The sequence below is a fragment of the Streptococcus atopicus genome (genome assembly GCF_049166725.1).
Classification (GTDB): Bacteria; Bacillota; Bacilli; order Lactobacillales; family Streptococcaceae; genus Streptococcus; species Streptococcus hominis.
The window spans coordinates 1-57671 of sequence record NZ_JBMHFC010000007.1 but is presented as its reverse complement, the minus strand read 5'-3'; the positions used below and the strand labels follow the sequence as shown (position 1 = coordinate 57671).

General features: G+C 40.4%; 53 protein-coding genes and 1 tRNA gene (1 of these 54 running past the window's edge). 48 read left to right on the top strand and 6 right to left on the bottom strand.

All coding sequences use genetic code 11. The annotated features are described in order from the left end of the window. From lacD to ACOMA9_RS05970, 9 genes are all read left to right on the top strand, one after another. Positions 1 to 513, top strand: the 3' portion of a protein-coding gene (lacD, locus tag ACOMA9_RS06010; protein WP_270207698.1) for a tagatose-bisphosphate aldolase. The gene continues 489 nt to the left of window position 1, outside the view; 513 of the gene's 1002 nt are visible here — the last part of the coding sequence; its start codon lies off the left edge, out of view; the stop codon is at positions 511 to 513. Positions 514 to 555: 42 nt separating this feature from the next. Then, positions 556 to 1593 (top strand): aldose epimerase family protein, encoded by a 1038-nt coding sequence (locus ACOMA9_RS06005; RefSeq protein WP_270207699.1) that lies wholly within the window; start codon positions 556 to 558, stop codon positions 1591 to 1593. 174 nt (positions 1594 to 1767) lie between these two features. Continuing rightward, complete coding sequence (gene ruvB, locus ACOMA9_RS06000) at positions 1768 to 2766, top strand: Holliday junction branch migration DNA helicase RuvB (RefSeq protein WP_126406070.1); 999 nt, start codon at positions 1768 to 1770, stop codon at positions 2764 to 2766. Position 2767: 1 nt separating this feature from the next. After that, entirely contained in the window at positions 2768 to 3331 is a 564-nt protein-coding gene (locus ACOMA9_RS05995) for a nucleotidyltransferase family protein (RefSeq protein WP_204973358.1), read from the top strand. 236 nt (positions 3332 to 3567) lie between these two features. Beyond that, positions 3568 to 3996 (top strand): low molecular weight protein-tyrosine-phosphatase, encoded by a 429-nt coding sequence (locus tag ACOMA9_RS05990; protein WP_003040862.1) that lies wholly within the window; start codon positions 3568 to 3570, stop codon positions 3994 to 3996. An 8-nt stretch (positions 3997 to 4004) separates the two neighbouring features. Continuing rightward, positions 4005 to 4418, top strand: a complete 414-nt coding sequence (locus ACOMA9_RS05985) for an MORN repeat-containing protein (RefSeq protein ID WP_003040952.1) — start codon at positions 4005 to 4007, stop codon at positions 4416 to 4418. After that, a complete protein-coding gene (locus tag ACOMA9_RS05980; protein ID WP_247906682.1) occupies positions 4408 to 6225 on the top strand; it encodes an acyltransferase family protein in 1818 nt (605 codons plus the stop codon). Before ACOMA9_RS05985 ends, ACOMA9_RS05980 begins: the two co-directional genes overlap by 11 nt. A 361-nt stretch (positions 6226 to 6586) precedes the next feature. Next, a complete protein-coding gene (gene adhE / locus ACOMA9_RS05975) occupies positions 6587 to 9238 on the top strand; it encodes a bifunctional acetaldehyde-CoA/alcohol dehydrogenase (protein WP_049511844.1) in 2652 nt (883 codons plus the stop codon). Between the two features lie 426 nt (positions 9239 to 9664). Next, a complete protein-coding gene (locus ACOMA9_RS05970; RefSeq protein WP_070497128.1) occupies positions 9665 to 10816 on the top strand; it encodes an iron-containing alcohol dehydrogenase in 1152 nt (383 codons plus the stop codon). Between the two features lie 283 nt (positions 10817 to 11099). On the opposite strand, the gene ACOMA9_RS05965 is transcribed toward ACOMA9_RS05970, so the two are convergent. Continuing rightward, positions 11100 to 11264, bottom strand: a complete 165-nt coding sequence (locus tag ACOMA9_RS05965) for a helix-turn-helix domain-containing protein (RefSeq protein ID WP_224785092.1) — start codon at positions 11262 to 11264, stop codon at positions 11100 to 11102. Positions 11265 to 11634: 370 nt separating this feature from the next. Here ACOMA9_RS05965 and ACOMA9_RS05960 point away from each other — a divergent pair, with 370 nt between their 5' ends. The 8 genes from ACOMA9_RS05960 to ACOMA9_RS05925 all read left to right on the top strand — a co-directional run bounded on the left by ACOMA9_RS05960 (position 11635) and on the right by ACOMA9_RS05925 (position 18573). Further along, positions 11635 to 12339 (top strand): N-acetylmannosamine-6-phosphate 2-epimerase, encoded by a 705-nt coding sequence (locus ACOMA9_RS05960; protein WP_070670674.1) that lies wholly within the window; start codon positions 11635 to 11637, stop codon positions 12337 to 12339. Between the two features lie 45 nt (positions 12340 to 12384). Continuing rightward, positions 12385 to 13710, top strand: a complete 1326-nt coding sequence (locus ACOMA9_RS05955; RefSeq protein ID WP_330945186.1) for an ABC transporter substrate-binding protein — start codon at positions 12385 to 12387, stop codon at positions 13708 to 13710. 141 nt (positions 13711 to 13851) lie between these two features. After that, entirely contained in the window at positions 13852 to 14739 is an 888-nt protein-coding gene (locus ACOMA9_RS05950; RefSeq protein WP_021001175.1) for a carbohydrate ABC transporter permease, read from the top strand. Positions 14740 to 14755: 16 nt separating this feature from the next. After that, positions 14756 to 15586 (top strand): carbohydrate ABC transporter permease, encoded by an 831-nt coding sequence (locus ACOMA9_RS05945; RefSeq protein WP_330945185.1) that lies wholly within the window; start codon positions 14756 to 14758, stop codon positions 15584 to 15586. A 13-nt stretch (positions 15587 to 15599) separates the two neighbouring features. After that, on the top strand, positions 15600 to 16055 hold the full coding sequence (locus ACOMA9_RS05940) for a NanQ anomerase/TabA/YiaL family protein (RefSeq protein ID WP_421424896.1): 456 nt from the start codon (positions 15600 to 15602) through the stop codon (positions 16053 to 16055). Positions 16056 to 16079: 24 nt separating this feature from the next. After that, a complete protein-coding gene (locus tag ACOMA9_RS05935) occupies positions 16080 to 16727 on the top strand; it encodes a YesL family protein (RefSeq protein ID WP_421424894.1) in 648 nt (215 codons plus the stop codon). Positions 16728 to 16752: 25 nt separating this feature from the next. Beyond that, a complete protein-coding gene (locus tag ACOMA9_RS05930; protein WP_330945183.1) occupies positions 16753 to 17670 on the top strand; it encodes a dihydrodipicolinate synthase family protein in 918 nt (305 codons plus the stop codon). Between the two features lie 18 nt (positions 17671 to 17688). Continuing rightward, the gene (locus tag ACOMA9_RS05925; RefSeq protein WP_330945182.1) at positions 17689 to 18573 is read left to right on the top strand and encodes an ROK family protein; all 885 of its coding nucleotides are present in this window, start codon (positions 17689 to 17691) and stop codon (positions 18571 to 18573) included. A 68-nt stretch (positions 18574 to 18641) separates the two neighbouring features. Here the strand turns inward: ACOMA9_RS05925 and ACOMA9_RS05920 are convergent, their stop codons facing one another. Beyond that, on the bottom strand, positions 18642 to 19487 hold the full coding sequence (locus ACOMA9_RS05920; RefSeq protein WP_003028566.1) for a MurR/RpiR family transcriptional regulator: 846 nt from the start codon (positions 19485 to 19487) through the stop codon (positions 18642 to 18644). A 287-nt stretch (positions 19488 to 19774) separates the two neighbouring features. Between ACOMA9_RS05920 and ACOMA9_RS05915 the strand changes: the two genes are divergently transcribed. From ACOMA9_RS05915 to ACOMA9_RS05830, 18 genes are all read left to right on the top strand, one after another. After that, positions 19775 to 20098 carry a hypothetical protein gene (locus ACOMA9_RS05915; RefSeq protein WP_330945181.1) on the top strand — a complete coding sequence of 108 codons (324 nt, stop codon included), beginning with the start codon at positions 19775 to 19777 and terminating at the stop codon, positions 20096 to 20098. Further along, positions 20088 to 22046 (top strand): V-type ATP synthase subunit I, encoded by a 1959-nt coding sequence (locus tag ACOMA9_RS05910; RefSeq protein WP_421424892.1) that lies wholly within the window; start codon positions 20088 to 20090, stop codon positions 22044 to 22046. Before ACOMA9_RS05915 ends, ACOMA9_RS05910 begins: the two co-directional genes overlap by 11 nt. 96 nt (positions 22047 to 22142) lie before the next feature. Then, positions 22143 to 22622, top strand: a complete 480-nt coding sequence (locus tag ACOMA9_RS05905; RefSeq protein ID WP_003027244.1) for a V-type ATP synthase subunit K — start codon at positions 22143 to 22145, stop codon at positions 22620 to 22622. A 46-nt stretch (positions 22623 to 22668) separates the two neighbouring features. After that, positions 22669 to 23259, top strand: coding sequence for a hypothetical protein (locus ACOMA9_RS05900; protein ID WP_330945179.1), 591 nt, complete (start codon positions 22669 to 22671; stop codon positions 23257 to 23259). A gap of 11 nt (positions 23260 to 23270) precedes the next feature. Then, entirely contained in the window at positions 23271 to 24281 is a 1011-nt protein-coding gene (locus ACOMA9_RS05895; RefSeq protein WP_330945178.1) for a V-type ATPase subunit, read from the top strand. Beyond that, the gene (locus tag ACOMA9_RS05890; protein ID WP_330945177.1) at positions 24271 to 24591 is read left to right on the top strand and encodes a V-type ATP synthase subunit F; all 321 of its coding nucleotides are present in this window, start codon (positions 24271 to 24273) and stop codon (positions 24589 to 24591) included. Before ACOMA9_RS05895 ends, ACOMA9_RS05890 begins: the two co-directional genes overlap by 11 nt. 7 nt (positions 24592 to 24598) lie before the next feature. Next, positions 24599 to 25294 carry a GNAT family N-acetyltransferase gene (locus ACOMA9_RS05885; protein WP_330945176.1) on the top strand — a complete coding sequence of 232 codons (696 nt, stop codon included), beginning with the start codon at positions 24599 to 24601 and terminating at the stop codon, positions 25292 to 25294. 104 nt (positions 25295 to 25398) lie between these two features. Then, positions 25399 to 27189, top strand: coding sequence for a V-type ATP synthase subunit A (locus tag ACOMA9_RS05880; RefSeq protein ID WP_421424889.1), 1791 nt, complete (start codon positions 25399 to 25401; stop codon positions 27187 to 27189). Beyond that, positions 27176 to 28567 carry a V-type ATP synthase subunit B gene (locus ACOMA9_RS05875; RefSeq protein WP_330945174.1) on the top strand — a complete coding sequence of 464 codons (1392 nt, stop codon included), beginning with the start codon at positions 27176 to 27178 and terminating at the stop codon, positions 28565 to 28567. Before ACOMA9_RS05880 ends, ACOMA9_RS05875 begins: the two co-directional genes overlap by 14 nt. A gap of 12 nt (positions 28568 to 28579) precedes the next feature. Beyond that, entirely contained in the window at positions 28580 to 29215 is a 636-nt protein-coding gene (locus ACOMA9_RS05870) for a V-type ATP synthase subunit D (protein WP_330945173.1), read from the top strand. A 295-nt stretch (positions 29216 to 29510) separates the two neighbouring features. After that, entirely contained in the window at positions 29511 to 30995 is a 1485-nt protein-coding gene (gene thrC / locus ACOMA9_RS05865; protein ID WP_247906675.1) for a threonine synthase, read from the top strand. A gap of 130 nt (positions 30996 to 31125) precedes the next feature. Further along, positions 31126 to 32403 carry an MATE family efflux transporter gene (locus tag ACOMA9_RS05860; RefSeq protein WP_421424886.1) on the top strand — a complete coding sequence of 426 codons (1278 nt, stop codon included), beginning with the start codon at positions 31126 to 31128 and terminating at the stop codon, positions 32401 to 32403. Beyond that, positions 32400 to 33011, top strand: a complete 612-nt coding sequence (locus ACOMA9_RS05855) for an HAD-IA family hydrolase (protein WP_421424884.1) — start codon at positions 32400 to 32402, stop codon at positions 33009 to 33011. Before ACOMA9_RS05860 ends, ACOMA9_RS05855 begins: the two co-directional genes overlap by 4 nt. A 92-nt stretch (positions 33012 to 33103) precedes the next feature. After that, positions 33104 to 33538 carry a MarR family winged helix-turn-helix transcriptional regulator gene (locus ACOMA9_RS05850; RefSeq protein WP_421424883.1) on the top strand — a complete coding sequence of 145 codons (435 nt, stop codon included), beginning with the start codon at positions 33104 to 33106 and terminating at the stop codon, positions 33536 to 33538. 13 nt (positions 33539 to 33551) lie between these two features. Beyond that, positions 33552 to 33914, top strand: coding sequence for a DUF1304 domain-containing protein (locus ACOMA9_RS05845; protein WP_106083359.1), 363 nt, complete (start codon positions 33552 to 33554; stop codon positions 33912 to 33914). A 101-nt stretch (positions 33915 to 34015) separates the two neighbouring features. Then, entirely contained in the window at positions 34016 to 35350 is a 1335-nt protein-coding gene (locus ACOMA9_RS05840) for an Nramp family divalent metal transporter (protein ID WP_080977787.1), read from the top strand. A 92-nt stretch (positions 35351 to 35442) separates the two neighbouring features. Then, entirely contained in the window at positions 35443 to 35721 is a 279-nt protein-coding gene (locus tag ACOMA9_RS05835) for a phasin family protein (RefSeq protein WP_003040899.1), read from the top strand. Between the two features lie 108 nt (positions 35722 to 35829). Continuing rightward, on the top strand, positions 35830 to 37404 hold the full coding sequence (locus tag ACOMA9_RS05830; RefSeq protein ID WP_330945171.1) for an ABC1 kinase family protein: 1575 nt from the start codon (positions 35830 to 35832) through the stop codon (positions 37402 to 37404). A 274-nt stretch (positions 37405 to 37678) separates the two neighbouring features. Here the strand turns inward: ACOMA9_RS05830 and ACOMA9_RS05825 are convergent, their stop codons facing one another. Further along, positions 37679 to 38302 (bottom strand): TetR/AcrR family transcriptional regulator, encoded by a 624-nt coding sequence (locus tag ACOMA9_RS05825; RefSeq protein WP_421424881.1) that lies wholly within the window; start codon positions 38300 to 38302, stop codon positions 37679 to 37681. A 259-nt stretch (positions 38303 to 38561) separates the two neighbouring features. Here ACOMA9_RS05825 and ACOMA9_RS05820 point away from each other — a divergent pair, with 259 nt between their 5' ends. The 8 genes from ACOMA9_RS05820 (at position 38562) to ACOMA9_RS05785 (ending at position 51244) form a co-directional block, all read left to right on the top strand. Further along, positions 38562 to 44405 (top strand): Spy0128 family protein, encoded by a 5844-nt coding sequence (locus ACOMA9_RS05820; RefSeq protein ID WP_421424879.1) that lies wholly within the window; start codon positions 38562 to 38564, stop codon positions 44403 to 44405. A 291-nt stretch (positions 44406 to 44696) separates the two neighbouring features. After that, the gene (locus ACOMA9_RS05815; protein ID WP_151380026.1) at positions 44697 to 45140 is read left to right on the top strand and encodes a zinc-dependent MarR family transcriptional regulator; all 444 of its coding nucleotides are present in this window, start codon (positions 44697 to 44699) and stop codon (positions 45138 to 45140) included. Beyond that, a complete protein-coding gene (locus ACOMA9_RS05810; protein ID WP_247906670.1) occupies positions 45137 to 45844 on the top strand; it encodes a metal ABC transporter ATP-binding protein in 708 nt (235 codons plus the stop codon). Before ACOMA9_RS05815 ends, ACOMA9_RS05810 begins: the two co-directional genes overlap by 4 nt. After that, complete coding sequence (locus ACOMA9_RS05805; RefSeq protein WP_003028598.1) at positions 45837 to 46643, top strand: metal ABC transporter permease; 807 nt, start codon at positions 45837 to 45839, stop codon at positions 46641 to 46643. Before ACOMA9_RS05810 ends, ACOMA9_RS05805 begins: the two co-directional genes overlap by 8 nt. A 9-nt stretch (positions 46644 to 46652) precedes the next feature. Further along, positions 46653 to 48155, top strand: a complete 1503-nt coding sequence (locus tag ACOMA9_RS05800; RefSeq protein ID WP_330945169.1) for a zinc ABC transporter substrate-binding protein AdcA — start codon at positions 46653 to 46655, stop codon at positions 48153 to 48155. A gap of 143 nt (positions 48156 to 48298) precedes the next feature. Beyond that, complete coding sequence (locus ACOMA9_RS05795) at positions 48299 to 48766, top strand: CopY/TcrY family copper transport repressor (RefSeq protein WP_151380025.1); 468 nt, start codon at positions 48299 to 48301, stop codon at positions 48764 to 48766. Positions 48767 to 48769: 3 nt separating this feature from the next. Next, positions 48770 to 51022: a heavy metal translocating P-type ATPase gene (locus ACOMA9_RS05790; protein WP_330945168.1), complete on the top strand. Its 2253-nt coding sequence runs from the start codon at positions 48770 to 48772 to the stop codon at positions 51020 to 51022. 12 nt (positions 51023 to 51034) lie between these two features. Further along, positions 51035 to 51244: a heavy-metal-associated domain-containing protein gene (locus ACOMA9_RS05785; protein WP_003040978.1), complete on the top strand. Its 210-nt coding sequence runs from the start codon at positions 51035 to 51037 to the stop codon at positions 51242 to 51244. 286 nt (positions 51245 to 51530) lie between these two features. On the opposite strand, the gene ACOMA9_RS05780 is transcribed toward ACOMA9_RS05785, so the two are convergent. Continuing rightward, positions 51531 to 52391, bottom strand: coding sequence for an RluA family pseudouridine synthase (locus ACOMA9_RS05780; protein WP_421424874.1), 861 nt, complete (start codon positions 52389 to 52391; stop codon positions 51531 to 51533). A 137-nt stretch (positions 52392 to 52528) separates the two neighbouring features. Here ACOMA9_RS05780 and pbp2a point away from each other — a divergent pair, with 137 nt between their 5' ends. The 5 genes from pbp2a (at position 52529) to nusG (ending at position 56878) form a co-directional block, all read left to right on the top strand. Next, positions 52529 to 54748 (top strand): penicillin-binding protein PBP2A, encoded by a 2220-nt coding sequence (pbp2a, locus tag ACOMA9_RS05775; protein ID WP_421424872.1) that lies wholly within the window; start codon positions 52529 to 52531, stop codon positions 54746 to 54748. A 49-nt stretch (positions 54749 to 54797) separates the two neighbouring features. Beyond that, on the top strand, positions 54798 to 54950 hold the full coding sequence (gene rpmG / locus ACOMA9_RS05770) for a 50S ribosomal protein L33 (protein WP_330945166.1): 153 nt from the start codon (positions 54798 to 54800) through the stop codon (positions 54948 to 54950). A 9-nt stretch (positions 54951 to 54959) separates the two neighbouring features. Beyond that, a complete protein-coding gene (gene secE, locus ACOMA9_RS05765) occupies positions 54960 to 55136 on the top strand; it encodes a preprotein translocase subunit SecE (RefSeq protein WP_106083368.1) in 177 nt (58 codons plus the stop codon). 169 nt (positions 55137 to 55305) lie between these two features. Then, a complete protein-coding gene (locus tag ACOMA9_RS05760) occupies positions 55306 to 56208 on the top strand; it encodes an IS30 family transposase (RefSeq protein ID WP_421424930.1) in 903 nt (300 codons plus the stop codon). 133 nt (positions 56209 to 56341) lie between these two features. Further along, positions 56342 to 56878 carry a transcription termination/antitermination protein NusG gene (gene nusG, locus ACOMA9_RS05755; protein WP_003040842.1) on the top strand — a complete coding sequence of 179 codons (537 nt, stop codon included), beginning with the start codon at positions 56342 to 56344 and terminating at the stop codon, positions 56876 to 56878. A 213-nt stretch (positions 56879 to 57091) separates the two neighbouring features. Here nusG and ACOMA9_RS05750 read toward each other — a convergent pair. Together ACOMA9_RS05750 and ACOMA9_RS05745 are read right to left on the bottom strand one after the other, a co-directional pair. Further along, a tRNA-Cys gene (locus ACOMA9_RS05750) sits at positions 57092 to 57162 on the bottom strand. A 15-nt stretch (positions 57163 to 57177) separates the two neighbouring features. Continuing rightward, positions 57178 to 57510, bottom strand: coding sequence for a hypothetical protein (locus ACOMA9_RS05745; protein ID WP_421424868.1), 333 nt, complete (start codon positions 57508 to 57510; stop codon positions 57178 to 57180). Between the last annotated feature and the right edge of the window lie 161 nt (positions 57511 to 57671).

Sequence of the window (57671 nt, the reverse complement as noted above, 5' to 3'; positions counted from 1 at the left end):
TTCCTTGAAATCTTGACTTATGATAGGAAGCGTGCTAGTGTAGTAGATGCAGATTATGCGAAAGTAAAACCACACAAAGTCAATGAAGCCATGAAGCTCTTTTCAAATCCGCGCTACAATGTTGATGTTTTGAAAGTGGAAGTACCGGTCAATATGAATTTTGTCGAAGGGTTTACGAAAGGCGGAGTTGAAGCTGTCTACAACCTCGCGGAAGCCAAGACATTTTTCAAAGAGCAGTCTGATGCAACTCATCTGCCCTTTATTTTCCTGAGTGCTGGAGTTAGCGCAGAGCTTTTCCAAGAAACGCTGAAAGTGGCGCATGAAGCGGGTTCTCAATTTAACGGTGTCCTTTGCGGACGTGCTACTTGGAAAGACGCAGTTACGGTCTTTGCAGATCAAGGAACAGATGCAGCTAAAGCTTGGCTAGATGAAGCGGGGCGTCAAAATATTGAAGACTTGAATCGTGTTTTACGTGAAACAGCTGTTTCGTGGACGGAAAAACTAAAAATTTAAAATAGGCAAACCTAAATTTGTAATAAAAACAAGGAAAGTTGTATGAAATCTTATCAAGAAGCTATTTTTGGAACATTTCAAGGAAAAGATATTGTTGCTTACACATTTGAAAATGACTTGGGCTATCGTTTGAAAGTCATGACTTACGGTGCGACTGTCTTAGAGTATGTCACTCCGGACAAAAATCATGAATTTGCAAATATCGTGGTGGGGTTTAATCATTTTGATGCCTATGTAGGCAACAGCCCTAAATATGGTGCAAGCGTCGGACCAGTTGCAGGACGGATTGCAAAAGCACAGTTTGAGCTGAATGGCGAAACCTATCAGTTAGAAGTCAACAACGCAGAAAATTGCAATCATAGCGGTTCTACTGGCTGGGACAGTGCTATTTTTCAAGTTGAGGAAGTCACAAATGAAGGCGTCACTTTCTATACCGAACGTGCAGATGGAACGGGTGGTTTTCCGGGAAATCTGAAAGCCTGGGTTTCTTATACTTTAACGGAACTAGGTGAGTTAGAGATTTCTTACCAAGTTCAGACGGACAAGGATACCTTGGTCAATCCAACCAATCACAGTTATTTCAATTTATCGGGCGATTTCAGTCAACCGATTGATCATTGTATTTTGCAGCTGAATACTCTCGGTGTCTATCCTATCGCACCAGATGGAATACCTGCTAAAATACCAGATTCAGAACATAACTTTGTAAAACAGCTTTGCCAAGGCGTTTCTATGAAGGATATTTTTGCAGATCAAGATGAGCAGATTCAGATTGTGTCAGGCTTAGATCATCCATTTGTTTTGGATAAAAAACAGGAATATGCTGGCTCTCTTTATGAGCCAGAATCTGGACGTTATCTCACTTTCAAAACTAGTGCACCTTGTTTGGTGACTTACTCAGCAAATTTTGTGGATGACACGGTCATTTTAAATGGGCATCCCATGATTCAGCACAATGGCTTAGCTCTTGAAACTCAGGCGCTTCCTGATGCCATTCATAGCGACTTGAAAGCAGATGTTATCTTAAAAGCGAGTGAGATTTTTACCAGCACGACCATTTATCATGCAACAACTAAATAACACGATATATTGAAACGATAGATTATTTGTCTGTCGTTTTTTTATTTGAAATATCCAGCATTATCAAATAAAGACTTTCTAGTCTTTTTCATAATAACACTCCCTTCAATTTCTATTTGTAAAACCTAAGTTCAAACTAACTTACTAACCTGATTTTTTGTTATAATAGTAGTTATGAGTAGAATTTTGGATAATGAATTGATGGGAGACGAGGAGCTCGTAGAGCGCACATTGCGTCCCCAGTATTTACGAGAATACATCGGTCAAGACAAGGTCAAAAATCAACTGAAAATTTTCATTGAGGCAGCTAAACTGCGAGATGAAGCACTAGATCACACGTTGCTTTTTGGACCTCCAGGGTTGGGAAAGACCACTATGGCTTTTGTCATTGCCAATGAACTGGGAGTCAATCTCAAGCAAACTTCGGGTCCAGTTATTGAGAAAGCGGGCGATTTGGTAGCAATCTTGAACGATTTGGAGCCGGGAGATGTTCTCTTTATTGATGAGATTCATCGCTTGCCTATGTCTGTTGAAGAGGTGCTCTATAGCGCTATGGAAGATTTTTACATTGATATTATGATTGGAACGGGTGAGGCGAGCCGTAGTGTTCACTTGGACTTGCCACCGTTTACTTTGATTGGCGCCACGACCAGAGCTGGTATGCTGTCCAATCCTTTACGAGCTCGTTTTGGCATTACTGGGCACATGGAATATTATGCAGAAGCAGATTTGACCGAGATTGTGGAGCGGACGGCAGACATCTTTGAAATGGAGATTACGCATGAAGCAGCTGAAGAATTAGCACTGCGCAGTCGGGGTACGCCTCGGATTGCCAATCGGCTTCTCAAGCGCGTACGAGATTTTGCTCAAATCATGGGAGATGGCTTGATTGATGCTCATATCACTGATCAGGCTTTATCAATGCTGGACGTGGATCAAGAAGGGCTGGATTATGTAGATCAGAAGATTCTCAAGACCATGATTGAAGTGTATGGCGGTGGTCCGGTTGGTCTGGGGACTCTGTCTGTCAATATCGCAGAAGAGCAGGAAACGGTAGAAGACATGTATGAGCCTTATTTGATCCAGAAAGGATTTGTTATGCGAACTCGAACAGGGCGCGTGGCAACTCGTAAAGCTTACGAGCATTTGGGTTATGAATATTTGGAGAAATAACATGCTGTCAGAAAAAGAGATTTTACATGCGTTTTCATCAGACCAAGATATGATGACTATCTTACAGATTATCTATGACTTGCAATTGAAAGACAGCTGGCTTTGTGCTGGTTCGGTGCGAAATTTCATCTGGAATATCCTGTCGGACAAGCCCGGCTTTGATACAGAGACGGATGTGGATGTGATTTTCTTTGACCCAGATGTTTCTTATGAGGAAACACTCAACATTGAAAATCGGCTCAAGCGAGAAATTCCACATTACCATTGGGAAGTCAAGAATCAAGTCTATATGCATATCCACAGTCCAAATACCCAATCTTATACTAGCTCGCAAGATGCCATGAGTAAATATCCAGAGCGCTGTACAGCTGTGGGTTTACGTTTGTTGGATAATAGACAGCTGGAACTCTTTGCGCCTTATGGCTTAGACGACATTCTCCATTTTCGTGTTCAGCCGACTCTGCATTTCTTAACAGATCCAGCGAGAAAAGCTCTTTATGAACAACGACTGAGCAAAAAGAATTGGCAGAAGAAGTGGAACAATCTTCAAATTGAATTTCTTTAAAATTTCTCAAAAATAGTAAAATCTTTAAGAAAAATTTAAGTCAATATCGGTATACTATAATCACAAGTTGAGAAGAACTTAACTTGAACTCCTAAAAACTTTTCTTTTTCATAATAATCTCCCTATAAGAGTCGCCCAATCGGCGGCTTTTGTGTTTTTAAAAGAATTCAAAAATTCTCAGGGGTTTAAATTCCTATTTTTTTAGATTTTGTTATAATAGTAAAGAGGTCTATGCTATGAAAAAAATTGTGTTTGTTTGCTTGGGAAATATCTGTCGCAGTCCAATGGCAGAATTTGTGATGAAAGATTTGACAGATGATGTTTATGTTGAAAGTCGGGCGACTTCAGACTGGGAGCATGGCAATCCAATCCACTCTGGAACGCAGGCGATTTTTAAAAAATATGCCATTCCTTATGACAAAAGCAAAACTTCTCAACAAATTTCACAGCAGGATTTTGTAGACTTTGATTATATTATCGGAATGGATAAATCCAATTTTCAAGATTTGAGGAAAATTGCACCGGGAAAATATCTGGAGAAAGTATTTCAATTTGAAGAGAGAAGTGTGCCAGATCCTTGGTACACAGGTGATTTTGACGAGACTTATCGGCTTATTTTGGCAGGTTGTCAGAAATGGATTGAGCGCGTGAAGAGCGAAGATTAGTGGAGAGAATGGATACATTAAAAGAATTTTACGAAAAGTACAAAATTTATCTCACAAGGCATAACTTGGAATTGCTAGCAGTAACGGTTATTGTCCTATCAGCGATGGTGGCTTTTACATCAGGTATTCCCAGTCAAGGGGCATTGACCTTGGATAAAGGAGCACTCAAATATAATGGCAGCCTTGTTCGTGGTAAAATGAATGGTCAAGGAACCTTAACCTTTAAAAATGGGGATACTTATAAAGGTAATTTTAAGAACGGTACTTTTAATGGGAAAGGAACCTTTACAGCTAAAGCTGGTTGGAAGTATGAAGGCAACTTTGTGAATGGACAGCCTGAAGGGCAAGGCAAATTAACAACAGAAAATAATGTTGTCTACAAGGGAAAGTTTAAACAGGGGATTTATCAAAATGCGCATTAAATGGTTTTCATTAGTGAGGATTACAGGATTACTCCTAGTTCTGCTCTATCATTTCTTCCAGAAAGCTTTTCCTGGTGGGTTTATTGGTGTGGATATTTTCTTCACTTTCTCAGGCTTTTTGATTACGTCTCTTTTAATTGATGAATTTTCCAGAAACAAGGAAATTGATGTTAAAGGATTCTTAAGACGTCGCTTTTATCGGATTGTGCCACCGCTTGTCTTTATGATTTTGATTATCATGCCCTTTACCTTGCTGATTCGGAAGGATTTTGTGGCTGGTATTGGGACGCAAATCGCTGCTGCGCTCGGCTTTGTGACAAATTTTTATGAAATTTTGTCTGGTGGAAATTACGAGAGTCAATTTATCCAACATCTCTTTGTGCACACATGGAGCTTGGCGTTGGAAATGCACTACTATATCTTGTGGGGCTTGGCGACATGGTATTTAGCTAAGAAAAGTAAAACAGTCGGGCAATTTCGAGGGCTTATCTTTCTCGTTTCGTTCGCTTTCTTCTTGATTAGTTTTCTTTCTATGTTTGTCAGAAGCTTCTTCGTTTCAAACTTTTCTGTGATTTACTTTTCAAGTTTCACGCATATCTTCCCGTTTTTTGCAGGAAGTATTTTAGCGACACTTTCGGGTGTGAGTGATTTGGGAGCACCTTTTCGTAAAATGGAGCAGGCGCTTGATTTAAAAAAGACCTTTTATCTACTTGGTGGTAGTTTTGTAGCTTTGCTGTTATTAACGTTCCTCCTAAGATTTGATAATTTATTGACTTATCTGTTTGGTTTCCTTTTGGCGACGGTATTTTCAGTCGTGATGATTTTGGCAACACGTGTGCTTCATGATAAAACGTCGCATGTTGATGAGCCGCCTGTTATCACATTTATTGCAGATACGAGTTACGGCGTGTATTTGTTCCATTGGCCGTTTTACATCATCTTTTCCCAATTGATGGGCAATGGATGGGCAGTTCTATTGACAACCGTGCTTTCCTTTGCCTTGGCTGCTTTCTCTTTCTATCTGTTAGAGCCGACATTAGCAGGTAGAGAGCCAAAAGTATTTGGCTTGAAGATGGACATCAAGCAAATCACAACGCCTGTATTTTATAGTTTGATTCCATTAACACTGGTCGCTTTGGTCATGATCGTGACTGCTCCGAAAATTGGTGCTTTTGAAGAAAATTTGCTCGTCAATGGGTTAAATCAAGCTGACAGTAAAATGCAGATCACTCGTACCCAAGCTGATAATGTGAGTGCCAGTCAATACAATGTAGCAAAGGGTACGACCGTTATCGGAGATTCGGTAGCTTTGCGAGCAAGTGAATGGCTCAAGCAGGCTATGCCGGAAATTCAAGTGGATGCAGCAGTCAGTCGAAACTTAGAATCGGGCTTGCAAGTCTATCAAACTGATATTTCAAACAAAGTACTTCTGGAAACAGTGGTCTTAGCCTTGGGAACTAATACGGTTGATAACTACGAAAGTTTGCTCAATCAATTTATTGCAAAATTACCGAAAGGTCATCGCTTAATCTTGGTAACGCCTTATGACGGACGCACAGCGCATGATGGGACCAGTATCGCTGTAAAAACCCGTCAGTATGAATTGGAATTGGCGAAAAAATACGATTATGTATTTGTAGCGGATTGGTATCAAACTGCTATCCAACACCCAGAAATTTGGTATGGAACTGACTATGTGCACTTTGGCTCGGAGACAACAACGATCACCAAGGGCGGTGAACTCTATGCACAAACCGTCAAACAAGCCATTGATGAAGCTGTGAAAAAAGGAACAGTGAAGAAATAATAGTAATAATTAGAAGTCATGGATTGCCTTGCGATTCATGACTTTTGTGTGCTGTAAAAAGATAGTAGGGTAGAACGAGGGTGTAGGAATACACAGCAAAAATGCTCTTTTTTACATAACTTTTGTTTTTGGAAATCTTGAAAAAGTATGTGAAATATATAATTTTAAGTTTTAAACTTCACAAACAATGTTTTAAAATATAGTAGAAAACTCATATTTTGAAATAAATTCACAATATAAAAGAAAAAGTTTGTGAAGTTTACTTGAAAGTGTTTACAAGAGAAAGAAAATAAGGTATAATAATCTTGTGAAAAAATTAACAAAGGATTTGTAAAAATCCTGAGAACCATTGGAGGAACACATGGCTGATAAAAAAACATTAACTCCCGAAGAAAAAAAGTTAGCTGCTGAAAAGCATGTTGACGAACTCGTTCAAAAAGGGCTAGTTGCTCTGGAAGAAATGAGAAAATTAAATCAAGAACAAGTAGACTACATTGTTGCAAAAGCTTCAGTTGCTGCTCTCGATGCACATGGTATCTTAGCAGAACATGCTGTTAAAGAAACAGGTCGCGGTGTCTTTGAAGACAAAGCAACAAAAAACCTTTTTGCCTGCGAACATGTTGTTAACAATATGCGTGGTGTTAAAACTGTTGGTGTGATTGAAGATGATCCTATTACAGGTTTAACGAAAATTGCTGAACCAGTCGGAGTAATCTGCGGAATCACTCCAACGACCAACCCAACTTCAACAGCGATTTTTAAATCATTGATTTCGTTGAAAACGCGGAATCCAATTATCTTTGCTTTCCACCCATCTGCTCAAGAATCTTCTGCTCATGCGGCACAAATCGTACGTGATGCAGCGATTGCAGCAGGTGCACCTGAAAACTGTGTTCAATGGATTACACAGCCATCTATGGAAGCAACAACAGCTTTGATGAACCACGAAGGGATTGCAACAATCCTTGCGACTGGTGGGAACGCCATGGTAAAAGCTGCTTATTCATGCGGCAAACCTGCTCTTGGAGTTGGTGCTGGTAACGTTCCAGCTTACGTTGAAAAATCAGCAAATATCCGCCAAGCAGCACATGATATCGTGATGTCCAAATCATTTGATAATGGTATGGTCTGTGCATCTGAGCAAGCTGTGATCATTGATAAAGAAATCTATGATGAATTTGTAACAGAATTCAAATCTTACCATACTTACTTTGTCAACAAAAAAGAGAAAGCGCTTTTGGAAGAATTCTGTTTTGGTGCAAAAGCCAACAGCAAGAACTGCGCTGGTGCAAAATTGAACCCAAATATTGTTGGTAAACCAGCTACGTGGATTGCTGAGCAAGCAGGATTCAAAGTACCAGAAGGTACGAATATCTTGGCCGCTGAATGTGCAGAAGTTGGAATTAAAGAACCATTGACTCGTGAAAAATTATCACCTGTTATTGCGGTTTTGAAAGCTGAAGATACTGAAGATGGACTTAAAAAAGCTCGTCAAATGGTTGAATTTAATGGTCTAGGACACTCAGCTGCTATCCATACAAAAGACGAAGCTCTTGCAAAACGTTTCGGTACGGAAATAAAGGCAATGCGTATTATCTGGAACTCTCCATCTACCTTTGGTGGTATCGGTGATGTATACAACGCCTTCATTCCATCATTAACACTTGGATGTGGTTCATACGGACACAACTCAGTTGGTGATAACGTATCAGCTATCAACCTTCTTAACATCAAGAAAGTAGGGAAACGTAGAAATAATATGCAATGGTTTAAAGTTCCTTCAAAAATCTACTTCGAACGTAACTCAATCCAATACCTTCAAACTTGCGAAGGTATCGAACGTGTCATGATTGTTACCGATAAATCAATTGAAAAACTCGGTTTTGTACAACGTGTGATTGACCAATTGAATCTTCGTAAAAACAAAGTCACGATTCAAGTCTTCTCAGATGTTGAACCAGATCCAGATATCACAACAGTTCGTCGTGGTGTTGAAGTAATGCGCTCGTTTGAACCAGACACTATCATTGCCCTTGGTGGTGGTTCACCAATGGATGCGGCTAAAGGTATGTGGATGTTCTATGAACAGCCAGATGTTGACTTCGGTGACCTCGTTCAAAAATTCATGGATATCCGTAAACGCGCCTTCAAATTCCCATCACTTGGTAAGAAAGCACAATATATTGGTATTCCAACAACATCTGGTACAGGTTCAGAAGTAACACCGTTTGCAGTTATCTCTGATAAGGCAAATAATCGTAAATACCCAATCACTGACTACGCTTTGACACCAACCATTGCAATTGTTGACCCTGCTTTGGTAGAATCTGTTCCAGCATTTATTGCTGCTGACACAGGTATGGATGTCTTGACACACGCAACTGAAGCTTATACTTCTAACTTTGCCAATGACTATACAGATGGTATTGCTCTTCAAACCATCAAGTTAGTCTTCAAATACTTGGAAAAATCTGTAAAAACAGCTGACCCAGAAGCACGTGAAAAGATGCACAATGCCTCTACAATGGCTGGTATGGCCTTTGCAAATGCTTTTCTTGGGATGAGTCACTCAATGGCGCATAAGATTGGTGCTGTTCACCACACCATTCACGGACGTACAAATGCTATTTTACTTCCTTATGTTATCCGTTACAATGGAACTCGTCCATCTAAAACTACAACATGGCCTAAGTACAATTACTGGAAAGCTGATGAAAAATTCCAAGATATCGCTCGTATGCTAGGTCTTCCTTGCTCAACGCCAGAAGAAGCGGTTGAAGCGTATGCTAAAGCTGTTTATGACCTTGGTGTAGCGGTTGGTATCAAGATGAACTTTAAAGATCAAGGTATTGATGAAAAAACTTGGAAAGATAGCTTACATGATATTGCCGTTCTTGCTTATGAAGACCAATGTTCACCAGCCAATCCGCGCTTGCCAATAGTTACTGACATGGAAGAAATTATGGCTGATGCCTACTATGGCTATGCAGAACGTCCAGGACGTCGTAAATAGACAGTAAAGTTTGTTCTGATTTGAATCGTTCGTCATTGTACAGACAATGTATTCAGATTTTTAGACCTAAATCAGTTTATCAGTCACATCTCCCTGCTTTTGTAGGGAGATTTTTCTATTTGAAGAGAGTGTCCTTTCTCTTTCCTTGTATTGTATGCGTTTTTCTGTAAACTAGTTGTGAAAAAAGGAGGACGGTCATGTTTCAATTGTTAGTGTTTGATATGGACGATGTCATTGTGGATACAGAAAATCTTATACTTCTCTTTGCCCTAAAATATCATAATAGACTGATAAGTTTTGAATCTGTAAATTTGATACTAAAATAATGAAAAGTTGATGTTGCAAAAAGCATTATGAGTGTTATAATATAATTGTGTAAGCGGTTTCTAAAATAGATGATATTTATAAAAATAAGGAGGAAATATAATGTCAGTATTTTATGTTCCATCAGTTAATCTTATTGGTTGTGGTGTGATTAATGAAATAGGTGATCATATCAAAGAATTGGGGTATAAGAAAGCTCTTTTGGTGACAGACCATTATATTGCAAGCAGTGACATTTTACCTAAGGTAACTGCACCACTTGATAAGGAAGGCATTGAGTATGTCGTTTTTAGTGATGTTGAGCCAAATCCAACTGTTAAAAATGTTGAAGATGGTTTAGCTGTTTTGCGAGATAATAATTGTGATTTTATTATTTCACTTGGTGGTGGTTCGCCACAAGATGCTGCAAGTAGTATTTCAATTCTTGCAACGAATGGCGGGCGTCCGCAAGATTACGAAGGTGTTCACAAATCAAAAGAAAAAGGCTTGCCGGTTGTAGCAATCAATACGACAGCAGGAACATCAGCTGAAATCACGATTAACTATGTTATTACTGACGAAGAGCGTAAAGTGAAAATGGTTATGGTTGATAAGAATAGCCTTGCACTCCTGTCAGTAAATGATCCAGAATTGATGATTTCAAAACCAAAAGCTTTGACAGCTGCAACAGGTATGGATGCTCTTACACATGCGGTTGAAGCTTTGGTAACACCAGGTGCGTATAATGTAACGAAAAAATTGTCTATTGGTGCAATTGAGTTAATTAAAGAATTTTTACCTCGTGCTGTTGAAAATGGCCATGACATTGAAGCACGTGAAGCTATGGTTAATGCGATTTTCCTAGGTGGTATGGCCTTTAATAATGCTGGGCTAGGTTATGTACACTCTATGGCTCATCAACTTGGAGCAGTTTACAATCTTCCTCACGGTGTTTGCTGTGCCATGCTTTTACCAGTTGTAGAGCGTGAAAATGCGAAACGTGTGCCAGAAGCATTCCGAAATGTTGCAAAAGCTCTTGGTCTCCATACGGAAGGTAAAAGTGATAAAGAATGCGCTGATTATGCCATTTCTGAAATTGAAAAATTATCAGCAACTGTGGGCATTCCGAAAAAATTGACAGAACTGGACATTAAAGAAGAGGAATTTGACTTTGAATACCTTTCTAAAAATGCACTCATTGATGCTTGTGCACCAGGAAATCCATTTATGCCAACCTTAGAAGAAACGATTGCTCTTTACAAAGAGTTGTTTTAAGTGCTGATTTGTCGTAAAAATAAAAAAGCGAGATAGAACTAATATTTGAAAATTTTTAATTAGTAGTTTCAACTTCGCAAAGTTGTTCAATAGCCTCTCGGGCTGTCAAAGTGGTGAATGAAGAGAAACGCAGTTTTCGTCAAAAATACTCATCTAAGCTTGAAAAATGACTAAGGAGTGGTTTGCTTTGCTGTAACCTTAAAGAAGTATTTAGATATTAGCTACTACATCAAAAGCTTTTTGCTATTATAAAATAAGGCAGGGATAATATTGTCTCTGCCTTTTATTTGCGTTCGTCTTTTGGGGAATGTCCAAAATAGGTACGATATTTGTCATAAAAGTAAGTTTTATTTGAAAATCCAACACTTTGTGCTACCTCGTAAATTGGCATACGTGTAGATAGGAGAAGATGTTTAGACGGACGCCAGGACAATACCGAAAAGAACACCAGCACTGAGAAAATTTTAAACTTTTATTCAAAAGCGACTCTGGATGATACTCCTGAAAAAAGCATTCCCCCTTGCTAATTCTATTATAGGGTCTCCATTCTAGACAATTCTTGGGGGGAGATAGCATTCGCAGAGATGCAGTCTTTGTATGCCTCAGAGGCAATCCGCAATGATTATAGCGTCATGTTAACAGAGCTATCGTTCTGGTTGAAACTACTTTCAAGATTTAAGAGAAAAGTAATTATTATTAGAAATTAGAACCAAAATCTCAGATATTGTTGAAAGCGCTTCAAAAAATAGTTATAATAACATCGTGAGATTGAAAGCGCTTTAAAAATCGATCTACAATAGCAAAGGAGAAGGCTGTCTATGGCACAAATGACAAAAGACGAGCTGATTGCCAAAATAAAAAATGGCATCATTGTTTCCTGTCAAGCCTTGCCACACGAACCGCTATATACTGAAGCAGGTGGGATTATTCCCCTTTTGGTGAAAGCGGCTGAACAAGGAGGAGCTGTTGGCATTCGAGCTAATAGTGTTCGGGATATTAAGGAAATTAAAGAGGTTACTTCGTTGCCGATCATCGGCATTATCAAGCGGGATTATCCACCTCAAGAGCCATTTATTACCGCAACGATGCGAGAAATTGATGAACTAGCAGCTCTGGATATTGAAGTAATTGCTTTTGATGGTACAAAGCGGGAACGTTTTGATGGTTTAAAGATTGCGGATTTCATCAAGCGAGTGAAGGAAAAATATCCTCATCAATTGCTCATGGCAGATGTGAGCACCTTTGAAGAGGGTGTGGCTGCAGCAGAAGCAGGTGTGGACTTTGTAGGGACAACTTTGTCAGGTTACACCTCTTATAGTCTGCAATGCGAGGGACCAGATTTTGATTTGGTAAAAAAATTGTGTGATGCAGGTTTGGATGTTATCGCGGAAGGAAAAATTCACTACCCAAGTGAAGCGAAAACCATTCATGACCTAGGTGTTAGAGGAATTGTAGTAGGTGGTGCCATTACGCGTCCAAAAGAAATTACAGAGCGTTTTGTTGCAGCAGTAAGTGAAAAGTAGGAACAATTTTATCTTAAAAAGGATGACAATAAAAGGAGAAACAATATGAGGATGAAGAAAATACTTTGTTCGTTAGTTGCAGGAGCTGCAATTTTATCTTTTGCAGCATGTGGAAATTCAGGTGGTTCAAACAAATCAGATGATTCAGGAAATTCTTCTGGCAAGACAGAGATTACTTGGTGGGCTTTTCCAGTTTTCACGCAAAAAAAGGCCAGCGACGGTGTCGGTACGTATGAAAAAGAAATTATCAAAGCCTTTGAAAAAGCCAATCCAGATATTAAAGTGAAATTAGAAACTATTGACTTCAAATCTGGTCCAGAAAAAATTACAACAGCTATTGAAGCAGGAACAGCGCCAGATGTGCTGTTTGACGCACCAGGACGGATTATTCAATATGGTAAAAATGGTAAATTGGCAGAATTGAACGATCTCTTTACTGATGACTTCGTCAAAGATGTCAACAACGATCAAATCATTCAGGCAAGTAAGGCTGGTGATAAAGCTTACATGTATCCAATTAGTTCTGCTCCGTTTTATATGGCATTTAATAAGAAAATGCTGAAAGAAGCTGGTGTAGAAAACCTTGTAAAAGAAGGTTGGACAACAGCTGATTTTGAAAAAGTGTTGAAAGCCTTAAAGGCTAAAGGGTATACTCCTGGCTCGCTCTTCAGTAATGGTCAAGGTGGTGACCAAGGAACACGTGCCTTTATTGCTAATTTGTATAGTGGTTCTGTTACAGATGATAAAGTGACAAAATATACAACAGACAGTCCAAACTTTGTTAAAGGGCTAAATAAAGCAGTTAGTTGGATTAAAGATGGTTTGATGACAAACGGCTCTCAATTCGATGGTGGAGCAGATATTCAAAACTTTGCAAATGGGCAAACTTCTTATACTGTTCTTTGGGCACCTGCGCAAAAAGGCATCCAAGCTAAACTCTTGAAAGCCAGTGGCGTTGAAGTTGTTGAAGTACCATTCCCGTCAGACAATGGCAAACCAGCTCTGGAATACCTTGTAAACGGTTTTGGTATCTTTAACAATAAAGATAAAAAGAAAGTGGAAGCTGCTAAGAAATTGGTCAAATTTATCGCTGATGATAAAAAGTGGGGGCCACAAAATGTTGTTCGTACAGGTGCCTTCCCAGTCCGTTCCTCATTTGGTAAATTGTACGATGACAAACGAATGGAAACAATCAGCACTTGGACAAAATATTACTCACCATACTACAACACTATTGATGGATTTGCTGAAATGAGAACGCTCTGGTTCCCAATGTTGCAATCTGTTTCAAATGGTGACGAAAAAGTTGAATCTGCTTTGAAGACCTTTACAGAAAAAGCAAATGAAACCATTAAAAAAGCTCAAAAATAAGTAATTGAATTCTCCCCTTTTTCTGTCGTCAGTTATGTATAAATAGGAAAAGGGGAATTTCTATAAAAGGATAAAAGCGGGAAAGAACTCAAAAAGCTTTAAAAGAGTTGGTTTCCCTCTAATCTAAACGAGGTGCTTGATGTGAAAGTAAATAAAATAAGAATGAGAGAAACCTTGGTATCCTATGCCTTTTTGGCACCAGTTCTATTATTCTTTATTGTCTTTGTATTAGCGCCGATGGTGATGGGATTTGTAACGAGTTTCTTTAATTATTCTATGACTTCCTTTTCATTCGTTGGATTGGACAATTACTCACGAATGTTTAAAGATCCAGTCTTTATCAAATCTCTCATCAATACGGTGATTATTGTGATTGGCTCAGTGCCAATTGTTGTGCTGTTTTCTTTGTTTGTAGCGTCACAGACCTATAGTCAAAATGCGATTGCACGCTCTTTCTACCGTTTTGTCTTCTTCCTGCCGGTTGTTACAGGGAGTGTAGCGGTAACCGTTGTATGGAAATGGATTTACGACCCGCTGTCAGGGATTTTGAATTTCGTACTGAAGTCGGGTCATGTTATCAACCAGAATATTTCCTGGCTAGGAGATAAGCATTGGGCTTTAATGGCGATTATTGTGATTTTGCTGACAACTTCTGTCGGACAACCCATTATTCTCTATATTGCTGCTATGGGAAACATTGACAATTCATTGGTGGAGGCTGCGCGTGTTGACGGAGCGACAGAACTGCAAGTTTTCTGGAAGATTAAATGGCCGAGCTTACTTCCGACAACGCTTTATATTGCGATTATTACTACGATTAACTCTTTCCAATGTTTTGCCTTGATTCAGCTATTGACATCTGGAGGTCCGAATTATTCAACCAGTACCTTGATGTATTACCTTTATGAAAAAGCTTTCAAGTTATCTGAATATGGTTATGCCAATACCATGGGGGTATTTTTAGCTGTCATGATTGCTTTGATTAGCTTTGCCCAATTCAAGATTCTTGGAAATGACGTCGAATATTAAAGAAAGGAGAGACAAGATGAAACAGAAAAAAATAAGTGCCTTTACGGTTATTTCAACGATTATTCTATTGGTATTGACCGTTCTCTTTGTTTTCCCTTTCTATTGGATTTTGACCGGAGCCTTTAAGTCTCAACCAGATACGATTGTCATTCCGCCTCAATGGTGGCCTAAGATGCCAACATTAGAAAATTTCCAACAGCTGATGGTGCAAAATCCAGCCCTGCAATGGATGTGGAATAGTGTCTTTATCTCGCTAGCAACCATGTTTTTGGTCTGCATTACCTCTTCTTTAGCAGGTTATGTTTTGGCCAAGAAGCGTTTTTATGGGCAACGTATTCTTTTTGCGACCTTTATCGCTGCCATGGCTTTGCCTAAGCAAGTTGTGTTGGTTCCTCTGGTTCGTATTGTCAATTTTATGGGAATTCACGATACATTGGCTGCGGTTATTTTGCCACTTGTCGGCTGGCCTTTTGGTGTCTTTCTCATGAAGCAATTTAGCGAAAATATCCCAACAGAATTGTTGGAATCTGCTAAGATGGACGGTTGTGGTGAGATTCGTACTTTTTGGAATGTAGCTTTTCCGATTGTGAAACCAGGTTTTGCTGCCCTTGCCATTTTTACCTTTATCAACACATGGAATGACTACTTTATGCAATTGGTCATGCTGACATCGCGTCAGAATCTGACTATTTCACTTGGGGTGGCAACAATGCAAGCTGAAATGGCGACCAACTACGGTTTGATTATGGCTGGTGCTGCTATGGCAGCTGTTCCGATTGTAGCTGTCTTCTTAATATTCCAAAAATCCTTCACGCAAGGTATTACCATGGGAGCTGTGAAAGGATAAGGAGGCCGACCAAATGATTTTCGATGAATTAGAAAATCTCGCCCACTACAAAGGTATCCATGAGAATTTAGATTGCGCCATTGATTATCTCCTGACGCACGATTTAAATAATTGTGAGTTAGGACGGTATGAGATTGACGGAGAAAAAGCATTTCTGTTTGTGCAGGAAAATGAATTGTGTTCTGACACGACAGATGAATGTGAATTTCATCACCATTATCTAGACTTGCATTTGCTTTTAGCAGGGCATGAAATCATTCGATATGGCAACAGGGTAAAAGAAGTGAGAAAACCGTATGATAAAAAGAAGGACATTGGCTTTGTGACTTGTGAGCAATCTCTTCCATTTTATTTGGATAAACAGAATTTTGTTCTATTTTTACCCAATGAGCCGCATCAGCCCAATAGGTTTGCTGCTAAAGGTGATACGGTCAAAAAATGTGTCGTAAAGGTTTTGCTCAACGATTGAAATAACTAACGAGGAGGTAGAGTCATGGAAAAGAGAGGTTCTCAGCTAATACAAAGTATTTTTGATACAGATAATTTCTTTATGAGAATATGTGAGAAAATATTAGATTTGGTGACTGTGAACTTGCTCTTTTTGCTGTCCTGCTTGCCAATTGTTACGATTGGTATTGCAAAGATGAGCTTGTATCAGACTTTGTTTGTCATCAAAGATTCGCGTCGCGTAAAAGTCACAGCAACCTATGTGCAGGCTTTTAGAAAAAACTGGAAAATTGGTTTCAAACTCGGTTTGCTAGAGTTGCTGATTGTAGGTATCAGTCTATTTGACCTCATGCTCTTTTGGCGACAAGAGACGCTACTATTTCAAATGTTAAAAGCAACTTGTATCGGTGTCATCATTTTTACTAGTTTGCTGTTTTTATGTGTCTACCCTTTGGCAGCTAAGTTTGAAATGACGATAAAAGATATGTTGCAAACGGGTCTTATCATGGTGAGTTTGCATTTCCCGTGGTTCTTTTTGATGATAGCCTTATTAGCTGCAATCATCTTTTTCCTCTCTAGTTCAGGATTTGTGTTGCTACTAGGCTTTACTCTTTTTGTATTAGTCGGTTTTGCAGCCTTAGGATTTTTGCAATTGCCCATCATGGAAACTATTTTTAATAAGTACAAACGATAAAATCAATCAAATTGGAGAATAAAATATGAGAGATTTAAAAAAATACGAAGGGGTCATTCCGGCCTTTTATGCCTGCTATGATGACCAAGGTGAGATTAGTCCGGAGCGCGTGCGGGCTTTGGTAGAATATTTCCTCAAAAAAGGAGTTCAGGGCTTGTATGTCAATGGCTCGTCGGGGGAGTGTATCTATCAAAGCGTTGCCGATAGGAAATTGATTTTGGAAGAAGTCATGGCGGTGGCAAAAGGGAAACTAACGATTATTGCCCACGTCGCTTGCAACAACACTAAGGATAGTGTGGAATTGGCACGCCATGCAAAAAGTTTGGGAGTAGATGCTATTGCGGCTATTCCGCCGATTTACTTCCGCTTGCCAGAATACTCGGTTGCCCAATATTGGAACGATATTAGCGCAGCTGCGCCACAAATAGACTTCGTGATTTACAATATTCCGCAGTTGGCAGGTGTAGCTCTGACGCCGAGTCTCTATACAGAAATGCTCAAAAATGAATGCGTGATTGGTGTGAAGAACTCTTCCATGCCTGTCCAAGACATTCAAACCTTTGCAGCACTTGGTGGAGAAGGCCACCTCGTCTTTAATGGTCCAGATGAACAGTTCTTAGGTGGTCGCCTGATGGGAGCAAGAGCAGGTATCGGCGGAACGTATGGAGCAATGCCAGAGCTTTTCTTGAAGCTCAATCAATTGATTGCCGACAAAGAATTGGAAAAAGCAAAAGAACTGCAATTTACCATTAACGCTATTATCGGAAAATTAACAGCTGCTCATGGAAATATGTATTCTGTCATCAAGGAAGTCTTGAAAATCAATGAAAATCTGAATATCGGTTCTGTCCGTTCTCCATTAACACCAGTGACAGACGCGGATCGTCCGATTGTAGAAGAAGCGGCGCGTTTGATTCGGGAAGCAAAAGAAGCATTCCTATAATAGAAAAAGAGGTGGATTATGGGGAAATATATTGCCATTGATATTGGTGGAACAAATATCAAATATAGTCTGATTGATGATACCGACACCTTGCTGGAAGCGCATGAAATCCCAACAGAGGCTCATAAGGGCGGTCCAGAAATTTTACACAAGGTAAAGGGAATTGTAGCACGTTATTTAGAACAAATTCCAGTTGCTGGGGTTTGTATCTCCTCAGCCGGAATGGTCGATCCAGATAAAGGAGAAATCTTTTATGCTGGCCCTCAGATTCCAAATTATGCTGGTACTCAGTTCAAGAAAGTGATAGAAGAAACATTTGCCGTTCCTTGTGAGATTGAAAATGATGTCAATTGTGCTGGTTTGGCGGAAGTTATGTCAGGCAGCGGCAAGGGAGCGAGCATTGCGATTTGTTTGACGATTGGAACGGGTATCGGTGGCTGCTTGCTGGTGGACGGTCAGGTTTTCCACGGTTTTAGTAATTCGGCCTGTGAAGTCGGTTATGTGTATCTGCCAGACGGTGCTTTCCAAGATGTGGCTTCAACGACTGCCTTGGTCAATTATGTAGCAGAGCTTCACGGAGAAGATCCTACTATGTGGAATGGACGCCGCATTTTCAAAGAAGCGACCGAAGGAAATGCACGTTGTATCCAAGGAATCGACCGCATGGTCAACTATTTGGGGCAAGGGATTGCGAATATTTGCTATGTGGCCAATCCAGAAGTGGTGATCTTAGGTGGCGGCATTATGGGTCAAGAGGCCATTCTTCGTCCTCGAATTGAGACTGCTATGAAAGCTTGTCTGGTACCAAGTATTGCTGAAAAAACCAAGCTCGCTTTTGCTCATCATCAAAATGCTGCAGGGATGTTTGGAGCTTATTATCACTTTAAAAATAAACATCATTAACGAAAAGCCTTCTATACTGAAAATGAGCAAATCCTTTGGTGAGGAGATGCTCATTTTTATTTGGTCCCTTATTTGTGTCGCCTGTAATAGCCGTTTAATTTTTGATTTTCCCAAAAGCTGTTGAAGATTTTTTCCTTCTTTTCCCGGTCAATTTCTAGGAAAAAGGCATAAAGAAGGTCAATCATAAGTAGCATAGGAAACTGTGCTGAGATGCGTAAGATATACTCTGGTTTGCTTTGAATGGCAACGGTGATGATTTCAGTAAAGGTTTCTTTGACTTTATTGGGGTGTCCTGTTACTAACACCGTTTTCGCACCCATTGCTTGAGCGTCGATGAGGCTGTTGATGATAGATTGCGTTCCTCCGGACAAAGAAAATCCAATAACCAAGCAATTTTCATCTAGGATACTGGTTGTCCAAGCAAAACCGTCTTGATCTGTCAACGCTTCGCAGACAACACCAAGCCGCATGAAGCGCAGTTTCATATCGCGTGCGACAAGACCAGAGCTTCCCGTCCCAAAGAAATAGACGCGGTCAGCTGCTTCGATGAGATTGGCAACGCGCAGCAGTTTGTCTTCGTCAACCAATTCCTCAGTTTGTTGACGGATTTGAGCATAGTTTCGCAGCACTCTACGAGATAAGTCATTTTGTACTTTCTCGTCCTGTTCCGCGTTTTCTTGCAATTGATGAAGGTATTGAAAATTAAACTCTCTGTAGCCTTTAAATCCGCATTTCTTTGCAAAGCGTGTCAGGGCTGCTTGAGAGATGTAGAGAGCTTGCGCAACTTTTTGAGAAGAGAGATCGTCATAGATGCTAGAAGGGCTCAAAAAGTAGTTGGCAATCCGCTTTTCTAAGTCGGTCATGCTATCAAAGTGGCTTTCAATCGTCGTTAAGATATGCTGCGTATTTTCCATAAGAGGTCACTTTCTTTGCTGGTGATAGTTATAGAACAACTGTTTTAAGAGTATAATTGTATTATAACATTTTTAAGGGGAATTAAGTAGGAGGGAGCTTTTCAGAACAGGTAGTTAGGAAACACGTAAATAAGCAGGAAATATAAACTGATAGAGTGGAAAATGCAATATAAAAAATGTTCATCTACCTAGAAAAGAAATAAAACTCTGTGACGAATGATTTGAAAATGTGTTATAATTTACACAAGAAAGCGTTACACCTATTGTGTCAAAAGGAGGTGCGAGATATGACGAATGCTACTCTTGAGCAAATGCAGGAAATTGAGCAAGCAGCAGATGAAGTGTTGGCGGGCTACAAAAGTCAAATTCATGAATTGCGAGAGCAAGCGGCTAGTAATCTGAAACAGCTAGGGCAATCTTACGACGAAGAGAAAGAGCGATTGGTAACCGAGTTAAAGGAGCGCTCTGAACGAGAGTTAGCTGTCTTAACACAGGATTTAGAGCAAACGAGACAAGAGAACGAAGAAAAAGCCCAAGCGGCTTTGTCAAATAAAAAAGAAGTGCTGCTACAAATGATTGTGGACAGGGTGGTAGAAAAATATGGCCATTAGTCAAATGCAAGAGTTGTCGCTGCTATTGCCAAAAGATTTGTTGGATGATGTTCTCTCCTATTTGCAAAATCTCCAATCGGTTGAAATTCAGGATTTGCAAGCAAAAGAGACTTGGCAGGGAGCTTTTGAGCAAGAGTTGGTGTGGAATCCTGATAAGTCTTTCTCGGAACATCTTCAAACTTTGACTCGGCGACAGGAAAAACTTGCCAATATGATTGAACGTTTGCAGGCGTTTGTGCCAAAGAAGAAATTACTGGAGTCGTTAAAGGAAGCGCCTTTGGAAATAACGTTTGTGGATTTAGAGCAAGCGGGGCAGGCGCGTGATGAAGAAGCTCTTCTTGTCAATATTCAGCAACAATTTCAAGCGTTGGCAAGGGCGCAGGAAGTAAAAGAGATGGCTCAGTCGGAGATGGCAGAGCTAGAAAAATGGGCGAGTTTAGCCGTTACGCCGTCAGCACTTAAGCTTTTTAAACACCTTCGTGCGTTTGTGGGAAGCATTCCAAGCAGTGAGAACAATCAGCTAAATGCTCGATTACGGGACTATCCTAATCTGGAAGTCCAAGAGATTTTCACCAGTACCACAGAAAGTGGAATTCTTGTGCTATGTAAAGTAGAAACAGCTAAGGAAATGCAAGCATTCTTGACAGAGCTTGGTTTCAAACCTTTTGAATATGCTTTTGAAGAATTACCAAAAGAGCGTTTGACATCGTTAAAAGAAACGATAAAGGAGCAAGAAACGGTTATCAGCTCAACGCAAACGCAGCTTGCAGCTTCCAGCAAGGAACTGCAACAGCTCAAACTTCAGTTGGACTATATTTTGAATCTTACTTCTCGCCAAGAAAGCAAGGGAGATCTTGCCAGTACGCAGAATTTGGTTGCTTTAGAAGGCTGGATTGAGCAAGAGCAGATAGAAGATTTGAAAATGGGTCTTGCGCAACAATTTGGTGGGACTGTCTTGCTTCAAATCCATGAAATGGAGGCAGCTGATCGACAGCGAGTCCCGACAAAACTTAAAAATAATGCTCTGATTGAGCCCTTTGAGCTGGTGACAGAGATGTATTCGTTGCCGAAATACGAAGATAAAGATCCAACGCCCGTTGTTTCGGTCTTCTACTTTATCTTTTTTGGCATGATGGCAGCTGATATTGGCTATGGTCTGTTGCTCTTTGGCGGAACGACTTGGGCTTTGAAGACTTTACATGTTAAGCCAAGTCTAGCAAAGAATTTACGCTTTTTTAGAATTTTAGGAATCGGCGTTGCACTCTGGGGAGTGATTTATGGTTCTTTCTTTGGTTTCAAATTGCCTTTTGCGCTCATTGATACCAGCACAGATGTGATCACCATTCTGATTATGTCGGTCGTGATTGGGTTTATTACAGTCATGACAGGGCTGTTTCTCAGTGGCAAAAAGAACATTCGCATGAAGGATTATGCGGCAGCTTATAATTCAGGTTTTGCGTGGATGCTGATTCTCATTGGTCTGGCTTTGCTAGCAGCGGGGCGACTGTTCCCAACTCTTGCTATGGTCGGCTTTATCGGGCAATGGCTGGCTATTGTAAATGCTGTCGGCATTGTATTGGTTTCTATTATCAGTGCTAGGAGTTTGAAAGGTTTGGGTTCTGCACTGTTTAATCTATACAATATCAGCAGCTATGTGGGAGACTTGGTGAGCTTTACGCGACTCATGGCTTTGGGGCTTGCTGGTGCAAGCATTGGCTCAGCCTTTAACTTAATTGTTAGTCTCTTTCCGCCTTTTGCTCGCTTTAGTATTGGGATTGTGCTGTTTCTCGCCCTCCACGGTATCAATATGTTTCTCTCCTTTTTATCAGGCTATGTGCACGGAGCGCGTTTGATTTTTGTTGAATTTTTTGGGAAATTCTACGATGGTGGTGGAAAAGCCTTTAAACCTTTGAAACCAGCAGAGAAATATGTCCGCTACAAAAAATAGCACAGCGAAATTATTTTAACAACTCAGCTAGAAGTTTTATGTCATTGATAAAATAACCAAATAAATAATGTTTACTATTAGAAATGGAGTTTATTCATGCAAGCTTTTTCATCTTATTTTTCAACTTACGGTGGTGCCTTTTTCGCAGCACTCGGTGTGGTTTTTGCGATTTTCCTCAGCGGTATCGGTTCTGCGCGTAATGTCGGTTCAACCGGTCAGGCTGCGGCAGCCCTATTAAAAGAGCAACCTGAGAAATTCGTCAGCGCCTTGATTTTACAGCTTTTGCCGGGTACGCAAGGTCTATATGGCTTTGTTATCGGGATTTTGATTTTCTTTAAAATCCAGCCTGAAATGGCTCTTCAGACAGGTCTAGCCCTCTTTTTTGCCGCACTTCCAATCGGAATTGTCGGTTATTACTCTGCTAAATATCAAGGAAATGTAGCAACCGCTGGTATGCAGATTTTGGCAAAGCGACCTGAAGACGTCATGAAAGGGGTTATCCTTGCTGCCATGGTAGAAACTTATGCTATCCTTGCCTTTGTTGTATCTCTTTTGATGGTTTTGAATGTAAAATGAGACAGGTTCAATGTCTTGAAACAAGATGTCATAGAAGGAGGCAGATATGGAATTTGAATCTCATTTGAGGGATTCGGTTTTGGAGCAAGCGCATGAAAATGGGCGGCAGCTATTAGCCGATGCGAAAGAGTCTATTGAGCGTGAAGCTAAAGAGCAAGAAGCACGGTTGAAACAAGAAAAACTGCAACAGCGTGAGCAAGAAATAAAAGCGATCAATCGTCAGGTACAGCGTGAAGTGCAGCAGCTTGAAAATGAAAAACGTCAGTCTACTTTGGCGACTAAGCAAGGGATTTTGAAAGAATTATTTGCGGGGGCTTATGAGCAAATGGCGGCCTGGTCGATCGAGCAGGAGCAGGCTTTCTTGGAGCAGGTCTTAAAAAAGTATCCGCAAGAAGAGCTTGTTTTGACAGTTGGCTCACGGACATTGGTTAAATATTCGGCTGGACAATTGGAACGATTATTAGAGCACTATCCGCACGTAAGATTGGCTTCCTCTCCTGTGAGTGGAGAAGCAGGTTTTCTCCTTTCGCGAGGCAATATTGACGATAACTACCTCTACCGCAGTTTGGTGGATTCTTTGTGGCAGGAGGAGAGTTATCAGCTTGCTCAGACGATTTTCCAAGATGAAGCAGACTAAGGAGGCGTTCTATGAATGAAAAGACCTTCGCTCAAGTGAATACAGAAATTAGCATTCATGAGAGTAGCTTTTTAAGCTTAGCGCAATACGAGCAGTTGTTGCGGACTTTCACTTCTGAAAGTCGGTCAGCAGCTTTGGAAGGAACGGTTTATAATCTGGATTATGAGCAACTAACAGACTTAAATGCGATTGAGAGGTTTCTCATGAAACATTTGTTTGCAGAGTATGCTTGGGCTTTTGAAGTTAGTTCAGAATCTGCTTTGGTGGAGTTTTTTACGCTCAAATATACCTATCACAATCTTAAGGTGTTGCTTAAGCACAAGGCGACAGGTTTGAATTTAAAGCATCTGTTGATTTCTGTTGGACCTTATCCTTTAGATATTTTGGAGCATTTGGTTGCAACCTTTTCTGCTGAACATTGTCCTAAATTTATGGCGGATGAAATGGCGGCGACTTGGGCGGAATATCAAGATTATCAAGATGTACGCGTTCTGGAAATTGGAATGGATCTGGCTTATTTCAAGCACTTAAAAAGCTTGGAGTCTACATTTGAAGACGAACGGCTCAAGCAACTGGTGGAGTTGACGATTGATTTTTATAATGCAGTAACGGTGCAGCGTGCCATTCGTCACCAAAAACCGCACAGTTTTATGACGCAACTCTTATCAGATGAAGGCTCTTTGACGAGTGCAGAGTGGATTGAGTTGGCAGAAAAAGGGGATTTTGCTAGCTGGTTTTCCAAAGTCAATCCACTAGAATTTGACGCAGAACTAAGCACTTATGAAGAAAAAATGCGTTCGGATAAGTTGACAAATCTTGAACTGGAATATTTAGCAGACTTGGTTCCGTTTAAACTCTTAGAGCAAGGACGATTTGAAACAAGTGGTCCACTTCCATTAGCTCGCTATTTATTGGGAAAAGAGCTAGAAGTGAAAAATCTTCGACTTATTTTGACTGGTTTAACGAACCAGCTTCCAGTAGAGATCATCAAAGAAAGGATGAGACCGATTTATGGCCAGTAAAACTTATAAAATTGGTGTGGTGGGGAATCGCGATGCCATTCTGCCTTTTCGCCTGATTGGTTTTCAGACTTTTCCAGTCACCGAAGCGACCGATGTGGTGAATACTTTACGACGACTGAGCCGAGAAGATTTTGCTATTATTTATTTGACAGAGGATATGGCTGCTGAAATCCCTGAAACGCTGGCTTACTATGATAAGCAGGTGCTGCCAGCGATTATCTTAATTCCGACCCATAAAGGGGTAATGGGATTAGGACAGGGGCGTATTCGCAAGAACGTAGAAAAAGCAGTTGGACAGGATATATTGTGAGGTTTTTATGAAAATGAATGAATTAGGCCAGCTTATTGGAGATACCTTGCCGAATTTCAAGCCGGGAGATTTGCCCAATCTGGAGCGACTAGAAGGACAATATGTTATCGTTGAATGCCTGTCCAAGGACAAACATGGGGTGGATTTGTATGAAGTCTATGGTCCGGATTCTCCTGCTGACATGTGGACTTATCTCTTTCAAAATCCTGTTCAAAGTCAGGAAGAATGGTCGGCCTTGCTAGATCAGATGTTGACAGCTCAGGATCGTTTTTACTATGCCATTGTAGATAAGGAGAGTGGCAAGGCATTGGGCACTTTTGCTCTAATGAGAATTAATCGTGGTAGCCGTGTCATTGAGGTGGGGTCTGTGACCTATTCGCCCCAATTGAAACGAACCAGACTGGCGACAGAAGCCCAATATCTGTTGGCACGCTACGTTTTTGAGGAGCTGGAGTATCGCCGCTACGAGTGGAAATGCGATGCACTCAATCAACCTTCAAGATACGCAGCAGAAAGGCTTGGTTTTATCTACGAAGGCACTTTTCGTCAGGCAGTTGTTTATAAAGGGCGGAACCGAGATACTGACTGGCTAGCCATAATTGACAAGGACTGGCCAGCGGTCAAAACTCGTTTAGAAAAATGGCTAAGCCCAGATAATTTCGATGAAAATGGGCAACAAATAAAAGCTTTATCTGATTTTTAAAATAAGAAGTATCAATTTTTGCTGTAGAGATAGCTAAGAAAGATTTCAAGATCACGGCAAGGATAGAAAATAAGCAAAAATCTCCCAAAGAATGGAGGAAGATTGTGAGTCAAGGAAAGATTATAAAAGTTTCGGGTCCTTTGGTAGTTGCCTCTGGGATGCAGGAAGCGAATATTCAGGATATTTGTCGTGTGGGCAATTTGGGCTTGATTGGGGAAATCATTGAGATGCGTCAAGATGAGGCTTCTATTCAGGTATACGAAGAAACCTCTGGTCTTGGGCCAGGAGAACCAGTAGAAACAACAGGGAGTCCGTTATCGGTTGAGTTGGGACCGGGGCTGATTTCGCAAATGTTTGACGGAATTCAGCGACCTTTGGCACGCTTTCAAACGGTGACGCAGAGTGATTTCCTGGTGCGCGGAGTGCAGTTGCCTCATCTGAATCGAGAGACCAAGTGGGACTTTGTGCCTTGTCTGGAGATTGGAACAGAGGTGACCGCTGGAGATATTCTGGGAACGGTTCAAGAAACCGAGCTGGTAGTGCATCGTATTCTGGTACCAGTTGGTGTTAGTGGTCGGCTGACGGCTATTGAAGCTGGTAGTTTCACGGTCGAGGAAGCAGTCTATGAAGTTGAGCGTGCGGATGGTTCTGTCTTTGTGGGCAGTCTTATGCAGAAATGGCCGGTTCGCCGAGGTCGCCCATTTGCTCAAAAGCTGATTCCAGAGGAGCCTTTGGTGACGGGTCAACGAGTGATTGATACCTTTTTCCCTGTGACCAAGGGCGGTGCGGCTGCTGTTCCAGGTCCTTTCGGTGCGGGAAAGACCGTTGTTCAGCATCAGGTTGCTAAGTTTGCCAATGTGGATATCGTGATTTATGTGGGCTGCGGTGAGCGGGGCAATGAAATGACCGATGTGCTCAATGAATTTCCAGAGCTGATTGATCCAGCAACTGGTCAATCTATCATGCAACGTACCGTTCTGATTGCCAACACGTCCAATATGCCAGTTGCGGCGCGTGAAGCCTCTATCTATACAGGAATTACGATTGCTGAATACTTCCGAGATATGGGGTATTCTGTCGCTATTATGGCAGATTCGACCTCACGTTGGGCAGAAGCTCTGCGGGAAATGTCCGGGCGTTTGGAAGAAATGCCGGGCGACGAAGGCTATCCAGCCTATCTGGGCAGCCGTATTGCTGAATATTACGAACGAGCGGGTCGGGTTAAAACCTTAGGGAGTAACGAGCGTGAGGGAAGCATTACCGCAATCGGCGCTGTTTCCCCTCCGGGTGGAGATATTTCTGAGCCAGTCACGCAAAACACTCTGCGGATTGTCAAAGTTTTCTGGGGCTTGGACGCTCAGTTGGCACAACGTCGCCATTTCCCTGCGATTAACTGGCTTAGTTCTTACTCACTTTATCTAGATGAGGTAGGGCACTATATCGATCAGCATGAGCAGTTGGCTTGGTCGGAAAAAGTAACCAAGGCGATGAATGTTCTTCAAAAAGAGAGTGAGCTACAGGAAATCGTGCGGCTGGTTGGTCTGGATTCTCTGTCTGAAAGGGATCGTCTCACCATGAATACAGCTAAAATGATTCGTGAGGATTACCTGCAGCAGAATGCTTTTGACGAAGTGGATACCTACACTTCTTTTAAAAAACAAGTAGCTTTGCTCACTAATATTTTAACATTTGATGAGGAAGCCAATCGTGCCTTGAATTTAGGTGCCTACTTTACCGAAATCATGAACGGTACTGTGGAGCTGCGAGATCGAATTGCTCGCTCTAAATTTATCCCAGAAGAGCAGCTGGATGCAATTCGGAATTTGGATGCTGCTATTCGAGAAAACTTACATGATATTCTTGCCCAAGGAGGAGCAGACAATGAACGTGATTAAAGAATACCGTACCGTCAGCGAAGTTGTTGGTCCTTTGATGATTGTGGAGCAAGTTGAGGGTGTGCATTTTAATGAGCTGGTGGAAATCCAGCTCCATGATGGAACCAAGCGTCAGGGACAGGTCTTGGAAGTACAGGAAGACAAGGCGATGGTGCAGCTGTTTGAAGGCTCCAGCGGTATCAATCTAGAAAAAGCCAAGGTTCGTTTTACTGGTCGACCGCTTGAATTGCCAGTGTCAGAAGATATGGTAGGACGAATTTTCAACGGTATGGGCAAGCCTATTGACGGGGGGCCTGACATTCTGCCTGAGAAATACATAGATATTGATGGTCAAGCCATCAATCCAGTCGCGCGAGATTATCCCGATGAGTTTATCCAGACGGGGATTTCAGCTATTGATCACCTCAATACCTTAGTTCGAGGACAAAAATTGCCTGTTTTCTCTGGGGCGGGTCTGCCCCATAAGGAATTGGCTGCCCAGATTGCTCGTCAAGCTACGGTGCTCAATTCAGAAGAAAATTTTGCGGTGGTTTTTGCGGCTATGGGGATTACCTTTGAAGAAGCCGAATTTTTCATGAATGATTTGCGAGAGACGGGAGCTATTGATCGCTCTATCCTCTTCATCAACCTAGCCAATGATCCTGCTATTGAGCGGATTGCGACACCGCGGATTGCCCTGACTGCTGCTGAATATTTGGCTTATGAAAAAGACATGCACGTTCTCGTCATCATGACAGACATGACGAACTACTGTGAGGCCTTGCGAGAAGTATCCGCTGCTCGTCGAGAAGTGCCAGGACGCCGAGGCTATCCGGGTTATCTCTATACTAATCTTTCCACTCTTTATGAACGAGCAGGGCGCTTGGTAGGGAAGAAAGGCTCGGTCACACAAATTCCAATTCTTACCATGCCTGAGGATGATATCACTCATCCCATTCCGGATTTGACAGGTTACATCACCGAAGGTCAGATTATCCTGTCGCGTGACCTTTACAATAGTGGTTATCGTCCACCGATTAATGTACTGCCGTCTCTTTCGCGTCTTAAGGATAAGGGCTCTGGCGAGGGAAAGACTCGGGGAGACCATGCAGCAACTATGAATCAGCTCTTTGCAGCTTATGCACAAGGCAAACAAGCCAAAGAATTAGCGGTTGTATTGGGAGAATCCGCCTTATCTGACACCGATAAGCTCTATGTTCAATTTACCGAGCGATTTGAAAAAGAGTACATCAATCAAGGTTTTTATACCAATCGGACGATTGAAGAAAGTCTGGATTTAGGCTGGGAATTGTTGTCTATCTTGCCACGGACGGAGCTTAAGCGGATCAAGGACGACATGATTGATCAATATTTACCAGAAAGCAAGCAGCATATTTAAGGAGGTGAGCCAATGACTCGTTTGAATGTCAAACCAACCCGAATGGAGCTGAACAATCTAAAAGAGCGACTGAAAACAGCTACTCGCGGTCACAAACTCCTCAAGGATAAACGGGATGAACTGATGCGTCGTTTCATTAAGGCTGTTCGCGAGAACAATCACCTCCGCCAAAAAGTTGAATCAGCTCTGGTCGGCCACATGCAGGACTTTGTATTGGCAAAAGCCTTAGAAAGCGACCTCATGGTGGAGGAAATTTTTGCTGTTCCTATGCGAGAAGTCAACCTTCATATCGAACAGGAAAATATCATGAGTGTGCAGGTGCCAAAAATGCATGCTCATATTGATAATCCTTATGGTGATGATGAGGGAGATGTGGTTTATAGCTATGTGGCTTCTAACAGCCAGATGGATGAGACGATTGAGGATATGGGCAACCTATTGCCCGACCTCCTGCGCTTAGCAGAGATTGAAAAGAGCTGCCAGCTGATGGCAGATGAGATTGAAAAGACCCGTCGTAGGGTCAATGGCTTAGAGTATGCAACCATTCCAGATCTCACAGAAACCATTCATTATATCGAAATGAAGCTAGAAGAAGCCGAACGCGCTAGTCTAGTGAGAGTAATGAAGGTGAAAGAAACCACAAAATAATTAAAAAGAGTCTAGCGATAGAAGTTGACGAAATGTTTGATAAACATGTGAAGTCATCTTTGTTTGCCCGACTTTTTTTGTTCAGTTCAGCAAAAAGTAAAAGCGTTAAAAACTGCATTTACAACTTTTGATTCATATGCTCATGAGAAATATATAGAATAAGGAGATTTGGATAGATTATCTCAATTTAGTAAAGATAAACAGCTATTCCCTCTCACTTTTTCCATAAAAATGCGAGAATTTTCTGATAAATCATGTTATAATAGAACAGACTACACGAAAGGGACAAAAATTCATGACTTTAGTTTATCAATCAACGCGTGACGCAAACAATACGGTAACAGCCAGTCAGGCTATTTTGCAGGGGTTAGCAACGGATGGCGGTCTCTTTACGCCAATTTCTTATCCGCAACTAGAGCTGGATTTTGCCAAACTCAAAGACGCTTCCTATCAGGAAGTTGCAAAATTGATTTTATCTGCTTTTTTAGATGATTTTACAGATCAAGAGCTGGATAACTGCATTAACAATGCCTATGACAGCAAGTTTGACACGCCAGAGATTGCTCCTCTGGTGAAACTGAATGGGCAATACAATTTGGAACTATTCCATGGTTCCACTATTGCTTTCAAGGATATGGCCTTGTCTATTCTCCCGCATTTGATGACAACAGCAGCGAAAAAGCATGGTCTGGAAAATAAAATTGTCATTTTGACGGCGACTTCTGGTGATACCGGAAAAGCAGCTATGGCAGGCTTTGCCGATGTGCCAGGAACGGAAATCATCGTCTTTTACCCTAAAGACGGTGTCAGCAAGGTTCAGGAGCTGCAAATGACCACTCAGACGGGGGACAATACTCATGTGGTGGCTATTGAGGGCAATTTTGATGATGCCCAGACCAATGTTAAACGTATGTTTAATGACGCGGCTCTTCGTGAGCGGCTAGCAGTGCACAAGTTGCAATTTTCTTCTGCCAACTCCATGAATATCGGGCGCTTGGTGCCACAGATTGTTTATTATGTCTATGCTTATGCACAGCTGGTTAAGACTGGTCAGATCGTAGCTGGTGATAAAATTAATTTCACAGTTCCGACGGGTAATTTTGGTAACATCTTGGCAGCCTACTATGCTAAACAAATTGGTCTTCCGGTCGGCAAGTTGATTTGTGCTTCTAATGAAAATAATGTCCTAACGGATTTCTTTAAGACACATGTTTATGACAAAAAGCGTAGCTTTAAGGTAACGTCTAGTCCGTCTATGGATATTTTAGTTTCTTCAAACTTAGAGCGCTTGATTTTCCACCTGTTAGGAAATAATGCAGAAAAGACAGCAGATTTGATGAAATCTCTCAATCAGCATGGTCAGTATGAGTTGACTGATTTTGACCCAGACATTTTAGAACTCTTTGCTGCAGAATATGCCACCGAAGCTGAAACAGCAGCTGAAATCAAACGAGTTTATGAAGCGTCTAACTATATTGAAGATCCGCACACAGCAGTCGCCTCAGCTGTTTATCAAAAATACCGGACAGCTACAGGTGATAAGACTACGACTGTCGTTGCTTCAACCGCCAGTCCTTATAAATTCCCAGTAGTGGCAGTCGAAGCTGTGACTGGGCAGACAGGTCTGAGTGATTTTGAAGCTTTAGTAAAACTCCATGAGATTTCAGGAGTTGCAGTGCCTTCTGCAGTTACTAACCTAGAAACCGTACAAGTTCGCCATAAAACGACTGTTGCCGCTGACCAGATGCAGGCAGCAGTAGAGAGTTATCTAGGGCTTTAATTAAAGGTATTATCAACGCTCAGCTGGTCAGCCAACTGGGTGTTTTTATTTTGCAAAAGTATCTATGTGGTTAAGATGTTGTAAGCTTGGTGCAGAAAAGTGTATAATCAATCTTAGGAGTTTTTAATAGATGACCAATTACAAAAAGATTTTAAACATCGCTTTACCAGCTATGGCAGAAAATTTTTTGCAAATGTTAATGGGAGTGGTGGATTCGTATTTAGTAGCGAGTCTCGGTCTCGTGGCTATTTCAGGGGTTTCCGTTGCGGGCAATATCATCAGCATTTACCAAGCCATTTTTATTGCGCTGGGAGTAGCGGTGTCTAGTCTCATTTCTAAAAGTTTGGGAGAAGGAGATCGAGACAATCTAGCTTATCATACTAGCGAAGCCATTAAGCTTACCATGCTTGTGAGTATGTTTCTGGGGTTTCTCTCTCTTGTTTTTGGACGCCGGATATTAGCTTGGCTAGGAACGGAGCCTGCCGTCGCCAATGCAGGTGGTCTTTATCTAGCTTTAATCGGGGGAATGATTCTCCTTTTGGGTCTGATGACTACGCTAGGCTCCTTGATTCGAGCAACTAGCAACCCTCGCATGCCTATGTATGTCAGTTTTTTGAGCAATCTGCTCAATGTCCTTTTTTCCAGTCTTGCGATTTTTATTTTTCACATGGGAATTGTTGGGGTGGCGCTGGGCACCATTTTAGCCCGTCTGGTAGGCGTTTTGATTTTATGGAAAGAATTATCTCTGCCTCTAGTACCTTGGAGTTGGAGGTTGGATTGGGACTTGTTGCGTTTATCTCTGCCAGCTGCTGGAGAGCGGCTGATGATGCGGGCTGGGGACGTGGTGATTATTGCTATTATCGTTAAGTTCGGGACAGATACTGTTGCGGGAAATGCTATTGGAGAGGTTCTGACACAGTTCAACTATATGCCGGGCTTTGGAGTCGCTACCGCAACGGTTATGTTGGTGGCTCACGCGGTGGGACAGGTAGATTTTCAGACAGTTAGGAAGCTGACGAAGCGGACCTACTGGCTATCTCTAGGGCTCATGTTACCGGTGGCTTTACTTATTTTTGCGCTGGGTCAACCACTAACACATCTTTATACAAAGGACAGCAGCGCTGTGACAGCTAGCTTGTCGGTCATTCTTTTTTCACTTTTGGGTGTGCCTATGACAGCAGGAACAGTCATTTACACAGCTGTTTGGCAAGGATTGGGAAATGCCAAGTTGCCTTTTTATGCTACGACTGTTGGTATGTGGCTGATTCGCATTGTGGCGGGCTACTTTCTGGGAGTAACTCTGGACTTGGGCTTGCCCGGAGTTTGGAGCGCCACTCTTTTGGACAATGGCTTTCGCTGGATCTTTTTACAAATCATCTATCAACGGAAAATGAGGAAAATAACATGACAAAAGCTTTTATTTGGGATTTGGACGGAACCTTGCTGGACTCTTATGATGCGATTTTGGCAGGGCTTGAGGAAACCTATATGTACTATGGCTTAGATTTTGACAGACCAGCTATCCATGCTTATATCTTGCAGCATTCTGTTCAGAAACTACTGGAAAAAGTTGCAGCAGAAAAAGGTTTAGATGCTGAAGAGATGAACTGTTTTCGAGGTCAAAGTTTGCAAGAGAAAAATGCTCACATTCAGCTCATGGATGGTGCTAAGACTATTCTTGCTTGGGCGCAGGAAGTAGATATTCAGCAGTTTGTCTATACTCATAAAGGGAAAAATGCTTATCAAATTTTAGCTGATTTAGAGATTTTGGATTATTTCACAGAAATTGTGACTACTGCAAATGGATTCGCAAGAAAACCTGACCCAGAAGGGGTGAACTATCTCGTAGAGAAATACCAGCTGGATAAGACAAGCACTTACTATATCGGCGATCGGACGTTGGATGTAGATGTTGCCTTTAACAGCGGTATTCAATCAATCAATTTCTGCGATGACCGACCAAACATTAATCACGAAATCAACCATTTACTAGAGATTAAACAGATAATCTGTTAAAGGGGAGCAAAATATTTGCTTTTCTTTTTTTGATAGTCTATAATTGATTTATCAATAATTGACTAGTCAATTAAAGCCAGGAAGGAGAATATATGGTTGCCATTCATCACCTGCTATATCAATTGCATTTAACTGATCAAGCTATCACGCAACTCTTTGAGCAAAAATTAGAAATTAGCTTAACGCGGTACGAGATACTGGATTTTTTATTGGACAATGCTCCATGCAGTCAAGTTGCTGTGCAAGAGGTCTTAAAAATCGATCCTGCGGCTTTAACTCGGCATTTCAAACTTTTAGAAGAGCGCGGTTATGTTCAACGGAGCCGCAATTCCAAAAATCAACGAGAAGTCCTAGTGGATGTCACGAATGTTGCAAAAGAGCAGCTTCTGTACGAGCCACAGAACCATCATGTAGATGTCAAAAAGCAAATGGAAAAAGTCCTCTCAGCTGATGAACAAAAAACGCTGAGCGCCCTTTTAGAAAAACTTGTATCTGGCTTAGATCAGATTACCGTGGAAAAACATTAGAAAGAAGAAATGTATGTCACTCATTACTACTATATTAGCTACACTTGTCGCACTGGAACACCTCTATATCTTTTATCTAGAAAGTATCGCTACCCAATCAGACAGCACCAGCCGAGTCTTTAACATGACAAAGGAAGAATTATTTCGCCCGTCCGTCACTTCCTTGTTTAAAAATCAAGGGATTTACAATGCCTTTTTAGCTCTTTTCCTACTATATGGCTTGTATATTTCACATAATTTAGAAATTGTGACCGTTTTTGTTTTGTTTGTTATCGGGGTTGCAGCGTATGGTGCAGCCACAGCTAACAAGAAAATTATCTTGACCCAAGGGGGTCCTGCGATTTTAGCTATTCTAAGCATTTTATTGTTTAAATAGCACTAAATATTAACCATTATAAAAATATAAATTAACCATCGTTAATAGTTTGTGCTATAATGTATAGTAGAAATAATTCTACAATAGAAAGAATGATAGAAATGTCAGACAAAAAGGTTTCCTTAAGTGAAGTTAACCAAAGCATTGCAACGCCTAAAAACGCTGGTTTCTTTCGTACTTTATTAGCTTTTTCAGGACCAGGAATGCTGGTTGCCGTTGGTTATATGGATCCGGGGAATTGGATTACAAGTGTTGTAGGTGGTGCCACCTATCGTTATTTGCTCTTATCAGCTGTTTTGGTTTCTTCTGTAATGGCTATGCAGTTACAACAAATGGCGGGAAAATTAGGAATTGTCACAAGGATGGATTTGGCACAAGCCATTGCGGCTCATACGTCAAAGCCAGTTCGCTATCTCCTTTGGGTCATTACAGAGCTGGCTTTAATGGCAACGGACTTGGCAGAAGTCATCGGTGCAGGGATTGCGCTTCATTTACTATTTGGTTGGTCTTTGCTATTTTCGATTCTGATTACAGTTTTTGATGTTTTCTTGTTGCTTTTTTTGATGAAATTAGGCTTTCGTAAGATTGAAGCTATTGTTGGAACGCTGATTTTAACTATTTTATTGATTTTCTTATATCTGGTGATCCTTGCAAAGCCCAATCTTCATCATATTTTATCAGGATATTTGCCAAATGTGGTAGCTTATCAACATACGGCTAGTAAAAATGGAACGTCCGTTTTGACCTTAGCACTAGGCATTGTGGGGGCAACGGTCATGCCACACAATCTGTATTTGCACTCTTCTATCGCGCAAACGCGAAAAGTTAATTACAGAGCCAAACAATCCGTGCATGAAGCAGTACGGTTTATGACGTGGGACTCGAATATTCAATTGAGTTTGGCTTTTGTGGTTAATTCTTTGCTGTTGATTTTAGGGGCAGCATTATTCTTTGGACATGCGGATAAAATTGGTGCTTTTTCTGCAATGTACAATGCCTTAAAAGACCCTCAAATTGCTGGTGCTATTGCTAGTCCTATCCTCTCAACGCTCTTTGCAGTGGCTTTGTTAGCAAGTGGTCAAAACTCAACTATTACAGGAACTTTAACGGGACAAATTGTGATGGAAGGTTTCTTAAATATGAAGTTACCACCGTGGTTTCTCCGCTTGGTAACCCGCTTATTAGCTCTTTTGCCAGTTGTGATTGTTGCTATTTTATACGGAGACAAAGAACAAGTGCTAGACAATCTTTTGGTCTATTCCCAAGTCTTTCTTTCTGTCGCTTTGCCATTTTCAATCTTTCCACTCGTATATTTCACCTCTAATAAAAAGCTCATGGGCGAATTTGTCAACAGCAAATGGAATACCTATTTAGCTTATGCCGTTTCTATTTTATTAACTATTTTGAATGTAAAACTTGTGGTTGATCTTTTTTAAAAATTTGTCTATCAGTTCAATTTTCTCTAGAATAAATGGCTTAAAAGCGCTATAATGAAAGTGGAAAGATTCTCATATATGGAGGTGTCAAGATGGACGAATTGAAAAAAGTTTTACTGGCAGGTATTGGATTGACTTCCATGACTTATGATAAAGCTACCGAATTTGTCAAAGAATTGATTGCCAAAGGTCGCTTGACGGTGGATGAAGGCAAGCAGCTTCAGTCAGAGCTAAAGCGCAAAGTAAATGAAAAAACGGCTGAAAGTCCAGAGGAGCAATCAGATGATGTATATGCTACCAAGCAAGATATTGAGCGACTAGAAGATAAACTAGATCAGCTACTCAAAGGACTTTCAAAAACAGAAGAATAATCTTCCTGATAACGCAGTCACAACTTTATAAAGGCTGCGTTTTTTGCTAAACTAAAAGTAGGATTTGAAAGAAAAATTGATGATGACAAACAGAATGAGGATAACCTTATGGCAAACAAGCGCTTACGAGAGATTCTAACAGCCTTTAGTGCAGTCGGCTGGTCCAATCTGAAAGATCGAAAAAAACCGCTGGATGAGAAAAAAGCTCCCAAGCAATTGCGAGAAGCTTTTGAACAACTAGGACCCAGTTTTGTAAAAATCGGTCAAATTCTATCTACCCGTAGTGACTTATTGCCAGAAATCTATATCAAGGAATTAAGTAAGCTGCAAGATGATGTCAATCCTTTGGACAAAGAGACGGTTATGGCTGCGATTGAAGATGAGTTAAAGCGTCCGATTGAGCAACTCTTTTCAGATGTTTCACAAGAGCATTTGGCGAGCGCTTCCGTGGCACAAACTCATCGTGCTGTTTTGTTAAATGGCGATGAAGTCGTACTGAAAATTCAGCGTCCGCATATTCAAGAGCAGATTACAGAAGACATTGCGCTCTTGATTCGCCTAGCTCGTCATTTTCCTAAGCATTTGCTGCCCATGGTGGATTTGCCAAATATTTTGCAACAGTTGCAAACCACTCTTTTGAACGAAATTGACTTTCGCAATGAAGCTAAGTACATGGATGAATTTGCCCGCTACAATCAAGATATTCCTTGTGTTGGCGTGCCAAAAGTCTATCCAGACTTTACCACTCCGCACTTGATTGTCGAGGAATATATTCCTGGCGTTCGGATTAACCAATATGCTATTTTACAAGAGGCTGGCTATGACTTGGAAGATATTGGTCAGAAGCTCATGCTGAGCTTTATCAAGCAAGTCTTTAAAGACGGATTCTTTCATGGTGATCCACATCCGGGCAATCTTTTGATCTATGAAGGAAAGATTTATTTTATTGATTTTGGGATTATGGGGGAATTGGAAACGGGTTTTCGTGTGTCTCTAAACGACATGTTGTCTAGTTTTACGACACAGGATATTGACTCGATGACACAAGCCATTCTGACCATTACGACTGCTAGTGAACCAATCAATAAATTGCAATTAGAGCAAGACGTTGAACGTATGCTAACCAAATACGGCAATTTAGAGTTAGGCTCCTTGTCTATTACAGATATGTTTGAGGACGTAGTAGCGATTTGTACGCGTCATCATTTGCAAGTACCATCCCAGATGACGATCTTAGAAAAAGCAGCCTTGCAAATTGAGGGACTTTTTCGCGAGTTAGCTCCTAACATCAATCTGATGACTTTAGCCAAGCAATATTTCCTCGAAAATATGAAATCAGACATCTTGCACCAGACTTTGAGTTACGATTCTTTCTTAATCGAACTGCTCTACTTGCTGCGACATGGGAAAAGTATTCCAAGACGGCTTCATCAGCTAGTGGAGCAGATTGTGAATGGTCGCTTAGTCGTCAATCATGACTTAATTGACTACAATCAACGCTTTCGTCGTATCGAATCCGTAGCCAATCGTCTTGTACTAAGCCTTATCTTCCTAGCTTTATTACTGACAGGTGGAATTTTAACCCTCAATCCAGATACGCTATTCTTAGCAAAATTTCTTTTTGTCTTAGCGACAATGGTATTGCTGTGGTTACTCTATCTCATCATTCGCTCCACAAGATGAGAAGACAAAAAAGAGCGCGACAAGTTGAATTTTTGAAAATCACAACTTATCTCGTTCCTACAATCTTAAAATAGCACATTAGAAATTAGACATTAGCATCTTGAAAGTTGAATTATCTTGTTTGAGGCTGAACAACAGTTCTCTGGTTTCAAAGCTCTTTGTCTACTAAATCAACTACAACTTGCGAAGCAAAGTACTTCTTCATTCATTTTTCAAGCTCGGAAGAGCTGTGGAGTGAGACTGTGAACTAAGAATTTTCAATATTAGTTCGGTCTCACTCCTTTTCTTTATCTTCCAAACTATTTGTAACGATTAGTTTGTCATTAGAAGAAGCTTGCTTGAAACGAACATAGTCCGTTAAAGGGAAATGAATCAAATTTAAAAAAGTCTCGGAAAACTGCTCAGGCGGTGTGGGTTCAGGTTGGGTAATCCAAATTTCAATAAAGATGAGAATACCTCCAACAAGAACCTGCGATGCCTTTTCTTTTGGAATGTTTAATTTTTGATAATCAATCGTAATGTGCTGCTCAATCCATTGACCATACGTATTTCTTAAAAAATCTCTCCAATAAGGATCTGCTGCTGTCTTAAAGAGACAACTGATTTGCCTTCGGTGGGTGTATAAGATAGGAATAACCACTTCTGCAAAAAAGACAAAAGGGTCAGGATAAACTTTCTTATCATAACCTTGAAAAATCAGTTGAAATTCAGCATCAAGCTCTTTATGAATATAATCTAGAATTTCATAATTTCCATTAAAATGGCGTTTGTAAATCGCTTGTCTTGAGATCCCTGCTTTTTGCGCAATTTCTGCTAAAGAAAAATGCGATTTCTGAGGATTTCCCATTGCAAGTTCAAAAAAAGCTTCTAAAATCTTCTCTCTTGTATTAAGTACCATCTTGCTCCCTCCTTATAAATATTCTAATTTAAAAAAAATATATAGTCTAGCAAAATCATCGGAAAAAGTTTACATTTTGTAAACCGCCTGCGAGCTATGTATATCAATAGGGTGTTTAAAACTTTACAGTTTGTTAAGAAATAGAACTAAAATATAGAGTATTTTGATTGAAAGGACTATAAGGTAGTTGATATACTAGTATTAGTGGAGTTTTGTACTTTTATACAAAGTCCTGAAAAACCATAGAAAGGAAATCATCATGATTAAAAAAGCGATGAATCTTGTTGGAGTTGCATTATTGCTGGCTTCAACAATCTTATCACCAGCTAGTGCTGTTGCTCAGACATTGTCGAAGCAATCTTCTACAGTGACAACTCAGTCATCTCCGAAAACAGGAACAACTGAACAGCCAACGTCTCCTACTGAGTCAACGCAAAAGGCAGCAGATACTAGTTCTAGTCAGGGGCAGCAGCCTGCTACTGAGAATAAAGCGGAAGCTAGTTCAAATGAGCAGGAAAATAAGCCAAGCACCTCAAAAGAAGAAAGCTCTGATGCTAGCCAAGTAAAAGAAGATACATCTTCACAAAAAGCTAGTAAGGTAGAGGAAAAGAGTGAGACTCAGCCAGGAGCTCCACCTGCTGCTAAAGATACTAAAGATACCCAAGCAGCTCCTAAAACTAAAAGGGCAGCAAAAGAAATAGATGCGATTACGAAATTTAGCATTACCGATCATAATGGAAAACCGTTAGACAAGCCATTGCAACAATGGGAACGGTTTAAAATTAATGGTCAGTTTAAGTTACCAAATAACAACGTGCATGAAGGGGATTATACAACATTCAAGATCACAGAAAATTTAGTTTTTGTGCCAATTCCTGATTTTGACATTAAAGACCAAAACGGTCAGGTAGTAGCGCGTGCAACTGTTGATGCGACGAATCGAACATTGAAGTTGACCTATACTAAATATGTAGAAAATAAATCAGACATTACTGGTAATTTTTATTTTTATACTTATATCAATCATCATATCGTAAAGGAAAAGAAAAAAGTTCCAATTCAAATTACAGTTAATCGGAATATAGTTCCGATAGGAGAAGTAGAGTTTGGAGGTTTAACTCCGCCATCACAAAAAGATTTGACAAAAGTAGGTAATTTTAAACCAGACAATACTATTACTTATGATATCACTGTAAATCAGTCAGGAAAAGAAGTTCCGGATGCAAAAGTAACTGATATTTTAAAAACACCAAATATTTCCTATGTTAAAGATAGTTTTGAAATTTATAAAGGAAAATGGATTATTGAAGATAATCGTTGGGTATTGGAAAATAAAGAAGATGTTACCAGTAAGTTTAAGGTAGAATTTCCATCTGACTCAGAATTTTCTATTAAGTTAGGAAAGATAAATAAAGACGAAGGCTATCATATTAAATATAAAGCCAAACCAAATTATCAATTACAAAGTGGTGAAGTTGTTGAAAACATAGCGTCTCTTTGGTCTAGTAAAACAAAAATCATAGATTCTATCGCCAAAACTACCTATGTAGAGGCTGGTGGAAGTGCAGAAGGCTATGTTTACTCTGTCACACTACACAAAAAAGACGAAGTATCTGGGGAACCGTTAGCAGGAGCTGTCTTCAGAGTGACCCGCGACCGTAATGGTGCTGTAGCTGGTGATTTCACTACAGATAGCGCGGGGAACGTGACTATTCCGAATTTGTTGAAAGACAATTATACTATTAAAGAAATTAAAGCTCCGGATGGTTATCAGTTAACAGGCAAAGAAATTAAGGTTAAACCAGAAAATTTCAATAGTAGTAAGTCTTACAGTTTAGATATTTCAAATAAACGACAAAAAGTGTCTGCGACTTTACAGGTGAATAAAAAGCTCGTTGGTCGCAAACTGAAAGATAATGAGTTTGAGTTTACATTAACAGATAAGCAAACGAATCAAACTCAAAAAGCAAAAAATGTAGGTGGGAAAGTTACCTTCAAATCAATTGAATATGATAAAGAAGGAGTCTATCAATATAAAATTGAAGAAACAGGCGGTTCAACAGATCCTGCTATCCACTACGACTCTAACATTATTTATGCAAAGGTAACAGTTGGAAAAGATAAGACTGGAAAATTAACAATTGCAAATATCACCTATGAAGCAGGATTACTTGATGGCACCTTTGAAAACAGGGATACATTTACTAATCTATATATTCCTCAAAAAACAAAAGCGACATTAACAGTTAAGAAAGTATTGACAGGTCGTAAACTTCAAGCAGGTGAATTTGAGTTTGACCTAAAAGAGAATGGGCAAATTCTCCAAACTGTGAAAAATGCGGTTGATGGTAAGGTTCAATTCAAAGAGCTTGAATATACTAAAGCAGGAACCTATGAGTATACCATTAGTGAAAAAGCTGGTGATGTTTCAGGAGTTGAATATGAACCGAATCTTATCACGGCAACTGTAACTGTCAAAGATAAGGGAGGAAAACTTGAAGTTACAAAGGTTACTTATTCGAAAGCTGGTGAGGAGACTAAAAACCCAACTTTTGAGAATCGCTATGCTCCAGGAAAGACTTTCGCTCGATTAGAAGTGAACAAAGTTCTGACAGGTCGTCAGCTACAAAAAGACGAGTTTGAGTTTGAATTGACTGGTAAGGAAGATCATATTCACCAAACGAAGAAAAACACTGCAGCTGGGAAAGTCCAGTTTGATACAGTTGAATATACTAAAGCAGGTGAATACCATTACACTATTAAAGAAAAAAACAATGGTCTAGGTGGTATCACTTATGATTCGAAAGAAATAAAAGTTACTGTCAAAGTTACAGATGACGGCAAAGGAAAACTACATTCTGAAATTGTCTATGAAAAAAACGACACTACCTTCAACAACACCTACACCACTCAGGCTACTTCTGCAACCTTTGATGTAACCAAGGAGTTAACGGGTCGCAAACTGAAAGCGCAAGAGTTTGAGTTTGAGTTGAAGGAAGATGGTAAACCAGATGTTCTTCAAACGGCTAAAAATGATGCTCAAGGAAAAGTTCGGTTCCAAGTTATTAACTACGACAAGGCAGGTGAGTACCACTACACCATTACAGAAAAAAATAATGGTCTGACAGGAGTTACTTATGACTCGAGCAAAGTCAAAGTCACAGTTAAAGTAACGGATGATGGTAAAGGGAAGCTAAGTACTACTGTGACTTATGACGGTGGTAAAAAGAACTTTAAGAATACGTTCATACCAAAAGAAATCACAGTGCCACTGCAGGTGACAAAAGCCTTAACGGGTCGAAATTTACAAGATGACGAGTTTGAGTTTGAATTGTACGATGGACAAAACAAGCTACTTCAAACAGTTAAAAATAAAGCGGATGGTACGATTCCTTTCACAGCTCTTAAGTTCACCAAGACTGGTCTTTACAACTACCTTATCAAAGAGAAAGCTGGTAAGGTTCCAGGTGTTGACTACGATAAACAACCAATTAAGGTTACCATTCGTGTTCAACAGGAAGAGGATGGACAGTTGATTTACAATATCGTCTACCTCGGTTTTGACGAGAGCGGTAAGAATAAAATTTCTAAACAAAGCTTTACAAATAAATATACTGCCAAAGGTACCGATGCTACTTTCTCTGTCACGAAGAAATTAACCGGACGTGCTTTGAAGGATGGCGAGTTTAGCTTTGAACTGAAAGAAGACGGCAAGGCAGACGTTCTTCAAACCAAGAAGAATGACAAAGCTGGTAAGGTTCAATTTGATGCAATCAAGTATCAAACTGTTGGTACCCACAAGTACACCATTACAGAGAAAAACACAGGATTGGGTGGTGTGACTTACGACACCAAGACCATCAAGGTAACAGTTGAAGTCACTGATAATGGTAAAGGTCAGCTTGTTTCAAAAGTAACCTATGAAAACAATGACCAAACTTTCAACAATAAATACTCTAGTCAAAAGGTTAGTGCACAACTAAGTGTGACCAAAGAACTGACAGGTCGTGCATTAAACGATCAAGAGTTCGAATTTGAATTAGTCGGAACTGATGACAACGTTCGTCAGACTACGAAAAATGCAGCAGACGGTCGTGTTACTTTTGATGCGATTGACTATACAAAAATCGGAACTTATCGTTACACTATCAAAGAGAAGGACAATGGCTTAGGTGGTGTGACCTATGATAAGAAAGAAATCAAAGCGACTGTCAAAGTTACTGATGATGGCAATGGTCAGTTAGTTGCCCAAGTATCTTACGATACAGCTAATCCAACCTTCCGCAATACTTACCTTGCTAAGGAAACAACTGCGACATTAGAAGCGAACAAAGTGCTAACTGGTCGCGACCTAGAAGCAAATGAATTTGCCTTTGACTTGATTGATTCAAACGGTAAAGTGGTGGATACCGTTAAGAACGCTAAAGATGGTAAGATTTCATTTAAAGAGTTGACATTCAAAACAGCTGGAACTTATACTTATACCATTAAAGAACAAGCTGGTGCTTTAGGCGGTGTGAAATATGACACCAAAGTAATCAAAGCAACCGTTACTGTCACGGATGATGGTAAAGGTCAACTACATACAACAGTTGCTTATGAAAACAACCAAAACACCTTCACGAATACTTATTCAGCAGATAAAGCCACTGCGACACTTTCTGCTAAGAAGCTATTAGAAGGTCGTAACCTCAAAGAAGGGGAATTTGAATTTGAACTGACTGGTACAGACGATCAAGTTCGCCAAACGAAGACAAATGCACAAGATGGTAGCGTCACTTTCGATACCATTGAGTATACTAAGGTGGGTACTTATCACTACACCATCACCGAAAAAGATACGAAACTCGGTGGCGTGAAATATGACACCAAAGTGATCAAAGCGACAGTCACTGTTACAGACGATGGTCAAGGCCACTTAGTAACAAAAGTTGCTTATGAAAAAGATGATCAGACCTTCAAGAACACTTATTCCGCTGCAAAAACAAACGCACAACTCTCTGTTAAGAAAACCTTGACAGGTCGTGCTTTGAAAGATGGCGAGTTTGAGTTTGAATTGAAAGGCCAAGATGATAAAGTTACTCAAAGCAAGAAGAATGCTCAAGATGGTAGTGTCACTTTCGACACCATTGAGTACACGAAAGCTGGTACCTATCATTACACCATCACCGAAAAGAATACAAAACTAGGTGGTGTAACGTATGATAAGAAAGTGATTAAAGCAACCGTAACCGTAACAGATAATGGTCAAGGTCAATTGGTATCACAAGTTGCCTATGAACAGAACGACCAAACCTTTACGAACCAATACCAAGCTGCTCCAACGACTGCTCAGCTTTCAGCTAATAAACAATTAACTGGTCGTGACCTTAAAACTGGTGAATTCAGTTTTGAACTAAAAAATGATAAAGGCGAACTGCTTGAAACGGTGACAAATGATAAGGACGGTAAGATTACCTTTAAGAAGTTGACTTATACATCAGTTGGTACTTATCAGTACACGATTACCGAAAAAGATACGAAGCTTGGCGGTGTGAAATATGACATTAAGGTAATCAAAGCAACCGTTACTGTGACCGACAATGGCGCAGGGAAACTGGTAGCAACTGTATCTTATGATACAAAAGATCGTGTCTTCAACAATATTTATACGGCAGATTCAGTCCAAGCAACGGTTGAAGTAACTAAGAAATTGGTCGGTCGTACCTTGAAAGCAAATGAATTTGAGTTTGTATTGAAGGATGAAAGAGGTCAAGTGCTTCAAACGAAGAAAAATACCGCAGATGGTTCGGTAAACTTTGATGCTTTTGAATACAAAACAACTGGTACCTACCATTACACGATTGCAGAAAAGGATACAAAACTTCAAGGAATCACTTATGATAAGAAGGTGATTAAGGTGACAGTAACAGTCACAGATGATGGTAATGGTCATTTGGTTGCCAAAGTAAGTTATGACAAGAACATAAAGACATTTGAAAATCGCTATACTCCACCAAAGAAAGGTTTGCCTAAGACAGGTACGGTCATTCATACAGTAGCTATTTTCATTGGTTTGATTGTTTTGGTCGGTGCAGTTTATCTCATCAAGAAGAAATCTTGATAAAATCAAGACTTCAGAAAAATAATAAGTTTAAATTGGGAATCTAGAGAGCATTCTCCTCCGAAATGGGGGCTCTTTAGATCCCCCTTTTGATGCCTAAAGCATAGAATGTGAAAAGAAAAAGGAAGAGCTGTTTCCTAGAGAAAATGGACTTAGAAAAGTTATACAAAAATTTAGAGAATACTTAATCCTTTTCGTGGAAACTATGCTGAAATTTTCACTTGACTCTTTTTTTCTTTATGATATACTTAACTAGTAAAGAATTAACTGGTTAATCAGAAAAGGAGAAAAATGAGTCAGCTAGCACATGAAATTGATCGTTTTTTAAATGAAATCATTTTAAAATCCGAGAATCAACATGAGATTTTGATTGGATCTTGCACGAGTGGTATGCCATTGACCAATACTCAAGAGCATATTTTGATGTTGCTGTCTGAGGAGTCGCTGACAAACTCAGAGTTGGCGAAGCGCTTAAATGTTAGCCAGGCAGCGGTAACAAAGGCCATCAAGTCATTGATTAAGCAAGAAATGTTGGAACCTTTTAAAGATGTGAAAGATGCGCGTGTTATTTTTTATCGGTTGACAGAATTAGCGAAGCCAGTTGCTGCGGAGCATCATCATCATCATCAGCATACATTGGAAATTTACAAAAAAATTGCCAATCAATACACTCCTAATGAGCAAGCTACCATTCAACAATTCTTAGAAACCTTAGTGGGGGAAATCGGAAAATGAGATATATCACAGTTGAAGATTTGTCCTTCTATTATGATAAGGAGCCTGTGCTGGAGCATATTAACTATTATGTGGATAGTGGTGAGTTTGTGACTTTGACAGGTGAAAATGGAGCAGCAAAAACAACCTTGATCAAGGCTAGTCTTGGAATTTTGCAGCCTCGATTTGGAAAGGTGACGATTTCTAAGACAAATACTGTTGGGAAGAAATTACGGATTGCTTATCTGCCACAGCAAATCGCTAGTTTTAATGCGGGTTTTCCCAGCACTGTTTATGAATTTGTTAAATCGGGTCGGTATCCACGTAAAGGCTGGTTTCGTCGTTTGAATGCGCATGATGAAGAACATATCAAGGTCAGTCTGGACGCCGTTGGCATGTGGGAACATCGAGACAAGCGGATTGGCTCGCTTTCGGGTGGGCAAAAGCAACGGGCAGTCATTGCGCGCATGTTTGCTTCGGATCCGGATATTTTTGTCTTGGATGAGCCGACAACGGGGATGGATGCTGGCAGCAAGGATGAATTTTATGATTTGATGCACCATAGTGCACATCGGCATGGCAAGGCTGTGCTGATGATTACGCATGATCCGGAGGAAGTCCGAAAATATGCGGACCGCAATATTCATTTGGTGCGAAATCAAGATTCGCCATGGCGGTGCTTCAATGTTCACGAAAGTGACAAGGAGGAGGTGAGCCATGTTTAATTTATTAGCTTACGACTTTATGCAGCGGGCTTTTCTGGCCGTAATTGCCATGAGTCTGTTCTCGCCTGTGTTAGGAACTTTTTTAATTTTGCGGCGTCAGAGTTTGATGAGTGATACGCTCAGCCACGTGTCGCTTTCAGGGGTTGCTTTTGGCTTGGTGCTAGGCATCTCACCTACGATTTCAACGGTAGTGATTGTTATCATTGCGGCAGTCTTCTTAGAATACCTGCGGACAATCTACAAGGATTTCATGGAAATCGGAACAGCAATTCTGATGTCAACAGGACTTGCCATTGCTCTGATTGTTATGAGTAGGGGCAAGAGTTCCAGTTCTATGAGTTTGGATCAGTATTTATTTGGCTCTATTGTCACGATTAGTACGGAGCAGGTGATTTCACTCTTTATCATTGCGGCAATCGTGCTGGCATTAACCTTCCTCTTCATTCGACCAATGTATATTTTGACCTTTGATGAGGATACAGCTTTTGTGGACGGTTTGCCTGTGCGCACCATGTCCATTCTGTTTAACATTGTGACAGGTGTTGCCATTGCCCTCATGATTCCAGCGGCAGGTGCGTTGCTGGTATCGACTATTATGGTGTTGCCGGCAAGTATTGCCTTGCGGTTGGGCAAGAACTTTAAATCCGTTATCTTGTTGGCAAATGTCATCGGCTTTTTAGGTATGATTGCTGGATTGTATATTTCTTACTATGCTGAAACGCCAGCCAGCGCAAGTATTACCATTATTTTTGTCGGCGTATTTTTACTAGTGAATCTATTAAAAAAATTTATCAAATAGGAGTGAAAAATGAAGAAAATTGGTCTATTAGTAGCAAGCTTACTAAGTCTCTTTTTAGTGGCTTGTTCCAATCAAAAAAGCGCAAATGGGAAGCTAAATGTTGTCACAACATTTTATCCAGTTTATGAGTTTACTAAGCAAGTGACAGGTGATACTGCTAATGTTAAGTTGCTAATCGGTGCAGGGACAGAACCACATGAATATGAACCTTCTGCTAAGGCAGTTGCAACGATTCAAGATGCAGATACTTTCGTTTATGAAAATGAAAACATGGAAACTTGGGTGCCAAAATTGCTTAAAACCTTGAAAAAAGGTAAAGTGAATGTGGTGAAGGCGACTGGGAAGATGTTGCTACTTCCTGGTACAGAAGAGGAAGGAGATCATGATCATGGTAAAGAAGGACATCATCATGAATACGATCCTCATGTATGGTTATCACCAAAACGTGCTATTAAAATGGTGGAAAATATTCGTGACAGCTTAAGTAAACGCTATCCCGATAAGAAAGCGACTTTCCAAAAGAACGCAGCAGCCTACATTAAGAAATTAGAAAGTCTGGATAAAGAATATACAACTGGTTTAGCAAATGCAAAACAAAAAAGTTTTGTAACGCAACATGCTGCTTTTCGATATCTTGCATTGGATTATGGTTTGAAACAAGTTCCTATTTCAGGACTTTCACCAGATAGTGAGCCTTCAGCAGCGCGTTTAGCTGAATTGACAAAATATATTAAGAAAAACAATATTAAGTATATCTATTTTGAAGAAAATGCTTCTCAAGCATTGGCTTCTACATTGGCAAAAGAAACAGGTGTGAAGTTAGATGTCCTTAATCCGCTTGAAAGTTTGACTGAAAAGCAAACAAAAGATGGAGCAGATTACATTTCAATCATGCAATCCAACTTGAAAGCCTTGAAGAAGACAACTGACCAAGCAGGCGCTGAAATTTCTGCTGAAAAAGAAGAAAATACGAAGACCGTTCAAAACGGTTACTTTGAAGATAGTGCTGTTAAAGATCGTACTTTGTCTGACTATGCAGGTCAATGGCAATCCGTTTATCCATATTTGCAAGACGGAACTTTAGACCAAGTCTTTGATTACAAGGCAAAATTGAGTGGTAAGATGACAGCAGCTGAGTACAAAGCCTATTATGAAAAAGGCTATAAGACAGATGTGTCTAATATCAATATCACAGATAAGACCATGGAATTTGTAGTAAACGGGCAAAAGAAGAAATATACTTACAAATATGTCGGCAAACACACTTTGACGTATTCGAAAGGTAATCGTGGCGTGCGCTTCATGTTTGAAGCGACAGATCCTGACGCAGGTAAGTATAAATATGTTCAATTTAGCGATCATAATATCGCCCCAACGAAAGCAGCACATTTTCACATTTTCTACGGTGGTGAAAGCCAAGAAGCCCTCTTTAACGAATTGGAAAATTGGCCAACTTATTACCCAACGAAATTAAGTGGACAAGAAATCGCCCAAGAAATGCTTGCGCATTGATAAAGACACAATTTCTATACAGAAAGAGAAAAATCGAGTTGAGTAAATCTTCTCGATTTTTTTGCTTGACAAATTCTGATTACAGATGTAAACTATAAAAGAATTGAAAATTACAACTGTAATCAGAGAAGAGATGAAACAAAATGGAACAACAAAATATCAGTCAGGCAGAATGGCAAGTTATGCGTGTTTTGTGGGCGTATCCTCATAGCAGAAGTACTGAGGTGGTGGAGCGTTTAGAAGCTGATTTCGATTGGAAACCGGCTACTGTCAAAACCTTGCTGAATCGCCTGAAGACCAAAGAGTTTATTTCAATGGAAAAGATTGAGGGCAAGTTTTACTATGATGCTCTGATCTTAGAAGATGAGCATTTGGAAAATAGTTGGCGGACCTTACTTGACAATATGTGCAATACCAAGCATGGTGATTTAGTGATTTCAATACTAGAAAGCAATCAATTCAGTCAAACGGATTTGTCCCGAATCTTGGATGTTGTAAAAGAAAAGCAAGTTCAAGCACCGAAGACGATTCAGTGCAATTGTCCACCAGGTCAGTGTACTTGTGGCGCGCATTGTCAAGATGATACGAATAAATCCAAAATGGCGGAGTAAGAAATGGAAAAAGACAAAAAAGAGTATAAATTATTCGGCATGACCTGTGCAGCTTGCGCGATGACGATTGAAATGGCAGTCAAGGAACTTCCAACGGTTGAGGAAGCTACTGTGAACTTGGCGACGGAAAAATTGACAGTTTTTCCAAAAGAAGGATTTGCAAGCGAGCAAGTCTTAGACACTGTGAAAGAAGTAGGTTACCAAGCGGTAGAAAAAGGGAAACAAAAGCAGTCGGATTATGAAAAACAGGCCGCAGAGAAAGAAGAAACCGTGCGCCAGATGGCGCATCAGATTTGGTTTGCGACAGGAGCGACCGTGCCACTCCTCTATATTTCAATGGGGAGCATGATTGGCTTGCCGTTACCCTCCTTTTTAGGTCACATGACGCATCCCGTTGCCTTTGTATTGGCGCAGTTTTTCCTTACTTTGCCAGCAATTTGGGTTGGTCGCGGTTTTTATGTACGTGGTTTTCGGAATTTGGCAAAACGGCATCCGAACATGGATAGTTTGATTGCTGTAGGAACGAGTGCAGCCTTTCTGTATAGTTTGTACTCGGTCGTTCAAGTTTTACTGGGGCATCATACTTTTGTACACCAGTTGTATTTTGAATCAGTTGGTGTGATTATCACTCTTGTTTTACTGGGGAAATATCTGGAAGCCAATGCCAAGGGACGAACTTCGCAAGCGATTCATAGTTTGATGAGTTTGGTGCCTAATCAAGCAACGGTTATTCGCTATGGCGAAGTCGTAACAATTGATACAGAAGACATCAAGGTTGGAGATATTGTGCGGATTAAACCGGGAGAACGTATGCCAGTAGACGGTGTGGTTATCTCTGGACAAACCTATGTGGATGAGTCTATGATGACAGGTGAAAGTGTTCCTGTCGAAAAAAACGTCGGAGATGTGATTACCAGTGCCACTATGAATCAAACGGGTTCTATTGACTATGAAGCAACCAAAGTCGGTTCGGACACAACCTTAGCTCAGATTGTTCATTTGGTAGAGGAGGCACAAGGCTCGAAAGCGCCTATTGCGGCTATGGCAGATAAGATCTCGCTCTACTTTGTACCAATCGTCTTGGGCTTGGCAGTTTTAGCAGCTCTGTTGTGGTACTTTCTGGCAGGAGAAAGCCTGCAATTCTCACTTTCTATCTTTATTGCGGTATTGGTTATCGCTTGTCCCTGCGCGCTTGGGCTAGCTACTCCGACGGCTATTATGGTAGGTACAGGAAAGGGTGCTGAAAATGGCGTCTTGATTAAGTCGGGACAGGCTCTTGAAGCGGCTCATTTGGTAGATGTTGTCGTTCTGGATAAGACAGGTACGATTACCGAAGGGAAACCAAGTTTGACGGATGTGTTGACTTTTGGTGATGTCACACGGGAGGAATTGCTACATTTGCTTGCAAGTAGTGAGCAACATTCAGAACATCCATTGGCGGTAGCAATTTTAGAAGCCGCTCAAGATGAAGTCGTATCTTTGGCACCGGTAACGGATTTCCAAGCAATCTCAGGTAAAGGGATTATAGCTCAAGTAAAAGCTCAAGAAATTTTAATCGGGAATGAAAGCTTGATGAGACAATACCAAGTCGAGCTCGGAGAGCATATCTCTGACTTGATTTCCTTATCTCATCAAGGAAAGACGGCCATGTTTGTCGCTTTGGATAGACAATTGGTGGGGCTGGTAGCAGTTGCTGATCCAATCAAAAAAAATAGCCGTGCAGCTATTGTTGAATTGCAAAAAATGGGCTTGGAAGTTGTGATGTTGACAGGGGACCGTGAGGAAACGGCTCAAGCTATCGCAAGAGAAGCTGGTGTCGATCAAGTGATTGCAGGAGTATTTCCAGACGGCAAAGCAGATGTCGTCAAGGATTTGCAAGCGCAGGGGGAAAAGGTTGCCATGGTGGGTGATGGAATCAATGATGCACCTGCTCTGGTGCAAGCTGAAGTCGGGATTGCTATTGGTTCTGGAACGGATGTGGCTATTGACTCAGCCGACATTGTTTTGATGCACAGCGACCTTTTAGATGTGGTGACAGCCATTCGCCTCAGTCAGGCTACGATTAAAAATATCAAAGAAAATCTTTTCTGGGCTTTTGCCTACAATACCTTAGGAATACCAATCGCAATGGGTCTTTTATATGTATTTGGCGGTCCGCTGCTTAATCCTATGCTAGCCGGTCTTGCCATGAGCTTTAGCTCGGTTTCTGTCGTCACCAATGCGCTGCGTTTACGGCGCTTTAAAATAGAATCATAAAAGGAGTTCATCATGAAACAAATTGTTACTTTAGAAAATATATCTTGCCAAAATTGCGTGAAGCATGTCACCGAGCACTTCCTAAAATTGGAAGGTGTATCGGATGTTCAAATTGATTTAGATACAAAGGTTGCGACTGTAACCACCAATCATGCATACAGTGCAGAAGATTATCAAGCTGCTCTGGCTAAAACGATTTATAAAGTTGTTAATGTTGCATAAAAAATGAGGCTGGGCAAAAAGTGTCCCAGCTTCTATTAGAATTAGTAATAAACGAATAACGCAGCTTCAACAATTCACTGAATTGTTGAAGGCGGGAAATCAGCCTTGCACAGCAAGCCACTATGATTGCTCAAAGCACTGCTTTGAGGTGGCAGATAAAACTTGCGAAGCAAGTATCCAAGCTGTTCGCTTTTCCAGCTCGGAAGAGCACATAATTACCCTTGCGGGGGTGGGACCACGAACTAAAAATCGAAAATTTTTAGTTCTGTTCCACTCCCATTATTTTTTAAATCAATCCTTTCTCAAAGCTTTGAGAGCTGACTTCAACACTAATTTTTTCAAGCGTAAAAGGATGTGTGAAAGTTAAACGATGAGCATGGAGCATGAGACGCTTTGCTTTTTGCGGATTGTACAATGGATCGCCGATAATGGGGTATCCATGATGAGCAAGGTGTACACGGATTTGATGAGTTCGCCCAGTTTTAAGTTGACAGCTGACGAGCGTCTTGTTTTCAAATTCTTTTAGCTTTGAGATATGGGTCTCAGCGTATTGACCATTTTTGTTATCCACTAGCCGTTTTCGCCGATCGTGACGGTCACGCCCGATTTTATCTGTATAGATTTGACGTTTTTTGGGGAATACTCCTTGTACCAAAGCCCAATATTCACGCGAAATTTCCTTGTTTTCTAGTAATCGATTTAAGATTGGTAAGATAAAAGGATTTTTCGCAAAAAGAACAGCTCCGCTTGTTTCCTTGTCTAAGCGATGAACGACATAGCAAGTATTTCCAACATAAGCATAGACATGATTTAAAAGTGCCAGCTCCGTTGGTTCATTGGCATGTGTTTTTATACCTTCGGGCTTGTTGACAATGATGATGTGTTCATCTTGGTATAATTCTTCCACAAGATTAGCTTTGCCCATTAAAATAGACTTTTCTGGATAATCTTCTTCGTCAAATATTAAAACAATCGCATCCGCTGGATGAATCCGACTTTGCCAGTTAATGGGTTGTTGGTTTACAAGGACGTGTTTTTTAATGCGTAGAAAATGGCGAACCTTCCGTGGAATCAGAAACTGTTCTTCCAGCAGTTCTTTGACTGTCATCTCTGGCAGACCTTGTGGAATCGTAATTGTAAAATGCATGATTTTATTGTAACAAAATAGTAGATGATTGCAAATAGTCAGCTAACTCTTGAACAATTTCTTAAAGTTTTCTAAACGAAACGCTTGATAAGAGGTCCTTTCTTGTCTGGATATGGAGAAGGTGATAGAATAGGGATATGAAAAAATTGAGTGAATTATTTGAAATAGTAGTGAATCATTTTAAAAAGGACAGTCCTGAGCGCCACCATCAAGAGGTGACAGAGGCGGAAGAAAGCGAATCGCATTTGAGCCGGTCTGGAAAAAGTCGGAAAAAGCCGATTTCTCAACACCCATTTCGTCGATTTTGGCGTCGCTATCACCTGACGAAGATTGTCTTGATTTTGGGACTTGGTTTTGGTTTGGTGACAGGAGGCTATCTCTTTTATGTTGCCAAATCCACTAATGTGAATGATTTGCAGAATGCTTTGAAAGCAACAACAGCTATTTATGATAAGGACGGCAAAAAAGCTGGAAGTTTGTCAGGGCAAAAGGGAACCTACGTAGAATTGTCCAAAATTAGTCCGAACTTACAACATGCCGTCATTGCGACAGAAGACCGTTCCTTTTATAAAAATAGTGGGATTAACTACGGTCGTTTTATCATGGCGATTTTGACTGCGGGACGTTCTGGCGGTGGATCCACCATTACGCAGCAATTAGCCAAAAATGCTTACCTATCTCAGGATCAGACTATTGAGCGGAAAGCAAAGGAATTTTTCCTTGCCTTGGAATTAACCAAGAAATATAGTAAGAATCAGATTCTCACCATGTACCTCAACAATTCTTACTTTGGAAATGGTGTATGGGGCGTAGAAGATGCCTCTAAAAAGTATTTCGGAGTATCTGCTAGCCAACTGACACTAGATCAAGCAGCTACCTTAGCAGGAATGCTTAAAGGACCGGAACTATATAATCCGCTTGCTTCTATCAAAAATGCAACCAATCGGCGCAATACCGTTCTGCAAAATATGGCAGCAGCAGGTTATATCAGTCAAAATACTGCGAACCAAGCAGCAGCAAATGGTTTGGGCAGTCAATTGGTAGATGCTTACACAGGAAAATCAGCAGATTATCGTTATCCGTCTTACTTTGATGCGGTTATCAATGAAGCAGTTCGAGATTATGGCTTAACAGAAGCTGATATTGTCAATAACGGCTACCGTATTTACACAGAGCTAGACCAAAATTACCAAGCTAGCATGCAAGTCATCTATGATCGCGAAGATTTATTCCCGCAAGCAGCAGACGGCACCAGAGCCCAATCGGGTAGCGTAGCGCTTGATCCTAAAACGGGAGGTGTTCGCGCACTTGTTGGGCAAATCAATAGTACCAGTGCCAATTTCAGAAGTTTTAACTATGCCACACAATCTTCAAGAAGCCCTGGCTCGACTATTAAGCCCTTGGCGGTTTACAGCCCTGCAGTTGCAGCAGGTTGGTCCACCAATAAAGAGTTGGACAATAGCACAACGACTTACGGAAATTACACCGTGAACAACTATGGTGGAATTCAATCCAGTCCGACGGTTCCCATGTATCAGGCTTTAGCGCAATCCTTAAATATTCCAGCGGTTGCTGCTGCTAATGAATTGGGACTGAAAAAAGTTTTTGAATATGGTAAAAAATTTGGCTTGAATATGGATAAAGTGAGTCAGACCCTTGGGGTAGCTCTTGGTAGTGGCGTAACAACTAATCCACTGCAAATGGCACAAGCTTATTCTACTTTTGCCAATAATGGTGTTATGAATGATGCGCATTTGATTACCAAAATTGAAAATGCTAGTGGACAAGTAGTCAAAACTCATAAATCAACTTCAACGCGAGTGCTTAACCGCTCAACAACAGAAAGAATGACTAGTATGATGCTGGGAACATTTACCAATGGTACTGGTGTGTATGCAGCACCTTATGGCTATACTATGGCTGGAAAGACGGGAACGACAGAAACTAACTTTAATCCAGATTTATCAGGGGACCAATGGGTTATTGGTTACACGCCAGATGTGGTTATCAGTCAGTGGTTAGGTTTTCCAAAAACAGATGAAAATCATTATCTGACAGGTACAAGTGCCAATGAAGCTTCAGCTATTTTCCGAAGTGTGGCAAATAGTATCTTACCGTATACAAAGGGTACGAAGTTCGGTGATGAAAATGCCTATGCAAAAAATGGTATTGCACCGGTTGATACGAGTGGTACAAATAACACTACGAATCAAAGTGACAATCGTTCAGATGTCTTGAAAGATGTGCAAGATAAAGCTAAGAATTTGGTTGACCAAGCTAAGAAAGCAATTGACGATGCTAAGATTCCTGAAAAAGCACAGAATCTTTGGGACACGGTTAAGAGTTGGTTCCAATAGACTTGTCAAAGATGGGCTTTCTTGATATAATAAACAAGATGGAGGCGTTATGGCACTAAAAAAAGCGAGTATGGCGTGCACGGTTTGTGGATCGAGAAACTATTCAATCAAATTGAGTAGTACGCCAAAACCAAAACGTCTGGAAGTAAATAAATATTGTAAGCATTGCAGTAAATATACAATTCATAAAGAAACTAGATAGGAGAAAGTTGTGAAATTCATTAAAGATACATTTCAAGTATTAAAAGATACAACTTGGCCAACTAGAAAGCAAAGCTGGGTAGATTTTATCTCAATCATGGAATATACAGCTTTCTTTGTCGTCATTATTTATCTTTTCGACTTACTTGTCACAAGAGGTTTGGTACGATTGTTAAATATCTTTTAATTTTTAGCCTGCTTGTTGTTTTATCAAGTAGGCTTTTATTATGATAAATTGTAAAATATAGTGCAACAAAAAAACTCATAGCGTTTCATTGGTGTAAACTGTAAGTAACCACACAAACAGAACCCGAGGAAAAACTATGAGCTACTACCATCTTACCATAACTGACTGAATAAAGATAGAAACCTACTTGGAATTCGGTTTGAAACCTTGCCAAATTGCAAGTAAACTTGGTGTCCATAAGTCTACCATTTCAAGAGAGTTAGGGCGATGTCAAAATGGTTATTCTGCAGTCTTAGCACAGGAAGAGTACGACCGCAGGGCTAAGCAAAAAGGTCGGAAGTCTCGTTTGACACCAAAGTTGAAAAAGGAAATTGAGGACGGTTTAAAATCCTCCTGGTCGCCTGAACAGATTTGTGGTCGCTATCAGCTTGAACAAAGGCCGATGGTAGCTTTTAAAACCATCTATAACTGGCTCTATGCTGGTTTGATTGATCTGGATTTGAGCGTCCTTCGTCGTAAAGGAAAAACTCGACAACCCAAAGAAACACGTGGAAGATTTAGGATTGGTACGCCAATTTCCAAACGTCCTAAAGAGGTCCGTAATCGTGAAACTTTTGGGCACTGGGAGCTTGATACTGTGGTGTCTTCCAGAGGCAAAAGCAAGGGGTGTTTAGCGACCTTTCTAGAGCGAAAAACTCGTTTTTACTTAGCTTTCAAGATACCAGATAGAACAGCCAAAGCCATGTTTTCAGCCATCGAACAACTTTGTAGGCTATTTCCAAAAGAGGCTCTTAAAACCTTCACTTCAGACAGGGGAAAAGAGTTTGCCTGCTATCCTCTGGTAGAGAATTTAGGAATTTCCTTTTTCTTTGCGGATGCCTATTCATCCTGGCAGAGAGGAAGCAATGAAAACGCAAATGGCTTACTAAGAGAATATTTCCCAAAGAAAACAGATTTAGCCACTATCTCTGATGAGGATTTGAACAAGGCTTTATATAATATCAATCACCGACCACGAAAATGTTTAGGTTACAGAACTTCTTGTGAAGCTCTAGAGGATGAGTTCGAATAAATGTTGCACTTATTCTTGCAATTTATCTTATAAAAATGGTAATAAAAAGATTGCATTTGCCATTTTTGTGGTATAATAGGGCTAGAAAAGAAACCGAAGCCCTCAGGCTTTTTTATTTAGGAAAGGAAGAACGATGGACAGTTTTGATAAAGGCTGGTTTGTCTTGCAGACATACTCAGGATATGAAAATAAAGTAAAAGAAAATCTTTTACAACGTGCACAAACCTATAATATGTTGGAAAATATTTTGCGCGTGGAAATCCCAACGCAAACGGTACAAGTGGAGAAAAATGGAAAAACCAAAGAAGTTGAAGAAAATCGCTTTCCAGGTTACGTCTTGGTAGAAATGGTGATGACAGATGAAGCGTGGTTTGTCGTACGGAACACACCAAACGTAACAGGCTTTGTTGGCTCGCACGGAAACCGCTCCAAACCAACACCACTATTGGAAGAAGAAATCCGCCAAATCTTGATTTCAATGGGACAAACCGTTCAAGAATTTGACATCAATGTGAAAGTTGGCGATACAGTTCGGATTATTGACGGAGCTTTTGCAGATTATACGGGTAAAATCACCGAAATTGACAACAACAAAGTTAAAATGATTATTTCGCTATTCGGAAATGATACAGTTGCCGAAGTAAATCTGAACCAAATTGCTGAATTATAATAAAAAGTGAGCTAGAAATCAATTTTTATAGTTATTGGTTTAGCTCGCTTTTTGTGCTATTTTGATGAAAAATAAACTCTTGTTGAAAATGTTTGTCTCAAATTCACCCACCAATTTTATTATATTTGACCTAATTTAACCGAACAAAAAAATAAAAAAGCCCGATTTTACGGGCTTTTCATTCGGTTAATTCCTGTTGAATCAGGTTACGGAAGGCGGTAGACGGATTTGAACCGACGATCAAGCTTTTGCAGAGCCGTGCCTTACCACTTGGCTATACCGCCACAACGTTTATTATTTTATCCTAAAAAATCGTTTTCGTCAAGAGTGTAGATTGGTTTCTCTTTGTAAAATTTTAGTGTTTTCCGATTAAATTTAATCATTAAAATGGTGAAATTATCATTTTGATAAGCCGAAGAAAAGTTTGGATTGATAGTTTTTCTTGCTTTAGTTAAGATAGCAATAAGATAAACTTGTTTAGCTGAATCAACTAGCTTCAAAAATATCAGCCACCATCTTCCTAAAAGTAAAGAAGTCATAAGTTGATTTCCCGTTACTTGCTTCCTTTTTTTAATAATTGTATCCATCTCATATGACATTTCTAAAATTAGAAGTTCATATTTTTTAGCCATGGGAACTTCTTTAACAAATAAATGTTTCCAGCTATCAAATTGGAAGAAAAAGTTTAAGAAAATAAAAAAAGATGAAAAAAGGTATTGACAAGAGTCAAAGGAGATGATATACTAAGATAGTTGTCGCTTGAGGGGCGACAAAGACCTTTGAAAACTGAACA

What these genes read in the sequence shown, in the direction of transcription:
- ACOMA9_RS05820 (WP_421424879.1), top strand. Translation starts at nt 38,562, where the DNA reads ATGATTAAAAAAGCGATGAATCTTGTTGGAGTTGCATTATTGCTGGCT.
- rpmG (WP_330945166.1), top strand. Translation starts at nt 54,798, where the DNA reads ATGGCACTAAAAAAAGCGAGTATGGCGTGCACGGTTTGTGGATCGAGA.
- ACOMA9_RS05830 (WP_330945171.1), top strand. Translation starts at nt 35,830, where the DNA reads ATGGCAAACAAGCGCTTACGAGAGATTCTAACAGCCTTTAGTGCAGTC.
- ACOMA9_RS05970 (WP_070497128.1), top strand. Translation starts at nt 9,665, where the DNA reads ATGTCAGTATTTTATGTTCCATCAGTTAATCTTATTGGTTGTGGTGTG.
- ACOMA9_RS05825 (WP_421424881.1), bottom strand. Translation starts at nt 38,302, where the DNA reads ATGGTACTTAATACAAGAGAGAAGATTTTAGAAGCTTTTTTTGAACTT.
- ACOMA9_RS05915 (WP_330945181.1), top strand. Translation starts at nt 19,775, where the DNA reads ATGACGAATGCTACTCTTGAGCAAATGCAGGAAATTGAGCAAGCAGCA.
- ACOMA9_RS05905 (WP_003027244.1), top strand. Translation starts at nt 22,143, where the DNA reads ATGCAAGCTTTTTCATCTTATTTTTCAACTTACGGTGGTGCCTTTTTC.
- adhE (WP_049511844.1), top strand. Translation starts at nt 6,587, where the DNA reads ATGGCTGATAAAAAAACATTAACTCCCGAAGAAAAAAAGTTAGCTGCT.
- ACOMA9_RS06005 (WP_270207699.1), top strand. Translation starts at nt 556, where the DNA reads ATGAAATCTTATCAAGAAGCTATTTTTGGAACATTTCAAGGAAAAGAT.
- ACOMA9_RS05780 (WP_421424874.1), bottom strand. Translation starts at nt 52,391, where the DNA reads ATGCATTTTACAATTACGATTCCACAAGGTCTGCCAGAGATGACAGTC.
- ACOMA9_RS05800 (WP_330945169.1), top strand. Translation starts at nt 46,653, where the DNA reads ATGAAGAAAATTGGTCTATTAGTAGCAAGCTTACTAAGTCTCTTTTTA.
- nusG (WP_003040842.1), top strand. Translation starts at nt 56,342, where the DNA reads ATGGACAGTTTTGATAAAGGCTGGTTTGTCTTGCAGACATACTCAGGA.
- ACOMA9_RS05805 (WP_003028598.1), top strand. Translation starts at nt 45,837, where the DNA reads ATGTTTAATTTATTAGCTTACGACTTTATGCAGCGGGCTTTTCTGGCC.
- ACOMA9_RS05940 (WP_421424896.1), top strand. Translation starts at nt 15,600, where the DNA reads ATGATTTTCGATGAATTAGAAAATCTCGCCCACTACAAAGGTATCCAT.
- ACOMA9_RS05930 (WP_330945183.1), top strand. Translation starts at nt 16,753, where the DNA reads ATGAGAGATTTAAAAAAATACGAAGGGGTCATTCCGGCCTTTTATGCC.
- ACOMA9_RS05935 (WP_421424894.1), top strand. Translation starts at nt 16,080, where the DNA reads ATGGAAAAGAGAGGTTCTCAGCTAATACAAAGTATTTTTGATACAGAT.
- ruvB (WP_126406070.1), top strand. Translation starts at nt 1,768, where the DNA reads ATGAGTAGAATTTTGGATAATGAATTGATGGGAGACGAGGAGCTCGTA.
- ACOMA9_RS05845 (WP_106083359.1), top strand. Translation starts at nt 33,552, where the DNA reads ATGTCACTCATTACTACTATATTAGCTACACTTGTCGCACTGGAACAC.
- ACOMA9_RS05745 (WP_421424868.1), bottom strand. Translation starts at nt 57,510, where the DNA reads ATGGCTAAAAAATATGAACTTCTAATTTTAGAAATGTCATATGAGATG.
- ACOMA9_RS05980 (WP_247906682.1), top strand. Translation starts at nt 4,408, where the DNA reads ATGCGCATTAAATGGTTTTCATTAGTGAGGATTACAGGATTACTCCTA.
- ACOMA9_RS05815 (WP_151380026.1), top strand. Translation starts at nt 44,697, where the DNA reads ATGAGTCAGCTAGCACATGAAATTGATCGTTTTTTAAATGAAATCATT.
- ACOMA9_RS05890 (WP_330945177.1), top strand. Translation starts at nt 24,271, where the DNA reads ATGGCCAGTAAAACTTATAAAATTGGTGTGGTGGGGAATCGCGATGCC.
- ACOMA9_RS05895 (WP_330945178.1), top strand. Translation starts at nt 23,271, where the DNA reads ATGAATGAAAAGACCTTCGCTCAAGTGAATACAGAAATTAGCATTCAT.
- ACOMA9_RS05810 (WP_247906670.1), top strand. Translation starts at nt 45,137, where the DNA reads ATGAGATATATCACAGTTGAAGATTTGTCCTTCTATTATGATAAGGAG.
- ACOMA9_RS05910 (WP_421424892.1), top strand. Translation starts at nt 20,088, where the DNA reads ATGGCCATTAGTCAAATGCAAGAGTTGTCGCTGCTATTGCCAAAAGAT.
- ACOMA9_RS05900 (WP_330945179.1), top strand. Translation starts at nt 22,669, where the DNA reads ATGGAATTTGAATCTCATTTGAGGGATTCGGTTTTGGAGCAAGCGCAT.
- pbp2a (WP_421424872.1), top strand. Translation starts at nt 52,529, where the DNA reads ATGAAAAAATTGAGTGAATTATTTGAAATAGTAGTGAATCATTTTAAA.
- ACOMA9_RS05860 (WP_421424886.1), top strand. Translation starts at nt 31,126, where the DNA reads ATGACCAATTACAAAAAGATTTTAAACATCGCTTTACCAGCTATGGCA.
- ACOMA9_RS05960 (WP_070670674.1), top strand. Translation starts at nt 11,635, where the DNA reads ATGGCACAAATGACAAAAGACGAGCTGATTGCCAAAATAAAAAATGGC.
- ACOMA9_RS05795 (WP_151380025.1), top strand. Translation starts at nt 48,299, where the DNA reads ATGGAACAACAAAATATCAGTCAGGCAGAATGGCAAGTTATGCGTGTT.
- ACOMA9_RS05855 (WP_421424884.1), top strand. Translation starts at nt 32,400, where the DNA reads ATGACAAAAGCTTTTATTTGGGATTTGGACGGAACCTTGCTGGACTCT.
- ACOMA9_RS05925 (WP_330945182.1), top strand. Translation starts at nt 17,689, where the DNA reads ATGGGGAAATATATTGCCATTGATATTGGTGGAACAAATATCAAATAT.
- ACOMA9_RS05985 (WP_003040952.1), top strand. Translation starts at nt 4,005, where the DNA reads ATGGATACATTAAAAGAATTTTACGAAAAGTACAAAATTTATCTCACA.
- ACOMA9_RS05790 (WP_330945168.1), top strand. Translation starts at nt 48,770, where the DNA reads ATGGAAAAAGACAAAAAAGAGTATAAATTATTCGGCATGACCTGTGCA.
- ACOMA9_RS05850 (WP_421424883.1), top strand. Translation starts at nt 33,104, where the DNA reads ATGGTTGCCATTCATCACCTGCTATATCAATTGCATTTAACTGATCAA.
- ACOMA9_RS05840 (WP_080977787.1), top strand. Translation starts at nt 34,016, where the DNA reads ATGTCAGACAAAAAGGTTTCCTTAAGTGAAGTTAACCAAAGCATTGCA.
- ACOMA9_RS05995 (WP_204973358.1), top strand. Translation starts at nt 2,768, where the DNA reads ATGCTGTCAGAAAAAGAGATTTTACATGCGTTTTCATCAGACCAAGAT.
- ACOMA9_RS05920 (WP_003028566.1), bottom strand. Translation starts at nt 19,487, where the DNA reads ATGGAAAATACGCAGCATATCTTAACGACGATTGAAAGCCACTTTGAT.
- ACOMA9_RS05955 (WP_330945186.1), top strand. Translation starts at nt 12,385, where the DNA reads ATGAGGATGAAGAAAATACTTTGTTCGTTAGTTGCAGGAGCTGCAATT.
- ACOMA9_RS05785 (WP_003040978.1), top strand. Translation starts at nt 51,035, where the DNA reads ATGAAACAAATTGTTACTTTAGAAAATATATCTTGCCAAAATTGCGTG.
- ACOMA9_RS05885 (WP_330945176.1), top strand. Translation starts at nt 24,599, where the DNA reads ATGAAAATGAATGAATTAGGCCAGCTTATTGGAGATACCTTGCCGAAT.
- ACOMA9_RS05945 (WP_330945185.1), top strand. Translation starts at nt 14,756, where the DNA reads ATGAAACAGAAAAAAATAAGTGCCTTTACGGTTATTTCAACGATTATT.
- thrC (WP_247906675.1), top strand. Translation starts at nt 29,511, where the DNA reads ATGACTTTAGTTTATCAATCAACGCGTGACGCAAACAATACGGTAACA.
- ACOMA9_RS05835 (WP_003040899.1), top strand. Translation starts at nt 35,443, where the DNA reads ATGGACGAATTGAAAAAAGTTTTACTGGCAGGTATTGGATTGACTTCC.
- ACOMA9_RS05990 (WP_003040862.1), top strand. Translation starts at nt 3,568, where the DNA reads ATGAAAAAAATTGTGTTTGTTTGCTTGGGAAATATCTGTCGCAGTCCA.
- ACOMA9_RS05870 (WP_330945173.1), top strand. Translation starts at nt 28,580, where the DNA reads ATGACTCGTTTGAATGTCAAACCAACCCGAATGGAGCTGAACAATCTA.
- ACOMA9_RS05875 (WP_330945174.1), top strand. Translation starts at nt 27,176, where the DNA reads ATGAACGTGATTAAAGAATACCGTACCGTCAGCGAAGTTGTTGGTCCT.